Raw genomic sequence first — 57,545 nt, 5'->3', positions numbered from 1 at the left:
GCTTTCCTGCACCGCTTCGCCATCGCCGGCGCGGCGATTCGTTATCGCGAGGTGCACCAAAGCAGCGTGGAAGACATCGTGCCGCTGGACATCGCCCTGCGCCGCAACGACCGTGACTGGGTGGAGGTGCTGCCGGCCGAGATGGAAGAGCAGATCATCCACAAGCTCTACTACGGGCACTTCTTCTGCCACGTATTCCACCAGGACTACATCATCAGGAAGGGGGTCGACCCGCTGGCCATGGAGCACCGCATGTGGGCCCTGCTCGACGAGCGCCGCGCCGAATACCCGGCCGAGCACAACGTCGGCCACCTCTACGTGGCCAAGCCCGCGCTGGCCGGTTTCTACCGCGAGCTGGACCCGAGCAACACGCTCAACCCCGGCATCGGCCACACCTCGAAGAAGAAGCACTGGGCAGACTGCTGCGGCGGGCACTGAATCGATAGTCAGCGCGCTCGTCAGGCTGACCGCCCCCCCTGCGCCGGGCTTTCTATACTCAAACCTCCAGCCCTGCTCAGGAGGTTCCCCATGCGTCGGATATCCCAACTGCTCGCGCTCGGTCTGCTCGGCGCCGGCCTGTTCAGCGGCAATCTCTGGGCCATGCACTGCCCGCAGGATATGGCCCAGATCGATCAATTGCTCAAGAGCGATCCGCCAGCCGACCCCGAGACCCTTGCCGAGGTTCAGCGCTTGCGCGCAGAAGGCGAGGCGCTGCACAAATCTGGCGACCACGCCGAGTCAGTGAAGGTACTCAATGAAGCACTGAATCTGCTGCAAGCCAGCGAGTAAGTACTGAGAACCCCGCTAAGCGTTCTGCCTCAATAGCGACAGCGCCATGGTGCGCAGTTGCTGCAGGTCTACAGGCTTCAACAGACTGGCCGCAGCGCCCATGGCCCGAGCCTCGGCCAGAAGTCCCTCGTCCGCTGCGGCACTGACCACCAGCACCGGCACATCGGCCAGGTGTGGCTTGCTGCGCATCAACTCCAGCACTTCCAGACCACTGCCATCGGGCAGGTCAATATCCAGAAGTACCAGTGCAGGCGTCAGCTCTGCCAGGTGCAGCATGGCTCGGCGCACTGAAGGCACGCCCTCGACTCGCGCAATGTCGCGCAAACCTTCCTGAAGCACACGCATGCAGGCCGGGTGATCCTCCACGCACAGCACCGGAAGCAACGCCTCCGACGATCGTTGCATCTGTTGCGCGGCAGCTTCAGCTACCGCTTCTGGCTCCGCGGCGCTGGGCAACTCGATCCAGAAGCGGCTGCCCAAACCCACATCACTGGCAAAGCCCATCTCCCCGCCCATCAACTCCGCCAGTTCGCGACACAGCACCAAACCGATACCCGTACCAGGAATATTCGAGTTTTCCCGCCCCAGCCGCTGGAAGGGCTGGAACAGACTCTGCTGCTGCTCTGCGGTCAATCCCGAACCACTGTCCTCGACCCACAGCCGCACACCGCCGGGTCGCACCTCGTACCCCATGCGAATCAGCCCTTGCGGACTGTTGTACTTGATGGCGTTGGACAGCAGATTGAGCATCACCTGACGTAAGCGCCGCGGATCCGCCAGCACGAACAGCGGAGCACTGGCTTGATCCTGTACCTGTAATTGCAGGCACCGCTGCTGCACCTCGGGCTGCACCAACTCGGCACACCCCCGAAGCAAGGGGCCGATATCGATGGCCTGCAGTTGCAACTGCTGCTGGCGACTCTCAATGCTGGAAAGGTCGAGAATATCGTCGACCAGCGACGTCAGATGCCGGCTGGCCACGACAATTTCACGGGCGTACTCGGCCTCCTGCTCACGTCCGGCCTGGTCCTGCGCCTCAAGCTCGATCAACTGGGCAAAACCGTGGATAGCGTTGAGCGGCGTGCGTAACTCATGGCTCATGCTCGAGAGGAAACGGCTCTTCGCCTGGCTGGCCGCCTGCGCCTCCAGGCTCGCCCGACGCAGCTCGTCCTGCACCTGCTTGAGCCGGGTAATGTCGACATGAGTGCCGGCCGCGCGCACGGCGCGCCCTTCGCGATCACGCTCGATGACCTTGCCCCGACTGAGCAGCCAGCTGTAATGCCCCTGAGCATCGGCATAGCGATACTCAGCCTCGAAGAAATCCACTTGGTGTTCTTCAGCCATGCTCAGGCGCAGATGACGCACGCGCGGTAGATCATCGGGATGTACGCGCTGGTTGAACTCGGCGAATGGCAGATTACTGTCACGCAAACCAAAACGCCGGACGAAACGCTCGCTAATGCGAATGCTCAAGCTCGCCGCATCGACTTCCCAGAGGCTCTCGGTGGTGCTCTCCAGCACCAGCTCCAGAGTGCGCTGCACCGACTCTCGGCCCTGCTCGCTGAGTTGCAGCTGCTGCCCCGCGTGCTGCACCTCTTCCGCCATCTCCGCCAGCTCACGGATGTTGGTTGGCGGAGGTAGAGGCTGACGTTCACCAGCCCCCAGGCTGCGCATCATTCCGACTATGCCGGTAATTGGCTCAGCCAGCTGATCGCTCAGACGCCGCGAACGCAGCCACATCCAGCTGCCGAACAGCAGGTAAAAGAACACCAGACCGGCGATCAGCAAATAACCAATGGCCTGGTACTGCTCAGCCAGGCCATTGGTTTCACGAAAGATATTCGCCTCATCCACCACCATCAGCAGGCGCCAGTGAGTTTGCGGCACCTCACTCCAGGCCATCAGCTGACTGCGCCCGCCAAGCTGCACCTCCAGCACGCCATGACGCTGCTCGGCCATGGAAGCCAGCAATGACTGCAGCCCCGGCTGACGATCCAGCTTGAAATCAGCCGGTTTCAGCACCTCGCGGCGCACCGCTTCGGCATAGGAGTAATCGGTCAGCTCGCGCAAACCGAAGTCGCGTTCGCCCGCCTCAGGCAACGCCATGATCTCGTTGTCACTGCCCACCAGCAGCGCATAACCCTGCCAGGGGACCTGCAGGTTACCGATCTTGCTGAGCATCTGGCCGACGGTCACATCCAGACCAACCACGCCCTCGAGCTTGTCGTCACGGTAAACCGGAGCAATAGCCGACAACATCCAGCCCAGGCCGGCCGGGTCGAGATAGACCTCGGTCCACACTGTCCCGCGGCTCGGGTTGTGCTTGGCGTCAGCCAGGTAATAGAAGTTGTACTGCGGGATGACCATGTCATGCGGGTACTGCTGCAGCACATCGAAATAGGGATAGATGCGGTTGTAGCTATCCCAACTGTTGAAGTAGACCGCCGCTACTAGCGGATCGGCTTGCTGGAGCGAGCGCATCAGCGGATCGAGGCGCGACAGGCGCAGCGCCTTATCCCGATCCTGCTGCTCGACGGGAGTACTGGCCGCATAAAAGGAGGCTGCTCGGCCATCATCACTGCGGCTGTAGAAAACGCCATCAGGGGTGCTGGCGTGGCGCATGCGTTCGAGTTCGTCCGGCTGGAAGCGACGATCCTGCAAAGCCTCGCCGACCGCATCACGATAAATACCGACTTGAGCTTCGATGGCGCGCAACCGCTCATCGATCACCTGCCCCTCGCGGCGTACCGCTTGATCCAGATCCTGCAGCGCACTGTTTTGCAAATAGCCTATCTGCGTCTCGCGGATGGACTCGTTGGTGTAGAGGTAGACACCGATCAACACCGACTCCACCAGCACCAGGGGAATCAATGCACTCTGCAAAAAGGCTCGCCAGATCCAGCGACGCAAAGGCTTGAGCGATGCAAGCGGCATCCAGCGCTCCTCGAAATCCAATCTGAAGAGAATGGCACATGGCCTGAGATAGGCCAGCCATTGTACGGGCATTGTCGCGGTCGACGCAGGGGAACCTTTGCCGTAAACTCCGCCTCAAACCTCGCAAGAGCGTTCTGGGGCCGATTAGGATTCGACGCCGGTAGCAAAACTTGAGGGGCATGCCGAGTAGGTGACAGTTCTCGTAAATCCGCTGCCACAACTTCATAGTTGCCAACGACGACAACTACGCTCTGGCCGCCTAAGGGCGCCAGCAGACCCTAGGGGATGCCTGTAAACCCGAAGATTTGGTCTGTCAGATAGAACAGGATCGCCGCCAAGCTCGCTGCAGGTGTAACGGCTAAAACTTATGCAGCTCGCTCCAAGCACCCTGCCACTCGGGCGGCGCGGAGTTAACTCAGTAGAGATGGCTAAGCATGTAGAACCGATAGTGGAGAGCTGGCGGACGGGGGTTCAAATCCCCCCGGCTCCACCAAATAAGCCCCTGATTTTCCTAGAGAAATCAGGGGCTTTTCTTTGGATTCCGAAAAATATCGATAGGGTCCGTAGAATCCTTGCCTGATCGCAAAGCGAGTATCCAAAGCGCATGGACGTGTCCCTTAGGAACCCTAAACGGTCATTATTCACTCGGGGGTAGCATGGGGCACATAACACAAGCATTGCTGGTGGTTGGCAATGAAGAGTGCGGTCGACTGGAGGCGCTACGCCGTTATGCCAGCGATCATGCGATTGCCTTGACTGAGGTGGCCGAGAGCCGCTTTGTGCAGTCGCCTGCCGAGTTTATGGGCGAGCAGCAACACTTGCTCGCGGTGCTCACCGATGAGCAGTTGCCCGCTTATCTGGACATCGCCGAGCGCTTAGGGTGTGTACTGGGCGTGGTACCGCGCGAAAAGCAGACCCACCTGCACGAGTGGTTTAACCTGCCGCGCCATGCGGACGAAGCCATCGCGCTGGCTTGCTCGGATCAGCCGCAAAAGGTTGACGTGCTGCGCTGTAACGGCGAAACCACCTTGGGCTTGATGATGGTGGGGGAAACGCCGTTTTTGGATGGCCGTAGTAAGACGTTTCAGAATCGCGGCCACTCGCTGATTGAGCAGTGGCTGTATCGCTTAGCCTTGATTTGGATAAGCGTGCTGAACCTCTTCAAGATCAAACCCTTTCCCGTATACCTGACCACCACCCGAGAAAATGCTCTGCACACCGCTATCACCGGTTTGGTAGTGATTGAAAACGATATTCGCGGCCCCGCGGCGCGGCTCATGGGGACTCGCCTGGAAGTGCAGGATGGACTGATTTCTACCCTGGTGATTGCGCCTAAGTCGGTGGGTGAATACCTGGGCTTTTTGCTGCGGGGAATTTTTCAGGGCGAGCAACCGCTGGCTAAGTTACCGCGCGCGGTGAATTTTATCCGTTGCCCAGAGCTGACCCTGGAAAGCGACGCCCCCTTGGCCTATTTCATTGACGGCAAGCCCCGCGAAGCCAAGCGCATTGAGCTGAAACTGCACGCCAAGGCGCTGCTGATGAATGTCAGCGAGGCGTATTTCGGCCGCGGCGATAGCAAAGAAGTGCACCGTACCGAGCAGCTGCCGCGTAACGAAGAGCGGCTGAAAATGATCGAGACGCAACTGCCGCTGTTTACCCACGCGCTGGAAGAAGAGTTCCGCGACCTGTTTGTCATCCTGCGTGACATGGCGCGGCCGCACAGCACCTTCCTAACCTTGATGGTACTGAGCGCCATCGTGGCCAGCTTGGGGTTATTCCTTTCCAGCCCGGCGGTGATTATCGGCGCCATGGTGCTTGCCCCATTGATGGCGCCGATTATCTCCCTGGCGATGGGCCTCTTGCGTGGTGATCGCGGCATGCTGGAGCAATCGCTAAAAACCATTGGCATCGGTATGTGCCTCGCCATGGGCACCGCCGCCATGGTGGCTCTACTGGTGCCGATTGAACGTATCACCAACGAGATTGCGGGGCGCTTGCAACCCAACTTGCTCGACTTGGGCGTAGCGATTGCCTCGGGCATTGCCGGGGCTTACGCCAACGTGCGTGAAGATGTGGCCAAAAGTGTGTCAGGCGTGGCGATTGCCGTGGCCTTGGTGCCGCCGCTGTGCGTCTCGGGGATTGGTTTAGGCTGGCTCGATTGGCATGTGTTCAGCGGCTCTATGCTGCTGTTTCTGACCAACCTGGTGGGTATTGCGCTGGCCGCGGCACTGACTTTCCTGTTCTTGGGCTATGCACCACTTCAGCGTGCGCGGCGCGGCTTGAGTGTGTCGTTGGTGTTGTTGGTGCTGGTGGCGATTCCACTGACCGTGTCGTTTGTCGAAATCACCAAGCACTGGCAGATCGAAAAACTGGCCGCCGGACAGGTCTTTATTCTCGACGGCAAAGAAATCAGTTTGAGCAATGTGCAAGTCAGCCTGAAGGGCGAGCGCATTGTGCTGTATGCCGATGTGCTGTCGCGTAGCGGCGTTACCTACAGTCAAATGAAACGCCTTAAAGCTCAACTGGAGCACGAGCTGGAGCAGCCGATTGAGCTAGAACTGACGCCGCGTATCAGTCTTTAAGGGTAAGACTCTCCAATCAGCGACTTGCGGCGTTATTACTCGCCGCAAGGTAGTACCCGACACACTCCATCGTTCACTATTCGAACGGATAGATGCGCTGCCACTCCGTGGCCATGTCCACCACCGTCCAGTTGCCCTGCTTGGCCGCATCCAGCGCCTTGTCCAGCTTGCCGACCTTGGATTCGCGGTCGTAGGCCCATTCGCGCTCGGCATCGGTGTGGTGTACCAGGCCCATGAAGCGTTTGCCGTCGCCAGCGGCCGTCCACTGCAGCATCTGCAGGTCGCCGTCGGAGTTGCCGAAGGCGAGAATCGGCCGGCGACCAATGACCTGGTCGATACTCACCGGTTTGCCCGGGCCATCGTCGTTATGCAGCAACTTGGGCTGGCGCAGGATCGACAGCTTGCCGTCCTTGTCCTGCAATTCGGTGACGAAGGTGGTGCCGATGACCTGCTCCGGCGGGATGCCATACACCTCTTCGGCGAAGGTGCGCATGAACGCCACCTCGCCGCCGGAGACGATGTAGGTCTTGAAGCCGTTGGCGCGCAGGTAGTCGAGCAGTTCCAGCATGGGCTGGAAGACCATCTCGGTGTAGGGCTTACCGCTCTTCGGATGCTTGGCCTTGGCCAGCCAGGCCTCGGCCCTGGCTGAGAACTCTTCTGTGCTGATGCCGGTATGAGTGGCGCCGACGATCTTCATCACCCCGTCCATGCCGCTGGCGGCCAGGGTTTCCTTGTCACCTTCGAGCAGAGCCTTGAACGGCTGGGTGGTTTTCCACTCGGGGTGTTCGGGGGCCAGGCGCTTGACTTCGTCGAAGGCGAACAGCACCTGGAAATACATGGGTTGCTCGCTCCACAGCGTGCCATCGTTGTCGAATACGGCGATGCGCTCGGCCGGCACCACGTAGTCCTTGGAGCCTTCCTCGGTCACGGCCGCGACGAACTGGGTGATGGCCTGCTTGGACGGACCGTCCTTCCAGGATGACAGCGGGTCGGCGGCGCTGGCCAGCAGCGGCAATGCGACCAGCAGCGACAGCAGCCAGCGCCAGGTGATGAGGGCGTGCGAGTTTCTGTTCATAGGTCTTCCCTGTCAGTAGAGCCCGCCACTGGATGGCGGGGATTCATGGTCAAGAGGCCGTGCCGGGGCGCGGCTGCAGGCTGCTGACGCAAAGCGTCTTTCTTCAACTCAGGCAACGCCTGCTGCAACGTCGTAACGGCCTGCGCAGGTTTGGCTGACGGTCCGTAGCAGGACTTGAGAAAGGCTAGCAAACGCTGGCCGGAGGACTCGGCAACTTTCCCGGCCAGCGAATTCAGGGTGTTTACCCGCATGCTGCGCCGTCCCCAGAGATAGAGCGCACCCAGTTGCGCGGGCTGAGCACGCAGCTGTTGCGCCACCTGCTGCCAGGCAAAGTCCGCAGACTGCCGATAGGCCTGCTGGCGTTGGCTGTGCCAGGCCCCCCAGGCCAGCAGAGCACGCCGCCACCAAGGCAGGCCCCAATAGGTCACCGGCCCGCCGAGCACGAGCAACGCGGCCAACAGCAGCCAGTGCTGGGTAATGTGGATACGCGCGCTCTGCCCCAGCGCCTGCAGATCCTCGGCAATCGAGAACGGCGCCTGGTAGGCCTGCTCGCCGCTGGCCTCGAAGTCCTGGGCCGGCACAGTCGCCGTGCGCATCTGGTTGGCCGTCAGGTCCCACCACTGCAGCTCGATGGCCGGCAGCTCATAGTCACCGGCCTCGTCGACGACATAGCTGACCTCATCCACCCGCCGACCACCGCTGACGCTGCCACGACCATCGCTCAGCGGTTCTACCTTGGGCGTTTTCACGTAGCGCTGCAGGCCCTCGACCTCGTCGAACTGCGGCGCCGGCATGCGCATGGCCTGCGCCCCTTCGGCCTCGATGACAAGGCGCCGCACCAGGCTGTCACCCACGCGCAAAGGCGTATGCGAGGACTCGATCTGCTGGCTGAACTTGAGGCTCCTGGCCATCAGTACCTGTTGGCCGACGGCCACGCCCTCGGGCTGGCTGGCGACGAAATCCAGCGGCGCGGTCTGCACCGTCACCGTACCGCTGCCCTGCCCCGGTACGGTCTGGATCGACAGCGCGGGAATCTGGAATTGCCGCGCCTCGTTCGGGGTGATCTGGTAGCTAAAGCGCAAGCCAAAGAAGGTGGTGCCCTCGCGCTGCACAGTCAGGTGATTGGCGTCGCTACTCGCCGGCATCACCTGGGCGCCCGGCAAATCCAGCTTGGGCAGTTGCGGCGCGGCGGTGAACCAGGTGTCGGTCAGCACATCTACTTGCAGATTGACGGTAGCGCCAACCAGCGCTTTGCCCTCCGGCACCAGTTGCGCCTCCACCAGCACCTTGGGCTCGGCCACGGCCAGCAGCGGCTGCAGGCCAAGCAGGAGGATCAGCAACAGGCGTTTCATGGCTGCTCTCCTTCACCTTGCATGCGCGCACTCTGGATGCGGAATTTCTGTTGCAGGAACTTGGCCGGCGAGGTGGTCAGGTTCTGCAGCCAGAGGGCGTCCGAGGCGGCTTTCTGCGCGTCCATCTGGCCCTCCTTGCCCTTACCCGGGTCCTTGTCGAACTCGATCTTGTCCGGCTCCATCTGCGGCGCGACTTCCTGCTGTTCCTCGAAGTCTTTCTGCAAGGCGATGGCCAGGGCCAGGTTGGCCTCGGCCTCGGGAAACTCGGGCTGCAGCTTCAACGCCTGCCGGTAGGCAGCGATGGCGGCGGGATACTTGAGCAGGTGGGCATAGCTGTTGCCCAGGTAGAAAAAGCCCGGCGCCGAGTCGACGCGGGCGAAGCTGGCCAGCGCCGCCTGGTAATCCGCGCCGTTATAGGCGGCCAGGCCCTTCCAGTAAGGATCGTGGAAGTGCTCGGCAGCCTGCGGGTAGTGGCCATGCTCGAAGGCCCAGCGGCCCTGTTGATCCGGGGTGAAGAAAGCGTCGGCCAGAGCGCCGGCTTGGGCAGAAGTACCCGGCAGGCCAAGACCACAGGCCAGCAGCAGAGCGGCCAGCCAGTTGACGCTCCAGCCGCGGCGCACGGAGAAGAAGGCGATCAGCGCCAGCGGCCAGCACAGCCAGTAGCCGGCATCCTTCCAGTGGATTTCCTGCTCGTCGCCACTGGCCGCCTGCAGGTGCTGCTGGGCATGCAGCTCGATCCAGTCGAGATCGTCGTCGTCCAGGGTCAGGCTGCCCAGCGGCGCACCGGCGGCGCTGGCCAGCTGCTTGAGGGCGTCGGCATCGAAACTGCCCAGCACTGCCCGGCCATTGGCATCCAGGCGCGGCATGCCTTCGGCATCGCGCAGCGCACCAACATCCTCCTGGCCGACCGCCAGTACCAGCACCTGCAGCTTGCTGCCCTTGAGGCTGTCACTCACCTGCCCCAGCTGCTCGGTGTCGGCGCCGTCGGTCAGCAGCAACAGGGTGCCCGGCGACTCCTCGGCGGCCAGCAGGCGCTTGGCCTGCTCGATCACCCCGACGGCATCCTTGCCGGCAGTGTCGATCATCCCGGCGCTCAGGGCCTGGAGGAAGGTGTCGAGCAGCTGCGGGTCCTGGGTCGCCGGCAATACCAGGTGCGCCGTGCCGGCGTAGGCGATCAAGCCGGTCTTGGCCCCGGCGCGGCGCTGGATCAGGTCGTGCAGCTTGTGCTTGACCGCCTCCAGCCGCGACGGCGGCACGTCGTTGGCGTCCATCGACGACGACAGGTCGACCGCCAGGATCAGCGGCGCGCGGTTCTCCAGGAACTCCGGCCGATCCTGTTGCCAGGTCGGCCCGGCGGCGGCAATACCACCGAGGATCAGCAGCGCCGCCAGCAGATGGATGGGCCGCAGGCTGTGCGGGTCATCAGGAGTCATCAGCAAATGCTTGAGCAGGTGCGGGGCGATCGGCGCAGCACGCAGGGCCGACAGCCGCGCCCGGTTCCAGGCGAACGGCAGGGCGATGCCCAGCAGCACCAGCAGCAGCCAGAGCGGGCGCAGGAAGTGGAAGGCGGCGAGATCGATAACCATCAGGCCTCCTGCACCGGTTCAGGCGCCCGCCCCCGAGCCAGACGGCCACGCAGCGCGGCCAGCACCTGGTACAGCGCCAGCGCCAGCAACGCCGCGCCGAGCGGCCACCAGAACAAGTCGCGCTTGGGCTGGTGACTGAGCTTGTGCACCTTGTGCGGGGTGATGCGATCCAGCGTGGCGTAGACCCCGTCCAGCGCGGCGCGGTCATCGGCACGGAAGAACTGCCCGCCGGTGATGCGGGATATCGACTGCAACATGCTCAGGTCGACCTTGGCCTCGCCGGTGGCGGCCGGGTCGCCGATGCCGATGGTGTGCACGACGATGCCCTTGTCCGCCGCCATCTGCGCCGCGTGCTCGGGGGTAATGGCGCTGCCGGTGTCGTTGCCGTCGGTGAGCAGGATCAGCACCTTGTCCTGCTCCTCGGCCTTGTCCAGCATCTTGATGGTCAGGCCGATGGCGTCGCCGATGGCGGTATTCGGACCGGCCATGCCGCTGGCGATTTCCTCCAGCAGCAGCTGCAGGCTGGCGTGATCGAGGGTCAACGGCGCCTGGGGGTAGGCGCCGGTGCCGAACACGATCAGGCCCAGGCGGTCGTCCTGGCGCTTGTCGATAAAGCCCTGCACCACTTCCTTCACCGCGCTCAGGCGATCCACACGCTGGCCGGCAGCATTGTTGTAGTCGGCAGTGTCCATGGACTGGGAGATGTCGATGGCCAGCATCAGGTCGCGCACCGGCTGTTCGCGCTCGATGGGTTTCTCCACCAGCACCGGCCGTGCGCAGGCCACCACCAGCAGCGCCCACACCAGCAGGTTGAGCGCCAGCTGCCAGGCGTTGCCACCGACGCCGGAGGTGGCGGGCGTCTGCCCCGCGGCGCGGCTCATCGCGGCGAAGAACGGCACCCGCACGGCGCTGCGCGCCTCTCGATAGGGGCTCAGGTAGCGCAGGCCCAGCAGCGCCAGCGGCAACAGCAGCAGGGCCCAGGGATAGTCAAACTGCCACATGGTGCGTCTCGATCCAGCGCCGGGAGTGGGTCAGCAGTGTCTCCAGCTGCTGGACGGGCATGGCCGCCAGCTGTGGCGCCGGGGCATAGGCCAGGGTGGCCAGGTTGCGGCTGAAATCCTCGGGCAACGGCGCCTTGCTGCGCTGTTGCAGAAAGGCCTGCCAGGCGTCGCCGCCCAAGGTCGCGACCGGCGGCCGATCCGGCATCGACAGGGCCACGCGCTTGAGCAACTCGGGCAACTCGCGTAGCGCCGGCACGCGCAGTTGTTCATCGCCGATGGCGCGTTCCAGCTCGGCCAGGCGGGCGATGGCCTCGCGCCGGTAACGGTCACGTCGCCAGCACCACCAGCGCCAAGTCGCCCAGGCAATCAGGGCCAGTAACAAGACGACGGCCAGCACCAGCCAGCCCCAGGTCTGCGGCCAGTAGCTGACCGGCGGTGGCGGCAGCGCCAGCTCCTTGAGCTGATCGAGGTGCGGCGTCTCGTCCGTGCTCATCGCCGCCCTCCGCCTGCGCGGCCCAGTTCGCTGCGCAGTTGCTCGTGAGTAGGCTCACCGGTGCTGATCATCATCAGCGGCACCTGGCTGCGCCGTAGCAAGGTGGCAACCTCCTTGAGCCGGCCCTGGAGAAAGTCGCCCAGCGGTTGGTGCACCTGGCGCCGTTCGACTTGCAGCTCCACCTGCAGCTCGCCCTGGGTGACCATGATCCGCCCACGATCAGGCACATTCAGCGCCAGAGGGTCGTATACCTGCATGGCAAGCACATCGTTGTGCGCAGCCAGCTGACGCATCAGCTGTAGCGTGCGCGGCCCGGCGCCGGCGAAATCGCTGATCAGGCAGATCAGGTGATCATGCCCAGCCATCGCCAGGCAGCTCTGCAGGGCGCGGTCGAGCTGCGGCTCGTTCTCCGCGTCGGGCAGGTCGGCGGCCAGCGCCTGGTTCTGCCGGACGATGGCCGCGCACAGTGCCTCGACCCGGCTGCGGCTGCGAATCGGGCTGACCCGTTCGATGCGGCTGTCGTTGAACACCAGGCCGCCGACCCGGTCTCCGCCGTGGAAGGCCATCCAGGCCGACAGTGCGGCCAGCTCGGCGGCGGTGACCGATTTGAAGCTGCGCCGCGAGCCGAAGAACATGTTCATCCGCTGGTCGACCAGGATCAGCACCGGGCGGTCGCGCTCCTCGGTGTAGCTGCGCACGAAGGGCTTGCCATAGCGCTGGCTGGCGCGCCAGTCGAGGTGGCGCAGGTCATCGCCGGGGTTGTAGTGGCGCAGCTCGTCGAAGTTAAGCCCGCGCCCGCGCAGGCGCGAGGCGTGGTTGCCGGAGAGGATACTGGCGTGCGGCTGGCGACCCTGGAAGCTCAGGCCCAGCACGCGGTGCTCCAGTTGCATCAACTGCGCCAGGGAGGCGTAGACGAAGCCGTCGGCCGTGACTGACTGTTGCATCGACAGCTCCTCAGGCCGGGATCGCCACCTTGTCGAGCAGGCGCTCGAGTACCTGATCGGCCGTCACCCCATCGGCCACCGCGTCATAGGACAGCAGCAGGCGATGGCGCAGCACCGGGTGCACCACGGCGCGCACATCGTCCGGCGAGACGAAGTCGTTGCCTTCCAGCCAGGCGTGGGCGCGGGCCACGCGATCCAGGCTGATGCCGCCCCGCGGGCTGGCGCCGACCTGAATCCAGCGGGCCAGATCCTCGTCGTAATCGGCCGGGTAGCGGGTGGCGTTGATCAGGTCGATCAGGTAGCGGTCGATGGTCGGCGCGACATGCACCCGAGTGATCTCGCTACGGGCGGCGAACACCGCCTCCTGGCTCAGGCGCTGATCGTCTGCATGGCCGTGCGCGCTTTGCTGCTCTTCCTCGCGCAGCAGGCGCAGCACCTGGGTCTCGTCCTCGGCCTTGGGGTAGTCCAGTTGCACCTTCATCAGGAAGCGGTCCATCTGCGCCTCGGGCAGTGGGTAGGTGCCTTCCTGCTCGATGGGGTTCTGCGTGGCCAGCACCATGAACAGCTTGTCCATCTTGTGGCTATTGCCGGCCACGGTGATCTGCCGCTCCTCCATGGCCTCCAGCAGCGCGGCCTGCACCTTGGCCGGGGCGCGGTTGATCTCGTCGGCGAGGATGATGTTGCCGAACAGCGGGCCGGGCTGGAACTTGATCTGGCTACCCTCGGCAGTCTGCTGCAGGATTTCCCCACCGGTGATGTCCGAGGGCAGCAGGTCCGGAGTGAACTGGATGCGGCTCATGCGCGCCTCCAGGTGCTGGGCCAGGGCCTTCACCGTGCGGGTCTTGGCCAGGCCCGGCAGGCTTTCCAGCAGTACGTGGCCGTTGGCGAGCAGGCCCAGCAGCACCTGGCGCACCACCGCGTCCTGGCCGAGCACGGAGCGGCCGATGCTGGATTGCAGGGCAAGAATGTCGTCGCGGGTACTCATGGGATGTCCTTCTCTCACTGATATGGCGCGCGGAATTAGGTACGGCCAGGCACCCGAACAAAAGTGGCTACCCGGACAAGTTCTAGCACAGTGGTACCAATGCGCTAGGCAGGCAGCCAGGCACAGAAGGCTCTAGATAGACTGTTGCCAACCCCAGTGCAGCACCTAGCAACCCCGGAGAAAGGGGTGCGCGGCGGCATAAAACACCTCGTTCTCAGGTCAACAGCTATGGCCAGCGGTCACGCGCCTGTGCTCTTATCCCGCAAGATCATATGGACTAATCGCCACGCCGTGGCGCACCGCTCGACGCTAAGGATGCCCCTTGCCCCTGCACCGTCTGCTTATCAGTCTGCTGCTCATCACCCTGCCCTGGCTCACCGCCCAGGGCGCCGACGGCCAATTGCCGCAACTGGCCAAGGAAGCCAATGGTTATGCGCCCGCCGCCAGCTGCCTGGGCTGCCACACCGAGCAGGCCAAGGCCTGGGAGCACTCCGACCACGACTGGGCCATGCGCGAGGCCAAGGCGGAAAACATACTGGGCAATTTCACCACTGCGCAGTTCGACGAGGCCGGGGTCAAGGCACGCTTCTTCCGCAAGGGCGAGCAATTCTTCGTCAACACCGAAGGCGAGGACGGTAAGCCGGCTGACTTCCAGGTGCTCTACACCTTCGGCTATGACCCGCTGCAGCAGTATCTCGTGGCACTGCCGGGCGGCCGCCTGCAGGCGCTGACCATCGCCTGGGACAGCCGCCCCAAGGCCGCCGGCGGTCAGCGCTGGTTCTCGCTCTATCCGGGCCAGCGCTTCGCCCCCAACGACCCACTGCACTGGACCGGGCGCTACCAGAACTGGAACGCCATGTGCGCCGACTGCCACTCGACCAACCTGCAGAAGCACTACAACGACCAAAACGATACCTTCGCCACCACCTGGCATGAGCAGAACGTTGGCTGCCAGGCCTGCCACGGCCCGAGCCAGGCCCACGTCGACTGGGCGCAGAAGAAAAACGACGAGCCCTACGCCTCGGCCAAGGACATCGGCCTGGCCGTGGACTTCAAGGCCCTCGGCGGCCAGGGCCTGATCGAGCAGTGCGCCTTCTGCCACAGTCGCCGGCAAACCACGGGAGTTGGTCAACAACAGGGGCATCCGCTGCTCGACAGCGTGCTGCCGTCCACCCTGCGCCCCGACCTGTATCACCCGGACGGGCAGATCGACGGCGAGGTATACGTCTACGGCTCCTTCACCCAGAGCAAGATGTACCAGGCCGGCGTGACCTGCACCGACTGCCACGACCCGCACAGCACCAAAATCAAGATCGAAGGCAACGGCCTGTGCCTGCAGTGTCACCAGGAGCAACCGCCCAAGGAACGCTTCCCCAGCCTGCAAGCGAAGAACTACGACAGTCCTGAACACCACCACCACGAACCCGGCACACCCGGCGCCCAGTGCGTGAGCTGCCACATGCCGGAGAAGACCTACATGGTGGTCGACCCGCGCCGCGATCACAGCATGCGCATCCCGCGCCCCGATCTGGCGGTGAAAGATGGCAGCCCGGACGCCTGCACCAGCTGCCACACCGACCAGCAGCCGGCGTGGGCGGCCAAAGCCATCGAGGGCTGGTTCGGCACACCCGCGCGCCCACCGCACTACGGCGAATCCTTCCATGCCGTGCGCCAGGGCAGCGCCGATTCGCTGCAACTGCTGGGCGACCTGATCAAGGATCTCGGCAAGCCGGCCATCGTCCGCGCCACGGCTGCCGAACAACTGACCAGCCTCGGCGAGCCGGCCCTGCCCAGCCTGCGCCAGGCCCTGCAGGATGAAAGCCCGCTGGTGCGCGCCTATGCCGCCAGCGGCTTCGTCGATCTGCCGCCAGTGGCACGGGTCAAGGAGCTGCTGCCGCTGCTCGACGACGCCAACCGTGCCGTGCGCGACGAAGCCTTGCGCGCCCTGGCCGGCATCCCGCGCATCGCCCTGCCGGAGGAGCGCCGCGCCGGGTTCGACGCACAGATGGCCGACTATGAAAAGCGTCTGCGCGGCAATGCCGACCTGCCCGGCAATCGCCTCAACCTGGCCGTACTGCTGGAGCGCCAGGGCAAGCAGCTGGAGGCGATGGCGCAGTATCGCCAGGCCCTCAAGCTCGACCCCTACTTCATCCCGGCGCGGATGAACCTGGTGACCCTGGCCAACAACATCCTGCGCCCGAAAGACGCCGAGCAGGCCCTGCGCGAGGGCGTGGCACTGGACAACATGCCGGAAGCCGACCGCGGCAACCTGGCCTACATGCTGGCCCTGCTGCTGGTCGAGCACGGCCAGGCCGAAGAAGGGGCGAAGTGGCTGGGCGAGGCCGCCGAAGCGCTGCCGCACAACCCGCGCATCCGCTACAACCAGGGCCTGCTGCTGTTCCAGCTGCGCCAGCCGGAACAGGCCCGCGCCGCCCTGGAGGCAGGGCTGGAGCAGGCGCCTGACGATGCCGACCTGCTCTACGCGATGATCTATCTGCACGGCAGCCAGGGCCAGCGCAATCAGGCGCTGCCCTATGTGGTGCGCATGCAGCAGGTGGCCCCCGACGATCCCCGCCTGCCACAGGCCAAGCAACAGCTGGGGCTGGGCACCATCAAAATCCCATAGGGTCTGTTGACGTTTCGCCGCGACCGCGACGGGGCCCGTTGTAGTGGGACTTGCCAAGGGAGTGACCATTGCCTGCGTCCCACGCCTAGCGGATCGCCGCCCGGCCATGGCGAGATTTTTCGCTGCAGCGCGGCTTGCGCCGAAACGTCAACAGACCCTAATGCCGGACCAACGGCCGCAGCTTGGCGTGAATTGGCAAACCAATGGCGCGTTAGGGTAAACGCACGGCACGCGCTTGACGCCATTCTGGACAGACCAAGAACAACAACAGTCTGTCCCTCGCCCCCGGTGAGGAAGGAGCCAAGCGATGCTTCGCTATCTCACCCTGCCTGCCGTGTTTCTCGGCATGTGCCTGCTCGGCGGCCTGATCGTCAGCCAGGAGCACGCCCCACACAGCCCACCGCACATGGCGGTCACCCTCAACGACATTTTCCGCTGAGCACCTGGCCCAACTGCGCCACGGCCAGGTGCAGAATCAGCGGCGTCGCCAGCCCCATCAGTAATCGATACCCGCCTGGGCTTTTATCCCGGCCTTGAAGGCATGTTTGATGTCGCGGATTTCGCTCACCGTATCGGCCAGTTCGACCAGCTCGGGTTTGGCCGCGCGGCCGGTAACGATCACCGTCTGCATGGGCGGGCGATTGCGCAGCGCCTCCAGCACGGCCTGCAGGTCGAGGTAGTTGTACTTGAGCATGTAGGTCAGCTCGTCCAGCACCACCAGGTTCAGCGCCGGGTCGGCGAGCATGCGCACGGCGTGGGCCCAGGCCTCGTCGGCGGCAGCCTTGTCCTTGTCCCAGTCCTGGGTGTTCCAGGTGAAGCCGGTGGCCATGGCGTGGTACTGCACCTGCGGTGCGTGCTGGTGCAGGAATATGATCTCGCCGGAGGCCTGGGTGCCCTTGATGAACTGCACCACACCGGCACGGTGGCCGTAGCCGAGGGCACGGTACAGGGTGCCGAAGGCCGAGGTGCTCTTGCCCTTGCCGTTGCCGGTAATCAGCAGGACGATGCCACGCTCCTGCTGGGCGCGTTCAATGCCGGCGTCCACCACGGCTTTCTTGCGCTGCATGCGCTCGTTGTGACTGCGCTTCTTGTCTTCGTCGATCACGGCACGACTCTCCTGCCCGGGTAGCTGGATGGCGCGCACGGCAGGGGAGTGGCAGGCGCAGCACTTGGCCGGCCCGAATGGCGACGACTGTTCAACGACTGTCTAATGGACAGGCAACCGCATCGGCATGACCCACACCCCGGGGTACGCACCTACATCTCGCTCAGGCCGGTCTTCTGGCTCGCCGTCATCCACCCGGGGCCTATTCATAGGCTCCTTATCGCGCCTTCCCGGTTTCCCAGTGGCATGTGGCGATGGCGTCAGGCTTTACAGCAGCGGGGGCTGCGCCGGAATGTGCAGGGCCTTGGGCCAGGCGGTCACCGGACTTCCCGTTTCACCCCTCGCGCGGAACGCGCCCGGGGCACCTGTTCGATGCCGCGCAGGGTAGCGGTTAAGGGCGGCGGCGGCAATTCGCCCGGCCAGCCGGCGGCCTGCATCACGGCGAACTGTGGTAATTGCGGGTCGCTTGGCTGACCGTCAAACAGCACGCCTCGGGTGTAAGCTCTTGACCATTCAGTCACAGGAGTTCGGCATGGCCCTCAGCGTTTTCGACCTGTTCAAGATCGGCATCGGTCCGTCCAGCTCGCATACGGTCGGACCGATGCGCGCCGCCGCGCGTTTCGTCGAGGGCCTGCGCCGCGAAGGACTGCTCGACACCACCGCCAGCCTCAAGGTCGAGCTGTATGGTTCGCTGGGCGCCACCGGCAAGGGCCACGGCAGCGACAAGGCGGTGCTGCTGGGCCTGGAAGGCGAGCAACCGGATACGATCGACACCTCGACCATCGACGCCCGCCTGGCCGCCATGCGCGCCGCCGGCGAACTGAAACTGGGCGGCGACAAGCCGATCCGCTTCGTCGAAAAAGAACACCTGGCAATGATCCGCAAGCCGCTGGACTACCACCCCAACGGCATGGTCTTTCGCGCCTTCGATGCCGCCGGCCTGCAGATCCGCTCGCGCGAGTACTACTCGGTGGGCGGCGGCTTCGTGGTCGACGAGGAGGCGGCCGGGGCCGACCGCATCGTCGAGGACCAAACGCCGCTGACCTACCCGTTCAAAACCGCCAAGCAGCTGCTCAGCCAATGCGCCGAACACGGGCTGTCGATCAGCCAATTGATGCTGGCCAACGAAGCCGCCTGGCGCCCGGAAGCCGAAACCCGCGCCGGCCTGCTGAACATCTGGCAGGTGATGCAGGACTGCGTCAGCGCCGGCTGCCGCAACGAAGGCATCATGCCCGGCGGACTGAAGGTCAAGCGCCGCGCCGCCGCCCTGCGCCAACAGCTGAGCCAGAACCCCGAGGCCAGCCTGCGCGACCCGCTGACGGTGATGGACTGGGTCAACCTCTATGCCCTGGCGGTCAACGAGGAAAACGCCAGCGGCGGCCGCGTGGTCACCGCACCGACCAACGGCGCGGCCGGCATCGTGCCGGCGGTGCTGCACTACTACCGGCGCTTCGTCCCCGGCGCCACGGATGAGGGCGTGGTCAACTTCCTGCTCACCGCCGCCGCCATCGGCATCCTTTATAAGGAGAACGCCTCGATCTCCGGCGCCGAAGTCGGCTGCCAGGGCGAGGTTGGCGTGGCCTGTTCCATGGCGGCCGGCGCCTTGTGTGAAGTGCTCGGCGGCAGCATCCAGCAGGTGGAGAACGCCGCCGAGATCGGTATGGAGCACAACCTCGGCCTGACCTGCGACCCGGTCGGCGGCCTGGTGCAGGTGCCGTGCATCGAGCGCAACGCGATGGGTTCGGTGAAGGCGATCAACGCCGCGCGCATGGCCCTGCGTGGCGACGGCCAGCACTTCATTTCGCTGGACCGGGTGATCCGCACCATGCGCGAGACCGGTGCAGACATGAAGAGCAAGTACAAGGAAACCGCCAGGGGTGGTCTGGCGGTGAACATCATCGAGTGCTGATGCCTGCTCGATAAACTGCTCATGGCTTGCAGGCAAGGTTGGGCAGCGCTCCGTTGGGCGGCATCCCGCTGGTTAGCGAGGCGCAGCTCCAATCGCGGCTAAAGCCGCTCCCACAGGGGCATTTGTGGGAGCGGCTTCAGCCGCGATTGGCACCACTCAGAAGCGCATCAGCCCCCGACTCAGTTCGGGCCGAAATCCACCAGCAGGCGCAGGTAGGAAATCAGGCTCTTGCCGCCGACGGTGCCCTGGTAGCCATGGCTGTCGAACTGGGTGCTCTTGACCATGTCGACGCGGTAGCGCGGGTTGCGCTCGTAGGTGCGACCGAGGGTGCTGGTGGAGCGGCTGTCGAACAGGTCGGTACTCACGGTCACGAACTCGCGCGGTTTGCGCCGGCCATTGGCACCGCTGTTGTTGGGGCTGCTGAAGATGTCGCCGGTGGCGGTCATGGCGCTGCTGTAGTACTCGCGGCCACGCAGGCTGGTCTTGCCGGCGCCGATGACGAACTGACCGGTCTGCGGGCGATACTTATCGCCAGTGGTCAGGTAGCTGGCCAGCACGTCATACAGCGCCCAGCTGCTGCCGCTGCCCAGTTCGGTGTTGCGCAGGTCGAAGACGAACACGCCACCGGTGCCGAGCACTTCCATTTCCACCTGGCCAAGACTGGGATTGTTCTGCACCAGCAGGCCAGTGTTCTCGTCCACGCCGAAGGCGAACGCGGTGTTGGTGTAGTCGGCCAGGTGCACGATGCGGCCCTGACGGCCACGCTCGCTGAAGTGCGTATCGAGCAGGCCATAGTTGAAGAAACCGAAGCCGCCCTGCGGGTCGTAGGACAGGTCATCGCCGGAAGGCGAGGTGTACGGCCCGTAGCGCAGCGCCTCGTAGCTCTCACCACCGGTGACCATCGGCCCGTCGACCATGATCGCGGTGCCCGCGCTGGTACCGGCCAGCACGGCGCCGGCGTTGTACTTGCTGCGAATCGCCGCCAGCGCCGGGCTGTCGCCACGACTGGCGGTCTGCAGGGTTTGCACCAGGCGCGACTGGTCACCACCACCGAAGAAGAAACCGGTCATGCCGTTGATCTGGTTGATCACGGTCGAGTTACTGTTGTTGGCGATGTTGTCGAGGTCGATGGGAATCCACTCGGCCTTCACCGCGCCGTAGGTCTTCAGCAGATTGGCGTAGTACAGGCCGTTGGCCTTGGAGTTGACCGCATCCGCGGTGCCGGCATCCGGGTCCTGGCTTTCGGGAATGGAGGCGGCGGTGATCACACCGATCTTGGCCTGGCCGCTACCGCCGGCCAGCTGAATGAAGCGTTGGTAAATCGCGGCATTGTCGTCCTTGAGCCCGCCACCGACCAGCAACAGCGCTCCGGCCGCATGCCCCAAACCGGGGATCAGTGCCATGACCAGAACGGCATGGCGACACAGCTTGCTCAGTTTCATCTTCAGTTCTCCGTGGCTGCCAGTGGCAGCGTCGTTGTGGATGTTTACTACGGGTACTGCGAAACCTGGGTCAGTAGACGCTGAAGCGGCGGAAGTACTGGCGCTCGATACGGCGATACACGCCGTTGTCGAGAATGGCCACCAGTGCCTGGTCAAGCCGCGCACGCAGCGCCTCATCACCCTTGCGCACGGCGATGCCCTGACCTTTGCCAAAGAATTTGGGCGCGACGACGGCATTGCCGACGCGCTCGAAGCCGGTGCCGCGCTCCGTCTGCAGGAAGCCGAAATAGCCGGATACGGCATCGTCCAGCACCAGATCGACCTCGCCCTCGAGCAGCGCCTGGTAGGTGTCGGCGGCGCTGTCGAAGCGCAGCACCGGCAGGTAGCGCTCGTAGCGCGCGGTCAGAAAACGGTCGTAGGTGGTGCCGCGTTGCACGCCAACGCGTTTCCCCTGCAAACGCAGCGGGGTGATGATGACCTCGTTGACACTGCCCTTGCGGGCGAAGAAGAACGCCGGGGTCTGGGCGTATTTCTGGGTGAAGTCCACCTGTTGCAGGCGCTCTTCGGTGATCGACATGGACGCCAGGATCAGGTCGGTCCGTTGTTGCTGCAGTGCCGGCAGCAGGTCGTCCCAGGCAAAGCGCTGCAACTCGCAGTCGGCCTTCATCTGGGCGCAGAGCGCCGCGGCGATATCGACGTTGAAACCGCGAAGCTGGCCGTTCTGGTCGACCTCTTCGAACGGGGGAAATTGTCCTTCCATGGCGATGCGTAACGTCTGCGCCTGGACGGAAGCGGCCATCAGCATGGCCAACAGCAGGACACTCGCTTTCATATCCCACTCCCGGGAAGAAAAAAGGCGCCGGGCCGGCGCCTCAAGGCCAAAGGAGCAATCAAAAAAGCCTTGAAAAAAGAAGGTCGGCCCCCGCGCATGAGGACGGGGGCCGCCACCCATTTAGAGGATGCTCAGCGGGTAATCGACGATCACCCGGAACTCGTGCAGGTCGCCCTCGCCCTGGTCATCGTTGGCGTAGTGGAACGCTTGGCGCAGACGGATCGACAGATCCTTGGCCGGGCCTTCCTGAACCACGTACTTGATGTCGATGTCGGTTTCGCTGTGCTCGCCGTCGGCGCCGTAGTAGTCGACGTAGCCGCCATTGACGTCGGCATCGGTACCGTCGATGTCGGTGCCCTTGACGTAGGTGACCTTGGTGGTCAGGCCCGGCACGCCCATTTCCGACCAGTCGTAGGCGTAACCGATGCGCCAGGACTTCTCGTTGGGAGCGTTGAAGTCGGAGTACTGCATCGAGTTGGACAGGAAGATGGAGTCGCCGCCGACATAGTCGAACGGGGTATCGCCATCGACCGCCTGGTAGGCCACCAGGAAGCTGTGCGAGCCCAGACCATAGGTCGCCGCCAGGCTCCAGGTGGTGTTGTCGATCTCGCCCTGCAGTGCATCACCGGTGTCGTTGGTGCGGTACAGATTGAAGTCGAAGTTCAGGCTCTGGCCTTCAGTAATGGCCAGGTTGTAGTTGAGGTTGCCGTAGTACTGGTTCCAGGTCTCGTCGAACTGGGAGGCATACAGGCCCAGGCTCAGGTCATCATTGACGCTGTACCAGCCACCGGCGAAGTCGATGGTCTTGCCGGCTTCACCACTGCCGTAGTTGACCAGCAGTTCGTCGTCGCTATTGGTCGAGTTTCGGTTGTTGTAGGCGGTGAAATGACCCGCCTCCAGGGACAGACCATCAAGCTCGCCACTGGTGATGTGGAAACCGGTCGCGGTTTCCGGCAGCAGGCGGCTGTGAGAAGTCGCAAACACCGGCGCTTCGGTACGCATCTCACCGTATTTCAGCACGGACTCGGAAACGCGCAGCTTCACCGCAACACCGGCCTCGCCGTACTCATCCTGCGGACGCCCTTCGTCGCTGATCGGCAGCAGGCCGGTACCGGTGCGACCGCGACCACTGTCCAGCTTGATCCCCATATAGCCGTAGGCATCGGCACCGATACCGACCGGGCCAGTGGTGAAGCCCGAGTTGTACTCCGCCATCACGCCGTGCGCCCACTCCTCGCGGTAGCTCTGGCTGCCCGGCTTGTTCTTGAAGTCACGGTTAAAGTAGTAGTTGCGGTTGAGCAGATTGAGCTCGCTGTCCTCGATAAAGCCCTTGGCATCGGCCTGCCCGGCCATGGCCAGTTGGCTGCTGGCGGCCGCCACCGCCAGTGCAAGACAACTCAGTTTTACAACGTTCATGCTTCACTCCGTTTTTAGTGTTGTTGGGAGGCCCGTGACCGGACCTCTGGTTTTGCCGACCCCGTCAGACAAAGAGTTCCGGTGCGAACACCGCCGGGCGTGAGCCCTTGTTGATCACCGCCTCCAGGCACAAGCGTGAATTGCCCTCCGGCCAGCAGACGAAATAGCCAGCGCTTTTCTGGCGCTTGAGCTTGAACTTCCACTCCCGCTCGGCCAGGCCGCCAACGTCACGCAGGTCACGCTGCAGATCGATCACGGCGAAGAAACCGGCGGGCGTCTCCACCCGTTCGAGTACTCGGGCACCCTCGCCGATCAGCCCAGGCGCCGCGGGCGGCAGCTCCTGCAGCAGCTTGTCCAGGGCAAAGCGTTCGAGGTTGTTCAGTTGCATGGGCAGACTCACGTTTCACCTTTCGCGGGCATGACTTCCCCGTTTCGCCTCGCGCTGCGCGGCGAACTCGGGACAGGAACTCGGGTAATCAGGTGGTTTTCGGGATACCGATCAGGCGCGCCAGGACGTGCGCCACTTCCTCGCGGCTGACCGGGCGCTGACCGTCGAGGCTTGCCTTGTCCAACCAGCCCTCACCGACCAGCAAGGCGGCGGCCTGGGCCTGCTCGGCATTCAGCCCCGCCAGGTCGCCGAGCTGGGCGCTCTGCTGCAGGGACGTACGGGTAAAACGCTCCACCAGGGCCTTGCAGGCCAGCAGCCATTCACCCTGGCTGACATCACGCTGACCCTCGAAACGCTCGCCGCTGTTCATCCAGCCGTTGGACAGCACCACGTCGATCTGCTCGCGCAGCGGATGCTGCTCCGCCACATCCGCCAGTTTCGGCAGCTTGTCCAGTGCCGGCTCCGCGGCCAGGGCCATCTGCAGGGTGTTGGCCAGTTCGAAGCGGGTCAGGGCACGCTTGGGCTCGAAGCGGTTGTCGGCGTCGCTGGTCATCAGGCCACGGAAGGCCACGGCACGCACCGCGTCCGGCCAGCGGCTGCTGGCGGCATCCTGCGGGCCGCTCTGCGCCGGATCACGCAGCTGTGCGTCCACCGGCTCGATATCCAGGCGCACGCCACTGACGCTGTAGTTGGTCAGCGAATCATGGAACTGGCTGTGAGCGGCGAAACCGTCGGCCTTGGCGAAGGTGAAACGGTAGCCATAGTGGTAGCCGTTGCCCGGGTTGTAGCGGGTCATCAGGCCCTGCTGACGCACGGCGGTGTTGTCGGCCAGGCCATACAGCACCGCGCGGGAGATGGCCGAGACGCCGGACAGGTCGGTGATCAGCCGATTGCCCACCAGGTACTCGTTGCCCGCCGCGATGGCCTGCTTGCCCTCGGCCGGCTGCGCCTTGCCGCTGGCTAGATCGTAGCTGTCGCCGTGGCCGAGCATGCTCAGGCGGACGTTGTGCAGCTCGGTGCCGTAGATGCCGAAGCTCTTGCGCGCCTGGCTGGCGTCCATCACCGTCAGATAGCCCTCGCCGAGTACCTGCAGGCGACCACCCGGCTGCACCCACATGGCGGTGTTGGTATCCAGACCGAAGCCCTTGGCCGGCTGCTGGCCGACCAGGTAGCTGGCCATGCGCGCCGCGCGGCCGCTGCTGGTTTCCTCGATCTGGTCCAGATGCTGGTCGATGATGCCGGCCTTGAACAGCCCGGCGCCCTTGAGCAGGGCGGTCCCGCGCTGATCGGTGCGCTCTGCCACGCCGAAATCCAGGGTGTCCATCACCACGCCGTAGGCGGTGGGCATGGTGGCACCGAGAATGCTGGCACCGGCGCTGGTACCGGCCACCACACCCCCCTTGTCGTACAGCCCGCGTACGGTCTTGAGGGTTTCCGACTCGCTGCCATCGGCGTTGTACAGCGCCCGGGCGATGCGTGCCTGATCACCACCGACGAACCACACTGCCGTGGCTTCGGCCAGCGGCTTGAGCACGGCGGCGTCGTTCATGGTGCTCAGGTAGTTCTGCTTGTCGATGCCGATGATGCTGATCTGCTCGGCCGGCACGCCCATGGCCTGCAGCTCGCTCATGAAGCGCTTGCTCGATCCCAGACTGCCACTGGCGGTGGGCATGATGGCGATGCGGGCCTGCTGCGGGCCGCCCGCCAGCTCGACGAACTTTTCGTACACCTCGCTGTTGCTGGCGCGCAGCATGCCGCCAACGGCCAGCAAATGGCCCTCGGCCAGGGCCGAAAGGCTGTAACCGGAAAGCATCAGGGCGGCGAGAACCACGCCAGGCTTGGACTGGATTGCCATTTGTTATTGCTCTTGTGCTGATGAAGACAGGTCGCGCTGCCAGGAAGCAGCCCATCACGTTTGATTATTTTTTTTCACAATTTCATCAATGTGAAATCTTGTATATCAAACGAAATCCGCCAGCAACCCCTAGGCAACAGACAAAATCAGTCCGAATGATCAGCTTTCAAGCGCAAAAATCGCTCTATGCAGGCACTTACAGCGCAAATTCCGCCGCGATAAAAAATTTTCAAATTTTAATTTTGTTGACACAAATTTTAGCCACGCATAGCTTGTTTGACACAAAACGCGTCAACCCTCTACCCAATCCGGCCTGGGCCGCCCACCTCGGCGCCCACCAGGGGCCTGAACCCACAAGGTTCTCGCTGCAATAACCCACCTGCCCGCCTCGCGGCGGGCGTACTCGCCCACGATAGGAGTCACAAGATGAACAAGATCGCACTTCTCGGCGCCCTGGCGCTCTCGGCCGTCAGCAGCCTGGCGCAGGCTCAGGATTCGCTTCGCATCGGCATCGAAGCCGCCTACCCACCCTTCGCCTTCAAAACCCCGGAAGGCAAAATCAGCGGCTTCGACTACGACATCGGCAACGCGCTGTGCGCCGAGATGCAGATCAAGTGCGAATGGGTCGAGCAGGAGTTCGACGGCCTGATCCCCTCGCTGAAGGTGCGCAAGGTCGACGCCGTGCTGTCGTCCATGTCGATCACCACCGATCGCCTGAAGTCGGTGGACTTCACCCAGAAGTACTACCACACCCCCGGCAAGCTGGTGATGAAGGCCGGCAACGAGATCAAGGACCCGCTGGTCGACCTCAAGGGCAAGAAACTGGGCGTGCAGCGCGCTTCCACCTACGATCGTTACGCCAGCGACAAATTCGCCGCTGCCGGCATCGAAGTGGTGCGCTATGGCTCGCAGAACGAGGCCTTCCTCGACCTGACCTCCGGCCGCATCGACGCCACCCTGGCTGACGTCGTCAACATCAGCGAAGGCTTCCTCAAGACCGACGCCGGCAAGGGCTTCTCGCTGGTAGGCCCGGACTTCAACGATCCGAAGTACTTCGGCAATGGCGCCGGTATCGCCGTGCGCAAGGGCGACGCCGCCACCGCCGCCAAGTTCAACGATGCCATCGCCACCCTGCGTAGCAACGGCACTTACCAGCAGGTGCAGAGCAAGTACTTCGCCTACGACATCTACGGCCAGTAAGAGCTGCCAGCCCGAAAGGTATCCGGCGCGTACGGATACCTTTTTTTTGCGCCAGTGGCGCACCTCTGCCAGGGAAGCACCATGCAACGATTCGATTACCCCCTGCCCTGGAACAGCCCGGGCACGACCCGCCAGCTGACCGTGCTGAGCTTCGGCAGCGGCACGCGCAAGGCCTATATCCAGGCCGCTCTGCACGCCGACGAGCTGCCTGGCATGCGCGTGGCCGTCGAGCTGCGCCAGCGCCTGGCCGAGCTGGAAAGTCAGGGCCGCCTGCTGGGGCGTATCGAATTGGTGCCAGTGGCCAACCCCATCGGCCTGGGCCAGATGTTTCAGGCCACGCACCAGGGCCGCTTCGATTTCAACAGCGGCAAGAATTTCAACCGCGACTTCCCCGCGCTGGCCCAAGGCGTGCGTCAGCGCCTGCTGGGTCAACTCGGTGCAGACGCGGCTGCCAACGTCGCGCTGATCCGCAGCGCCATGCGCGAGGTGTTCGACCAGCTGCCGGCTGCCGGCAGTGCCGTGGAAGGCCTGCAACGCCTGCTGCTGCGTCAGGCCTGCGATGCCGACCTGGTACTCGACCTGCATTGCGACTTCGAGTCCGTCCTGCTGCTCTATGCCCTGCCCCAGGCCTGGCCGCAGCTGCGCAGCCTGGCTGCACACCTGGGCGCCGAAGCCGTGCTGCTGGCCGAAGACTCTGGCGGCCAATCCTTCGACGAAGCCTGCGCCGCGCCCTGGCTGCAGCTGGCGGCAGCCTTCCCGGACGCGGCGATTCCGCTCGCCTGCCTGACAGCCACCGTGGAGCTGCGCGGCATGGCCGACACCGAGGCGCACCAGGCCGCAGCCGATGCCGAGGCGATTCTCGCCTTCCTCGCCGAGCGTGGCTTCATCGCCGGCGCCTGGCCGGCCGCCCCCGCACCGCGCTGTGACGCCACGCCCTTCGCCGGCGCCCAGTACGCCTATGCCCCGCATGCCGGGGTGGTCAGCTACCTGCAGCCGTTGGGCGCTCAGGTGCGCTGCGGCGACCCGCTGTTCGAGGTCATCGACCCGCTCGGCGAGCAGCGCTCGGTCGTACGCGCGACCACCGACGGCGTGTTGTACGCCCGCGAGCGCCTGCGCTTCGCCCAGCCCGGCCTGTGGCTGGCCAAGGTGGCGGGGGCCGCGCCGATCCGCAGCGGCCGCCTGCTCAGCGACTGAGGCCTGCGCAGTCCGCGCGCGGGTCTTTCGGATACACTGCAGCCTCCAGTCGCCAGCCAGCCCAGCCCATGCAATCAGCCCAGAGCAATATCACGGTCTACGCCTCCCCGGTGATGCGCAAGCTCGCCGTCATCGCCCCCGACCTGCAACCCTCGCTGCGCAAGGTGGCCGACTTCATCCTGCGCCACCCGCTGAAGGCTGCGACCCTGACCATCGAGGAACTGGCCCAGGCCACCGCCACTTCCCCGGCGGCGGTCAACCGCCTGGCGCGGGCCATGGAACTCAGCGGTTTCAGCGCGCTGAAAAGCGCCTTGGTGATGACCCTGCAGGAACTGGTATCGCCGGTGGACAAGCTGCGCAACGAGATGGCCCAGCGCACCGACGGCAGCTTCGGCCTGCACGAGCATCTGCAGATCGCCACCAGCAACCTGGCCAGCACCGCCAGCAGCAACAGCCGCGAGGCCTTCGACGCCTTCGTCGGTGCGCTGATGACGGCCCGGCGTATCTACATCCTCGGTTTCGGCAACAGCGCCTACATGGCCGGCATCGCCGCCGCCAACCTGGTGCCCTACTGCGCGGACGCGGTGGCGGTGAGCATGGAAGGCGGCAACGAGAACGCCGCGTACCGCCTGGCCACCATCACCGAGCAGGATGTGCTGCTGGCCATTTCCCTGCCGCGCTACTCGCTGGACACCCTGCAGCTGGCCCGCTTCGCCGTAGAGCGCGGCGCCAAGGTGCTGGCCATCACCGACACCCCGGCCTCGCCGCTGACGCCGATTGCCGACCACAGCCTGTTCGCCCCGGCCGAACACCCTGTGCTGATCAGCTCCAACAGCGCCGTGCTGGCACTGATCGAGAGCCTGGTGGCCGCCGTGATGACCCGCAACAAGGAAGCGGTGGAACTGGCGGCCGAGCTGACCGAAAGCGTGCTGTCCTACCTGCACGTCCCCAGCCCACCGCCGCCCCGGCGCAAGCGACCGATCAAGCGCGGCGGTTGACGACCGCGCTTCAGCCAACCCTCACTCGGTACGGAAGCGCCCCACCAGCTGCTTGAGCGCACTGCTCAGCTCGCTCTGCTCGTGGGAGTACTGCTCCACCTCCATGGCCTGGCCGGACACCTGACTCACCGCGTCGTTGATGGCGACGATGTTCTGGTTGATGTCCTCGGTGACCAGGTGCTGCTCCTCGGTTGCCGTGGCGATCTGCATGGTCATGTCGCGGATCATCTGCACCGCGGTCTCGATGCTCTCGAAGGCGTTGGTCACCTCCCCGGCCAGCTCGATCGCCTTGCCGGATTCGCTCAGGCTCTGCTGCATGGCCGTGGTGACCTCGCTGATGCGGCTGACCAGCAGGTTGAGGATGTTGTTGATTTCGCCGGTGGAGTCCTGGGTGCGCTTGGCCAGGTTGCGCACCTCGTCCGCCACCACGGCGAAGCCGCGGCCCTGCTCTCCGGCACGGGCGGCCTCGATGGCGGCGTTGAGGGCCAGCAGGTTGGTCTGTTCGGCGATCTGCTGGATGGTCGAGAGGATGTTGTTGATGCTGACCGTTTCCCGCTCCAGCTCCTGAATCACCTCGCTGGATTCGCGGATGCTGGCACCCAGCTTGTTGACGCCGGCGGTACTGCGGGCGATGACCTGCTTGCCGTTGTGGGTCGCCTCCAGCCCCTGCTTCGAGGCATCGGCCGTGCGCACGCAGGTCTGCGCCACCTCGTTGGCGGCGGACGACATCTCGGTCACCGCGGTAACGATCTGCTCCACCGCGCTCAGCTGGCGCTGCAGGCCGGCAGCCATGGCCGTGGTGCGCTCGGTGGTCTGGCTGGACACGCCATGCATGCTGATGGCGTTGTCCTTGATCACCTTGATCATTGCCTGGGTCGACTCGATGAACTGGTTGAACCAGGTGGCCAGCTCGCCGGTTTCGTCCCGGCTCTGCAAATCCAGGCGCCGGGTCAGGTCGCCCTCGCCCTGGGCGATGGTGCGCAGCCCTTCCTTGACCAGGTTGATGGGGGTGACGATGCGGTTGGCGATGATCACGCCGGCGATGCCGAACAACAGCACCAGCACCACCGACACGCCCAACGTCAGCCAGGTCAGCTTATGGGCGCTGGCGAAGATTTCGTCGGCCTGCATGAAGCCGACGAACTTCCAGCCCAGCGCCGGCGAGGTGTAGACGTTGGCCATGTAGTCGACGCCGTCGATGTTCACTTCGATCAGGCCGTTGGCGGTGTTGGCGATGGTGGCGAAGTAGTCGCCCGGCAGCTCGCCGAGCTTCTTGAAGTTGTTGCCGGGCTGATGACCGTCGACCAGCAGGGTGCCGCTGTTCTCGATCAGCATGAAGAAGCCGGTTTCGCCGAAACGGATCTTCTGCGCCATGTCGGTGAGCGACTTGAGCGACACGTCGGCCGCCACCACACCGGCGAAGTTGCCGGACAGGTCCTTGAACCCCTTGAGCATCGACACGTAGACCGCGTCGTCCGGCTCCCAGTAGTAACCGTCGCGGCGCGCCAGGGTGAAATTGGCGTCCTTGCCCATGCCGTACCAGGGACGCTTGCGCGGGTCCCAGTCGCCGTAATCGCCGGTGCCCGGCCACTCCACGTAGCCGCCAGCCGCATCGCTCATGTACACGTAGCCGAAGCTGGGATTGTTGTTACCGATGCCGGAGAAGTAGTCGAAGATCTGCTTCTCGCGCCCGCCCTTGGCGGTGGCCACCTCGGACGGTTTCTGCTTCTCGCCGAAGTAGGTGCTCAACTCGCCGCTGGCGGTGTCACGCACGGCCGGATAGTCGGCCATGGCGGACACGGTATGGCCGACGGCGTCGAAAAAGGTGACGAAGGTGTTTTCCACCAGGCGCACGTCCAGGCTGCTGGACTCGCGGAAATGGCTCTCGGCCTGTTGCGTCACGTTGCGGATGGTCATCAGTGCCACGATCAGCACGGGGACCAGGGTGGCGATCAGAAAACTGGCCAGCAGCTTGCTCTTGATGCTCATGTAGATGGTGCCTCGGGCGCTTGATCGAAGGGCTGATGCGGCGTTACCCGCCGCGGCCGCAGCGGGTGAATTTCATACTAGGTAACGGTCTGGGCTTTGGGTAGCGAGGTGCTTGCCTCACGAGCACTTCGTGATCGACTGGTCAGGAATTTGCAGGACAAACGCACCATCCCGCCACGGCTGCCCCCTCATGACCCTGCATATCCCCTCGCACAGCCCTCACCCGGACAAAGCCCCCGGACGCATCCGTCAGCACAACGAGGAGCTGATTCTCGCCGCCGCCGGCGAGGAGTTCGCCCGCCACGGCTTCAAGGGCACCAGCATGCAGGCCATCGCCGACAAGGCCGCGCTGCCCAAAGCCAATCTGCACTACTACTTCAACAACAAGCTGGGCCTGTACCTGGCGGTACTGGCCAACATCATCGAGCTGTGGGACAGCACCTTCAATCAGCTCACGGTCGACGACGACCCCGCCGAGGCCATCGCCCGCTACATCCGCGCCAAGATCGAATACTCACGCTGCAACCCGCACGCCTCGCGCATCTTCGCCATGGAGGTGATCAGCGGCGGCCCCTGCCTGAGCGAGTACTTCAACCAGGACTACCGCACCTGGTTCGTAGGCCGCGCGGCGGTGTTCCAGGCCTGGATCGACGCCGGCAAGATGGACCCGGTCGACCCGCTGCACCTGATCTTCCTGCTGTGGAGCAGCACCCAGCACTACGCCGACTTTGGCTCGCAGATCTGCCGGGTGATGGGCAAGACGCGCCTGACCCGCCAGGACTTCAGCGAGGCCGGCGATGCCCTGGTGCACATCATTCTGCGCGGCTGCGGATTATCCACAAAGCCTGTGGATAACTTCGTGGATAAAGCCTGAGCAAACCGCGCAATGGCCCTCGCCATGGGGGCTGCGTACAGGTTGCCGATAATTTGGCCAGCCCTTACCGGGCAATTTATCTCTTTGTTTTTATTGACTTTTATTAATGCACCCAGGCGTTCACCGAGATGGCGCACGCCGGCGCAGCTCGCACCACAGCCGTGCAGAAGAAAAGTGGAAAACTCCGCTGCGTGCCGCCAGCCCAGGCGCCATGGGCGCGCTGCCATGCGCCTTGGCGATGTTCCTGACTAATTGGCCAACAACTTGCTTATGCAACGCACCCTCACCTGACTCAGGGCTTTTCATGTCCAGCAGTAACACTCCTCCGCGCCTGGAGCTACGCGCCATCACCAAGCGCTACCCCGGCACCCTGGCCAACGACCGCATCGACCTGCGCATCGACGCCGGCGAGATCCACGCCCTGCTCGGCGAAAACGGTGCCGGCAAGAGCACGCTGATGAAGATCATCTACGGTGTGACTGCACCGGATTCGGGCAGCGTGCTGTGGCAAGGCCAGGCCGTGCAGGTGCGAGACCCCGCGCAGGCACGCGCCCTGGGCATCGGCATGGTGTTCCAGCACTTCTCGCTGTTCGAAACCCTGACCGTGGCGGAAAACATCGCCCTGGCCCTGGGCGCCGAGGCCGGCACGCCGAAGCAGCTGGAGCCGAAGATTCGCGAGGTGTCGCAACGCTACGGCATGGGCCTCGACCCGCAGCGCCTGGTGCACAGCCTGTCGATCGGCGAACGCCAGCGCGTGGAGATCGTCCGCTGCCTGATGCAGGACATCAAGCTGCTGATCCTCGACGAACCCACCTCGGTACTGACCCCGCAGGAAGTCGACGAGCTGTTCGTCACCCTGCGCGCGCTGGCCGCCGAGGGCTGCAGCATCCTGTTCATCAGCCACAAGCTCGGCGAAGTGCGCGCCCTGTGCCACAACGCCACCGTATTGCGCGGCGGCCGGGTGTCCGGCCAGTGCGTGCCGGCCGAATGCAGCGACCTGCAACTGGCGCGCCTGATGGTCGGCGATGCCGAAGGCCTGGAGGCCAGCTACCCGAAAGTAACCGGCGGCCTGCCGCGCCTGCGCGTGGACGACCTCAGCTGGCGTAACGCCGACCCGTTCGGCACCTCGCTCAGTCAGTTGCGCCTGGAAGTGCGCAGCGGCGAGATCGTCGGCATCGCCGGGGTCGCCGGCAACGGTCAGGACGAGCTGCTCGCCCTGCTCTCCGGCGAGACCCGCCTGCCACGTGGCGAGCGCGAGCGCATCAGCCTCGACCAGCAACCGATTGCCAACCTGCACCCGGACGCGCGCCGGCGCCTGGGCCTGGCCTTCGTACCCGCCGAACGCCTCGGCCACGGTGCGGTGCCGGACATGAGCCTGGCGGACAACGCCCTGCTGTCGTCCTTCCACCAGGGTCTGATCGGCGCCGGCCTGGTCAAGCGCGGCAAGGTGTTGGCGTTGGCCGAGGAGATCGTGCGGCGTTTCGCGGTGAAGACCCCGGACGTACACACCCCGGCACGCAGCCTGTCCGGCGGCAACCTGCAGAAATTCATCCTCGGTCGCGAAGTGATGCAGCAACCCAAGCTGCTGGTCGCCGCGCACCCGACCTGGGGCGTCGACGTCGGCGCCGCCGCCACCATCCACCGCGAACTGATCGCCCTGCGCGACGCCGGTGCGGCGATCCTGGTGATTTCCGAGGACCTCGACGAGCTGTTCCAGATCAGCGACCGCATCGGCGCCTTGTGCAGCGGTCGCCTGTCGCCGCTCAAGGCCACCGCCGACACCAACATCACCGAGGTCGGCCGCTGGATGGCCGGCCAGTTCGACAACCCTGCTGCAGCCTGAAGAGATTTCCATGTTGCTGACCCTAGAACCCCGCCTGCAGCAGTCGCGTCGCCACCTGCTGCTGTCGCCCCTGCTCGCCGGCCTGCTGACCCTGCTGAGCGGCGGCATCCTGTTCGCCGCCCTCGGCCACGACCCGCTGGCGACCTTCCATGTGCTGCTGATCGAGCCGATCCAGGATCTCTACGGCGTCTCCGAACTGCTGATCAAGGCCATCCCCATCCTGCTCTGCGCCCTGGGCCTGGCAGTGGCCTACCAGGCGCGCATCTGGAACATCGGCGCCGAAGGCCAGCTGCTGATCGGCGCCCTGGCCGGCAGTGCGCTGGCGGTCAACATCATCGACTGGAACTCGGCGCTGGCCCTGCCCGCCGTGGTGCTCACCGGCATCCTCGCCGGCGCCCTGTGGGCAGCGCTGGCGGCCTGGCTGCGCACGCACTTCAACGCCAACGAAATCCTCACCACCATCATGCTCAACTACATCGCGCTGAACCTGCTGCTGTTCTTCGTGCATGGGCCGCTGAAGGATCCCAACGGTTTCAGCTTCCCCGAGTCGGCCATGTTCGGTGACGCCAGCCGCCTGCCGGTGCTGTTCGAAGACCTGCGCCTGCACGCCGGCTTCTACCTGGTGCTGCTGGCCGCCGTGGTGGTGTGGGTGCTGCTGTCGAAGAGCTTCCTCGGCTTCCAGATCCGCGTGCTCGGCATGGACAGCCGCGCCGCCGGCCTGGTGGGCTTTCGCGAGAAGCGCCTGGTGTGGCTGGCACTGCTGATCAGCGGCGGCCTGGCCGGGCTGGCCGGGGTCTGCGAGGTCACCGGGCCGATAGGCCAGCTGGTGCCGCAGGTGTCGCCGGGCTATGGCTACGCGGCGATCACCGTGGCCTTCCTCGGTCGCCTCAACCCCATCGGCATCCTCATCGCCGGCCTGCTCATGGCCCTGCTCTACCTGGGCGGCGAGAACGCGCAGATGAGCCTCAACCTGCCGCAATCGCTGACCGAACTGTTCCAGGGAATGATGCTGTTCTTCCTGCTGGCCTGCGACCTGCTGATCCACTACCGCGTGCGCCTGAACCTGAAGAAGCGCCAACCCGCAGCCCTGCCCGAAGCGGCCAGCGCGTGATGAACACCCAGCTTTCCGTGGGAGCGGCTTCAGCCGCGATTGCCCTTTTGAACACCGGTGCTGCCCCAATCGCGGCTAAAGCCGCTCCCACACCAAGCCCCAAAATCGCCACCCTTTCGTCCCCCTGCCGCCCCGCGCGCGCAGCCTGAGGTTTCAACCATGGATTTCGATCTCGTCAGCAACATCCTCTACGCCATGGTGCGCTGCGGCACGCCGCTGCTGCTGGTGGCCCTCGGCGAACTGGTCTGCGAGAAGACCGGCGTACTCAACCTCGGCCAGGAAGGCATGATGCTGTTTGGCGCGGTGATCGGCTTTATCGTCGCCTTCGCCAGCGGCAGCCTGTGGCTCGGCGTTCTGCTGGCCTGCCTGGCCGGCATGCTGCTGTCGTCGCTGTTCGCCCTGGTCGCCCTCGGCTGCCAGGCCAACCAGGTGGCCACCGGCCTGGCGCTGACCATCTTCGGCATCGGCCTGTCGGCCTTCGTCGGCGCCGCCTGGGTCGGCAAGCCGCTGGCCGGCTTCGAGCCAGTGGCCATTCCGCTGCTCAGCGACATCCCGCTGCTCGGCCACATGCTGTTCAACCAGGATGTGCTGGTGTACCTGTCCTTCGCCCTGTTCGCCCTGATCGCCTGGGTGCTGCTGAAAAGCCGCCTGGGCCTGATCATCCAGGCCGTCGGCGAGAACCCCGACGCCGCCAGCGCCATGGGCCTGCCGGTGATGCGTGTACGCACTCTCGCGGTACTGTTCGGCGGCGCCATGGCCGGCATGGCCGGCGCTTACCTGTCGCTGGCCTATACGCCGATGTGGGCGGAAAACATGAGCGCCGGCCGCGGCTGGATCGCCCTGGCCCTGGTGGTGTTCGCCAGCTGGCGGGTGATGCGCGTGCTGCTCGGCGCCTACCTGTTCGGCCTGGCCAGCATCCTCCACCTGGTCGCCCAAGGCGTCGGCCTGAGCGTGCCGTCCAACCTGCTGGCGATGCTGCCCTACGTGGCCACCATCCTGGTGCTGGTGATCCTCTCGCGCGACGCGATCAAGACCCGCCTGTATGCCCCGGTATCGCTGGGTCAGCCGTGGCGGGCGGGGCATTGAGGTCCTTCGCCGACTGACAGAAAGAAAAGCATCGCGGCTGAAGCCGCTCCCACATATGCACAAGCAGGTTTTGTGGGAGCGACTTCAGTCGCGATGAGGCCCGCTCAAAGCCACACCGCATCCCAGAACGGATAATCACCAATCCGCTGCACCAACCCCGCCCGCAACGGATTGACCACTATGTACCTGGCCACAGCCTGCACAGCGTCCTCCCGGCGCAGGGCGCGATCATGAAAGCCGCTCTGCCAAATCGTCCCGGATTGCTCCAGCTGCAGGTTCAACTGCCGCGCACTACGCCCTTTCACCCGCTGCATGAGCTGCGCGAGCGAGCCACTGCGCAAGCTCACCAGCCAATGAACGTGATCCGGCATGACGACCCAGGCTAGCGACTCCACCAGACCATCGCACTGAGCCTGACGCAGCTCAGTGACCAGTAGGCGGGCACAAGTGAAGTCAGTAAAGATGGGGCGGCGATCATGGGTTGTAGCTGTTAGCAGGTACAGTTGATGAGGCGCTGAATAACGGCCGACGCGCAACCGACCTGAATGTGGTTTGGATAACCGGGGCATACCATTGCTCCTGATAAGTCTGCGCAGTATAGGTCGGCCTCATCGCGGCTAAAGCGGAGTGCCGCCCAGCCGAGCCCACAAAAGCACATGCCCCTGTGGGAGCGACTTCAGTCGCGATAGCAATCCACCGACCACAATCGCCCTGCACCAGTTTCAAGCCAGCCACCTTTTCCGTGCGCCTTCTTTGACCATTTCGACAACTTTATTCAGCCCCGCATGCGGCGAAATTCGCGGCGCGGAGGATTTCCGCGGGCAGTTGTCTTGTTGGTCAATTTTTTGCAGTGACAAGGCAGCCCAACACGGCCACCACATAAGACCATTAGGAGCACACCCCCAGATGCACCAGAAGAAGAGCAAGAACCTGCTGCGCGGCCTGGCCGCCGCCATTGGCTTCAGCACCGTGCTGAGCGCTTCCGCCGCCGACCCGCTGAAAGTCGGCTTTGTCTATGTCGGCCCGATCGGCGACCACGGCTGGACCTACCAGCACGAGCAGGGCCGCCAGGCGCTGATCAAGCAGTTCGGCGACAAGGTGGACACCAGCTTCGTCGAAAACGTCGCCGAAGGCGCCGACGCCGAGCGCGTCATCCGCAACATGGCCAAGGGTGGCTACGACCTGGTGTTCACCACCTCGTTCGGCTACATGAACCCCACCGCCAAGGTCGCCAAGCAGTTCCCGAAAGTGACGTTCGAACACGCCACCGGTTACAAGCAGGACAAGAACCTCGGCACCTACCTGTCGACCTCCTATGAGGGTCGTTACGTCGGTGGCTACCTCGCGGCGAAGATGACCAAGACCAAGAAGATCGGCTACATCGCCTCCTTCCCGATTCCGGAAGTGATCCGCGACATCAACTCCATCCAGCTGGCCCTGGACAAGTACAACCCCGGCACCGAAATCAAGGTGGTGTGGGTCAACTCCTGGTTCGATCCGGGCAAGGAAGCCGACGCCGCCAACGCCCTGATCGACCAGGGTGTCGACGTGGTGTTCCAGCACACCGACAGCCCGGCACCGATCCAGACCGCCGAGCGCCGTGGCGTCTACGCCGTGGGCTACGCCTCGGACATGGCTCACTTCGGCCCGAAAGCCGTACTGACCTCCATCGTCAACAACTGGGGTCCGCACTACATCAAGAGCGCCCAGGCGGTCATGAACGGTACCTGGAAATCCGAGGACTACTGGGGTGGCCTGGCGGAAGGCACCATCCAACTGCCGATCAGCGACCTGGTCCCGGCTGACGTGAAAACCGAAGCCGAGCAGATCATCGCCAGCATCAAGGACGGCTCCTTCCACCCGTTCACCGGCCCGATCATGGACCAGAGCGGTGCAGTGAAGATCGCCGAAGGCGCAGCGGCCAGCAACGCCGAACTGGCGGGCATGAACTACTACGTCAAAGGCATCACGGCCGAGTTGCCGAAGTAAGCAGCACCCGTAGGAGGGGCTGGGCGGCAAACCGCCTTGGCCGCGACGCTTTTGTGCAGGCCCGGTCGCGGCCAAGGCCCCTCCTACAAAACCTGTGGGAGCGGCTTTAGCCGCGATTAACCAGGCCACTCCGAGCTGGCCCTTATCGCGACTGAAGTCGCTCCCACACAAGCCCCACAATGCACCACCAAGCACCACCGCGCCGTCCCTTTCCCCAGAGAAAGAACCGCGCACCAGGGCGCCTCGGCGCCCTTTCCGCTGCCCTGGGTACGAGAAGACTCGCAGCACCTAGACCTGCCAGGAGCAACCATGAACTCACTGCCCATCATCGACATCGCCCCGCTGTACCAGAACGACCGCGCCGCCCGCCAGGCCGTGGCCCGGCAGATCGACACCGCCTGCCGCGAATGGGGCTTCTACTACATCAAGGGCCACCCGATTTCCCCCTCGCGCATCGCCGAACTGAAGGCCGCCGCCGAGGACTTCTTCGCCCGCCCGGCCGAGGAAAAGCTGCGCATCGACATCACCCAGAGCGCCCACCACCGTGGCTACGGCGCCATTGCCACCGAGCAGCTCGACCCGACCCAACCGAGTGACTTCAAGGAAACCTTCGACATGGGTTTCCACATGGCCGCCGAGCACCCCGACGTGCTGGCCGGCAAGCAACTGCGCGGCCCCAACCGCCACCCGGACATTGCCGGCTGGCAGGCGCTGATGCAGGGCCACTACGAGGACATGCACGCGCTGTCGCTGACCCTGCTGCGCGCCATGGCCGAGGCCTTAGGGATCGAGGAAGACTTCTTCGACCAGCGCTTCGCCGAGCCGATCAGCGTGCTGCGCATGATCCACTACCCGCCGCGCCAGCAGGCCAGCAGCAGCGACCAGCCCGGCGCCGGCGCGCACACCGACTACGGCTGCGTCACCCTGCTGTACCAGGACAACGCCGGCGGCCTGCAGGTACAGAGCGTCAACGGCGAGTGGATCGACGCGCCGCCCATTGAAGGCACCTACGTGGTCAACATCGGCGACATGATGGCGCGCTGGAGCAACGACCGGTACAAGTCCACCCCGCACCGGGTCGTCAGCCCGCTGGGCGTCGACCGCTACTCCATGCCCTTCTTCGCCGAACCGCACCCGGACACCGAGATCAGCTGCCTGCCCAACTGCTCCAGCGCGGAAAACCCGGCCAAGTACCCGCCGGTGTCGTGCAGCGCCTACATGCTCTCGCGCTTCGCCGAGACCTATGCTTACCGCAGGGAAGAGGCCAAGGGCTGAGTGTTTGTGGGAGTGCTGGGTGGCAACGACCCACCACCGAGCTGCCCCAATCGGGGCTAAAGCCCCTCCCACAAGGTAGGTCTGTTTTTTGTGGGAGGGCTGGGCGGCACTCCGCTTTAGCCGCGATGAAGCTCCAAGCAGCACCAAACTTGTAGGAGGGGCCTTGGCCGCGACTAACATCGTGCAGGTCGCCGTCGCGGCCAAGGCCCCTCCTACAGAAGCGCAAAGCCAAGCGTGGCGGCCAAGGCGGAGTGCCGCCCAGCCCCTCCTACAAAGAGCAGAACCGACCGTGAGGGCGTTTGCACCACGCCCCCCTCCTACAACCCACCGGGCGACACCCGGCCCTGTTACAACCTAGCCGCGCAGGTAGAATGCGCGCCCCATCAACGCCTGATGACGAGAATTGCCCATGCACCAATGGATCAATGAGCTACCCAAGGCCGAACTGCACCTGCATCTGGAAGGCTCGCTGGAGCCCGAGCTGCTGTTCGCCCTGGCCGAGCGCAACAAGATCGCCCTGCCCTGGGCCGACGTCGACAGCCTGCGCGGCGCCTACGCCTTCAACAACCTGCAGGAATTCCTCGACCTCTACTACCAGGGCGCCAACGTCCTGCGTACCGAGCAGGACTTCTACGACCTGACCTGGGCCTACCTGCTCAAGTGCAAGGAGCAGGGCGTAGTGCACACCGAGCCCTTCTTCGACCCGCAGACCCACACCGACCGCGGCATCCCCTTCGAAGTGGTGCTGCGTGGCATCCAGCAGGCGCTGGTCGACGGCCAGAAGCAACTCGGCATCAGCCATGGCCTGATCCTCAGCTTCCTACGTCACCTCTCCGAAGAGGAGGCCTTCAAGACCCTGGAACAGGCCATGCCGTTCCGCGACGCCTTCGTCGCCGTCGGCCTGGACAGCTCCGAGATGGGCTTCCCGCCGCGCCTGTTCGAGCGCGTGTTCGCCAAGGCCCGCAGCGAAGGCCTGCTGACCGTGGCCCACGCCGGCGAGGAAGGCCCGCCCGAATACATCTGGGAAGCCCTCGACCTGCTCAAGATCGAGCGCATCGACCACGGCGTGCGTGCCATCGAGGACGAGCGCCTGATGCAACGCATCATCGACGAGCAGATCCCGCTGACCGTGTGCCCGCTGTCCAACATCAAGCTCTGCGTGTTCGACGACATGCGCCAGCACAACATCCTGCACATGCTCGAACGCGGGGTGAAAGTGACGGTGAATTCCGACGACCCGGCCTACTTCGGTGGCTATGTCGCCGAGAACTTCATCGCCCTGCACGACAGCCTGGGCATGACCCGCGAACAGGCCCAGCGCCTGGCGCAGAACAGCATGGACGCCCGCCTGGTGCGCTAGAACCCGTTGAAAGTCTGCTGCGCGTCGGCCATTCGTCGTTAAAAACAGGTTCGGAATGCTCATTTACCATTCGTAAACTGCGCCTCCTCACCTGTTTTTGCCTAGCCTGGCGCTAGCTCGCGAGACTTTGAACGGGTTCTAAGCACCGCCCCGCTGCATGAAGGCGCCAACCTGCGCCATTGTGTTGCACCCGCAGCGCCTGCAACGGCGCTGCACAGCCCCCGCCCCGGAAGGAAAAACCGGCCCGCCCATCAGGCGGAGCCGGCCGTGGCGCGGCTCTCCCGGCAAGCATGGGGAAAAGTCATGACTTTCGACTATTTCTGTCCATTTCGACAGGAATTGGCGCCGTTCTTGCTCAGGGGAAAAGGCTGACCAATAAGACAGGTTCAGAGAAACCGACCCCGATCCTTTAGGAGCATGTGAATGAAGCGCACCACCACCTCGCTGCTGCTGCTCGGCAGCCTGTTCGCCGCCCAGCAAAGCCACGCCGGCGACCTCCTACAATGGCAGGACAACAGCCTCACCTACCTCAACGGCATCGACTTCACCATCGACCCGCCCAAGCAGCAGACCGTGACCTTCGAGCACGCCAGCGGCTGGAGCTTCGGTGACCTGTTCTTCTTCGTCGACGGTATCAAGTACAACACCGACGCCACCAACGGCGCCGGCGACGGCCACACTTTCTACGGCGAATTCAGCCCGCGCTTCTCCCTGGGCAAGATGACTGGCAGCGACCTGTCCTTCGGCATCGTCAAGGACGTACTGATCTCCACCACCTACGAGTTCGGCGAAGACGACGTCGAGTCCTACCTGATCGGCCCGGCCATCGACCTGGCCATCCCCGGCTTCGACTACTTCCAGCTCAACACCTACCTGCGCACCACCGACGGCAAGCGCGACGGCGACAACGTCTGGCAGATCACCCCGGTGTGGAGCTACACCATCCCGGTCGGCAACTCCGACCTGGTCATCGACGGCTTCATGGACTGGGTCGTCGACAACGACGACAGCTACCACGCCAACCTGCACTTCAACCCGCAGATCAAGTACGACGTAGCCAAGGCCTTCGGCTTCGGCCAGAAAGTCTACGTGGGCGTGGAATACGACTACTGGAGCGACAAGTACGGCATCGACGACGACAGCTTCCTCGGCGACGAAATCCTCGGCGGCACCGACCAGAGCGCCATCAGCCTGTTGGTCAAAGCGCACTTCTAAGCGCCTCAAACTGCGAACCGTCCGGCCGCAACCGCCGGGCGGCTAGCCCTCCAACACCAGGCAGGTGCCTCGGCTCAACCGCGCGGGTTGAACGCCAGCACGTCCGCCTCGATCACCGACTGCTCCAGGATCAGCGGCTCCACCAGGGGCCGGCTGGCCAGGAAGTGCGGGGTCTGCATATGCGCATCCAGCGCCGCTTCGTCGGTGTACACCTCGTACAGCCAGACCAGATCCGCCTCGCGGCGGTCGCGCAGCACATCGAAGGCCAGGCAGCCCGGCTCGTCGCGCACCGAGGCGGCGGCATTGATGCGCATGGCGTCCATGAAAGCGTCGAGACTCCCCGGACGCAGACGGGTCTTGAGCAGGATGCTGTACATGATCTCTCCTTTTGTACGAATATTAACTAAATTTTGTATACAAACTGGAGATCCATGATGCCCAACCGCCCCGGAAGACTCAACGGCCTGCGCCATGTGGCGATCCTGGTGCCCAACCTGGAGGCGTGCGAGCGTTTCTACGTGGACGTACTGGGCATGCAGGTGCTCAACCGCGCCAACGAGGACCTGGTGTACCTGACCTGCGGCAACGACAACCTGTCCCTGGGTCGCGCCTATGCTCCGAGCAGCGGCGTGCAGGTGGTCGATCACTATGGTTTCGTGGTCGACAGCCTCGACGAGCTGCACGCCTGGTATGCCTATTTCAAGGAATGCGGAGTGACCCTGCTCGATCGCCCCTTCGCCCATGGCGACGGCGCCCACAGCTTCCACCTGCTGGACCCGGCCGGGAACAAGATCCAGCCGATCTACCACCCGGCGATTTCCGGGCAGCGCTTTAGCGCATGACGCCACCTTGCGTGGCGCAGTGGAGCTGGCCGCTACAGGCCAGCTCCATGATTGCAACTACTGACGCAGGCGATAGCCGGTCTTGAAGATCCAGCTCACCACCGCCACGCAGGCCAGCAGGAAACCGAAGATCATCCCCAGGCTCAGGCCCAGGCTGACGTCGGCGACGCCGAAGAAGGCCCAGCGGAACGCGCTGATCAGGTACACCACCGGGTTGAACAGGGTCAGCTTCTGCCAAAGCTCCGGCAGCATGCTGATCGAGTAGAAGCTGCCGCCGAGGAAGGCCAGCGGGGTGACGATCAGCGCCGGGACGATCTGCAGCTTCTCCCAGCCATCGGCCCACACGCCGATGATGAAGCCGAACAGGCAGAAGGTGATGGCCGTCAGCACCAGCAGCGCCAGCGCCCAGAACGGGTGCGCCACCTCGAAATCGACGAACAGCCGCGAGGTGAGGAAGATGATCAGGCCGAGGATCACCGACTTGGTCGCCGCCGCGCCGACATAGCCGAGCAGGATCTCGAAGAACGACACCGGCGCCGACAGCAGCTCGTAGATGGTCCCCGAGTACTTGGGCATGTAGATGCCGAACGAGGCATTGCCGATACTCTCGGTGAGCAGCGCCAGCATGATCAGGCCCGGGACGATGAAGGCGCCGTAGCTGACGCCGTGCACCTCGGTCATGCTCGAACCGATGGCCGAGCCGAACACCACGAAGTACAGCGAGGTGGAAATCACCGGGGTGGCGATGCTCTGCAACAGGGTGCGCCAGGTGCGGTGCAGCTCGAACAGGTAGATGGATTTGATGGCGTAGAGGTTCATGCGCGTTCCTTGTCGTGCACCAGGCTGACGAAGATGTCTTCCAGCGAGCTCTCGCTGGACTGCAGGTCCTTGAAGTCGATGCCGTGCTGGGCCAGGTCCTTGAGCAGTTCGGCGATGCCGGTGTGCTCGCGCTGAGCGTCGAAGGTGAACACCAGGGCGTGGCCCTCGTCGGTCAGCTCCAGACCATAGCTGGCCAGCTCGGCCGGCACGCAGGCCAGCGGCTGCTTGAGCTGCAGCAGCAGCTGCTTCTTGCCCAGGCGATGCATCAGGGTCTGCTTGTCTTCCACCAGCAGGATCTCGCCCTTGCGGATCACGCCGATGCGATCGGCCATCTCCTCGGCTTCTTCGATGTAGTGGGTGGTGAGGATGATGGTCACGCCGCGCTCGCGCAGCTGGCGCACCATGTTCCACATGTCGCGGCGCAGCTCGACGTCGACGCCCGCAGTGGGTTCGTCGAGGAACAGGATCTGCGGCTCATGGGACAGCGCCTTGGCGATCATCACCCGACGCTTCATACCGCCGGACAACTCGAAGATCTTGGCGTCACGCTTGTCCCACAGCGACAACTCCTTGAGCAGCTGCTGCAGGTAGGCGTCGTCCGGCTTCTTGCCGAACAGGCCGCGGCTGAATCTGACCGTGGCCCAGACGGTTTCGAACACGTCGTTGACCAGCTCCTGCGGCACCAGGCCGATGGCCGAGCGCGCCGCGCGGTAGGCAGCCTTGATGTCATGCCCGGCCACCCGCACGCTGCCCTCGCCCGGATTGACGATGCCGCAGATGATGCTGATCAGGGTGGTCTTGCCGGCGCCGTTGGGGCCGAGCAGGGCGAAGATTTCGCCCTTGCGGATGTCCAGGTTGATGTTCTTCAGGGCCGGATGGCCGGATTTGTACGTCTTATTCAGGTTCTCGACCGCGATGACCGACTCCACGGCAGCTCCTTGGTCTGGCGAAAAATCCCGATTGTAGAGCAGGAGGCGCCGGCTGCGCTCGCAGAGCCTGACGCCCTGGTCAGGCACGTGCTGTTTTTGTAGGAGGGGCCTTGGCCGCGACCTTGGACGGTTCGGGGCAAGCAGGTTTCATCACAGAAATGAACAGGGGCTCAACGTGCCAGACGAGTGAGCCCCTGGATAGCAGGCCGGATTGCCCGACCTGTCAGTAGAGTGACATGCGACTCAGTGACCCGCACCGGCCTTGAGCTTGGCCTCGATGGAGCTCAGGTTGAACGAACCTGGCGTCTGGCTAGGCGGATAATCCTTCATGGTTTGCAGGAATCGCGCAGCCATGGCCTGAATCGGCACGATCACAAAAGCCCGCTCCAGCACCCAGTCGTTATAGGTGTTGGAGTTGTGCTGTGCCTTCTCGAACGGGTCGCGGCGCAGGTTGAAAATCAACGGCACGCGCAGCTCGGTGAAGGGTTCGCGCCACACCTCGAACGCCTGGCCGCGGTTCTCCAGGAACACAACCTTCCAGTCGTCATAGCGTGCCGCCACGATCTGGCCATCGTCATTGACGTACCAGAATTCCTTGCGTGGGGCTTCGCCCTTGCCCATCAGGTAATCGGTCTGGTCATAGCCGTCGATATAGTTGCGATACTTGCGCCCGTTCAGCTCGACACCCTTGAGCAGCTTGTCCTTGATGTCCGGTGCGCCGGCGATACGGGCGAAGGTCGGCAGCCAGTCCTCATGGCTGACGATGCCATTGAGGGTCTTGTCTGCCGGGAACTTGCCTGGCCAGCGCACGAAGGTCGGCACACGGTAGGCCCCCTCCCAGTTGGAGTTTTTCTCGCTGCGGAACGGCGTATTGGCGGCGTCCGGCCAGGTATTGAAGTGCGGGCCGTTGTCGGTTGAATACATCACGATGGTGTTTTCGGCGATGCCCAGGTCATCCAGAGTCTTGAGCAGTTCACCCACCATCCGATCGTGTTCGACCATGCCATCGTGGTACTCGTCGCCGCTCGGGCCGGAAATACCCTTGTTGGCTTCCTTCACATGGGTGCGGAAGTGCATGCGGGTGGCGTTCCACCAGACGAAGAATGGCTTGTCCGCCTCCTTCTGCTTCTTGATGAAGTTGATGGCGGCCGCGACGGTTTCCTCGTCGATGGTCTCCATGCGCTTCTTGGTCAGCGGGCCGGTGTCCTCGATCTTGCCGTCGGCGGTGGCATGCAGCACGCCGCGCGGGCCGAATTGCTCGCGGAAGGTTTTGCCGTTGGCCAGCTTCATGTCGCCCGGATAGTCACGATTCTCCGGCTCTTCCTCGGCATTGAGGTGATAGAGGTTACCGAGGAATTCGTCGAAACCATGCTGGGTCGGCAGGTGCTCATCACGGTCGCCCTGGTGATTCTTGCCGAACTGACCGGTGGCATAACCCTGGCTCTTGAGCACGGTGGCCATGGTCACGTCGGTCTTCTGCCAGCCCTGTTCGGCACCTGGCAGCCCGACCTTGGTCATGCCGGTACGCACCGGCACATTGCCGCCGATAAAGGCCGCCCGGCCGGCAGTGCAGCTCTGCTGGCCGTAATAATCGGTGAAGGACAGTCCTTCCTTGGCGATGCGGTCGATATTGGGTGTCTGGTAACCCATCATGCCGCGGTTGTTGTGGCTGATGTTCCAGGTGCCGATGTCGTCGCCCCAGATCACCAGAATGTTGGGTTTTTCCGCCGCTACTGCGGTTGTCGCCACGAACGCGGCAGCAACCAACGTGAGTTGTTTAAACAGTCGCATCACGCTATCTCCCTATGGTGTGCCTCTCGCAATGCCAAGAGACTTTTTGAGACTAGCCGTGATTTGGGAGCTGTCTAATATGGCAGTTTGATGCCAAAAGCCCCTCTCAGAAACTGACAGCCAGCCCCACAGAAGTACCGTGCACGTTGTTGCCCCACATGTAGCGCATCACTAAACGGGTGCGGGTGATGATCACGTCGTAGGCGCTGGAATCCAGCTCGACACCGGCACCTACGGTGAACAGACGGTCGAAGCCGAGCGCCCCGCGCTGGTCGCCCAGGTATTCGGAATAGGAGTGTTCCAGCACATAGCGCAGCGGTCGTTGCAGGGTGACGATGCCGGTCGGCGCCCGCCAGCGCGCCCACAGGTTGGTGGCCTCGGCACTGGCCGAGCCGTCGATGCCGTTGTCGCCGCCGATGTTGTGCAGTTCGATGTTGCTGTAGCGCAGCTCCAGATCCACTTCGTAGTCGGGGCGCACTCGCTCCCAGTCGAGCATCAGCGAACCGCCGAGGCCGCCGACCTTCATGTGGCCGTCATCGAGGAACTCGATGTCGCGGTCGAAGCGCTGGTTGACGAAGACCCGGGCCAGGTTGATATCGCTGCTCATGTAGCCCAGTGAGAAGTTGGCGATGGGCCGCAGCACCCACTCGTCGTTCAGGGCAAAGTCCCAGCCGATGCCGCCGGTAGCCGACACCGTGGTCCATTTCAGCGGCACGCGGCGGCTGTCCTGGCCGTTGGTGAGGATGAAGCGCGGGTCGTAGCGGCTGTAGGCGGCCGAGCCCTCCAGGTAGAGCGGGAAGTCTTCGCCCATGGTCGCGCCACCGCCAAACTGGACCATGGTCAGGTCCGGGTTATCGCTTTGCGCATCATTGAAGCTGAGCGAACTGGAAGCCAGATCCGGCACCACCGAAAAAGACATCAGCGCCAGCACACCGTTGACCTTTTCCTCCATATCCACTTCCGTCAAACGCAAGGGTTCAGCCTGTACCCCCAGGGCCAAAAAGCCCAACCAACCCCCAACCCCCATTAGAAATGCACGCATGACGCCCCCTTGTGCTGATCTACACCCGACATCCGGTTCCGCCGGATTACTCGCAGAATAGCCGGCAGTGGCGCAGTTGCCCGGTAGAAAACGGGCGACAGTGAACAATCAGCGGCGCTTGCTGCTGGAGCGCAGCTTGTAGCGCTCGCCGGGGTGGATCAGCCGTGCGTAGCTGATCAGATGCTCGTCCGACCAGGTGCGGCGGATCATCGACAGGCACGGCATGCTCGGCTGCATGTCCAGCCAGGCGGCGGTCTGCGCGTCGACCAGTACAGCCTCGACCACATGTTCCACGTCACTGATCGGGCAGCTGGCGACCAGCACTTCGTTGGGCGTCTGCTGGCTGAAGTCGGCATCCAGGTAATGCGGCACCCAGCGCGGGTTGACGAAGCGATCCTCCAGCTGGATCGGTACGCCGTTTTCACGGTGCACCAGAATGCTGTGGAACACCTGGGCGCCCAGGCGCAGGCCCAGGCGCAGGGCCACCTCGTCGTCGGCAGCCACGGCCTCGCAACGAATCACGTCGTTGCTGTAGTCGTGGCCGCGCGCGCGCACCTCGCTGGCGATATTGAGCACGTCGTGCAGCGAGGATTCGGCCTTGCGGTCGGTGACGAAGGTGCCCAGGCCGGCCTGACGCAGCAGGTAGCCCTGCTGCACCAGATGCTGGATGGCCTTGTTGGCGGTCATGCGACTGACGCCGAAGTCGCGCGCCAGCTGTTCTTCGGGGGGAATCTGGTGATTGACCGGGTAGGTGCCGTCGTGAATGCGCTGCAGGAGGAAATCCTCGATGGCCTTGTAGCGCGGGGTGGTGCTGGTCACGGCGGCTCCTTGGAAATACCCGGTTGCGGCGGATGATAACGGAGCGGGTCTGCTCTCTCCCAGCTGCAAGTAGCCCGGGTGCTATCCGGGGAATCGGCAGATCCGGCCCCGGATTGCATCCGGGCTACGGCGGATCTCCCCTCTCCCACTTGTGGGAGAGGGGGCTATCCGCATCCACCCTGCCCGCCGCTCCGCCTTATTACACCGACGGCTACAACATCCTACGCAGGTTGGAAACCCGCGTAGCGATTTCCACCGGCGACTGGAAGTAGGTTGGGTTGAGGAGCGACGCGACGAAGCCCAACAGGGGCGCGCCAGCTTTCCCGGCGACCAAGGCCACGATCGTTGGGCTTCGCTGCGCTCAACCTACGCGGCCCGACCCAACCTACCCACTACACCGAGGGCAGCAAACCGGCCGGCAGCAGGTGGCTAAGCACGCGCTCGCCGAGCAGGTCGTTGGCCGCGGCGATGTCCGGGGCGAAGAAGCGGTCCTCGACGTAGTACGGCACCTTGGCGCGCAGTACCTGGCGGGCCTGTTCCAGCGCCGGGGTGCTCTTCAGGCCTTCGCGGAAGTCCAGGCCCTGACAGGCGCCCAGCCACTCGACGGCGAGGATGCCGCGGGTGTTGGCGGCCATTTCCCACAGGCGCTTGCCGGCGCCAGGCGCCATCGACACGTGGTCTTCCTGGTTGGCCGAGGTCGGCAGGCTGTCGACGCTGTGCGGGTGAGCCAGGGCCTTGTTGTCGCTGGCCAGCGCCGCGGCGGTGACCTGGGCGATCATGAAGCCGGAGTTGACGCCACCGTTGGCCACCAGGAACGGCGGCAGCTGCGACATGTGCTTGTCCATCATCAGCGAGATACGGCGCTCGGACAGCGAGCCGATTTCGGCGATGGCCAGGGCGATGTTGTCGGCGGCCATGGCCACCGGCTCGGCGTGGAAGTTGCCACCGGAGATCACCTCGCCTTCGGCAGCGAACACCAGCGGGTTGTCCGACACTGCGTTGGCCTCAACCGCCAGCACTTCGGCGGCCTGGCGCAATTGGGTCAGGCAGGCGCCCATGACCTGCGGCTGGCAGCGCAGCGAGTAGGGGTCCTGCACCTTGTCGCAGGCGGCGTGGGAACGGCCGATCTCGCTGCTGGCACCGAGCAGGTGGCGGAAGGCGCTGGCGGCGTCGATCTGCCCGCGCTGGCCACGGGCGGCATGGATGCGCGCATCGAAGGGCGAGCGCGAACCGAGCATGGCCTCCACGCTGAGGGCGCCGCAGACGCTGGCCGCGGCGTACAGGTCTTCGCCCTCGAACAGGCCGCGCAGAGCGTAGGCGGTGGACACCTGGGTGCCGTTGAGCAGGGCCAGGCCCTCCTTGGCGGCCAGGGTCATCGGCTCCAGGCCGGCGACGGCCAGCGCCTCGGTGGCCGGCAGCCATTCGCCTTTGTAGCGCGCCTGGCTCTCGCCGAGCAGGACCAGGGACATATGCGCCAGCGGCGCCAGGTCGCCGGAAGCACCGACCGAGCCTTTCAGCGGAATGTGCGGATAGACCTCGGCGTTGACCAGAGCAATCAGCGCGTCGATCACCTTGCGCCGGATGCCGGAGAAACCGCGCGCCAGGCTGTTGATCTTCAGCACCATGATCAGCCGCACCATGGCGTCGTCCAACGGCTCGCCGATGCCGGCGGCGTGCGACAGCACCAGCGAGCGCTGCAGTTTCTCCAGGTCGGCGTTGGCGATGCGGGTCGAGGCCAGCAGGCCGAAACCGGTGTTGATGCCGTAGGCGGTGCGGCCCTCGGCGATGATGTTCTCGACGCAGGCGACGCTGGCCTCGATCGCCTCGTGGGCGCTCGCGTCCAGGGTCAGGCGCACCGGGGCTTGGTAGACGGCGCGCAGGTCGGCCAGGGTCAGCTGGCCGGGTTTCAGATTCAGGGTATTCATAATTCTTTATCCCACAGAACTTGTTCAAAGCCTCGCGAGCTAGAGCCAAAGGGTGGCGCAAATGGCTGAGGGCGCGGAGTTTAATAGTGGTAAATGAGCAGCCCGAAGCCGTTTGCAGCGCCGTTTGGCCGACGCGCAGCAGGCTTAGGGCAAGTTCTCAGCCGATCATCGGCAGCTTCAGGCCCTGCTCCTTGGCGCAATCGATGGCTATCTGGTAACCGGCATCGGCGTGACGCATGACGCCAGTGCCCGGGTCGTTGGTCAGCACGCGGGCGATACGGGCGGCGGCCTCGTCGCTGCCGTCACAGACGATCACCACGCCGGAGTGCTGGGAGAAGCCCATGCCCACGCCGCCGCCATGGTGCAGCGAAACCCAGGTGGCGCCGCTGGCGGTGTTGAGCAGGGCGTTGAGCAGCGGCCAGTCGGACACGGCGTCGGAGCCGTCCTGCATCGCCTCGGTCTCGCGGTTGGGGCTGGCTACCGAGCCGCTGTCCAGATGGTCGCGGCCGATCACCACCGGCGCGGACAGCTCGCCGCTGCGGACCATTTCGTTGAAGGCCAGGCCGAGCTTGGCACGCAGGCCCAGGCCGACCCAGCAGATACGCGCCGGCAGGCCCTGGAAGGAAATACGTTCCCTGGCCATATCCAGCCAGCGGTGCAGGTGCTCGTCGTCCGGGATCAGTTCCTTGACCTTGGCGTCGGTCTTGTAGATGTCCTGCGGATCGCCGGACAGCGCCGCCCAGCGGAACGGGCCGACGCCGCGGCAGAACAGCGGACGGATATAGGCCGGGACGAAGCCGGGGAAGTCGAAGGCGTTGGCCACGCCCTCTTCCTTGGCCATCTGGCGGATGTTGTTGCCGTAATCGAAGGTCGGCACGCCCATCTTCTGGAAGTCGAGCATGGCCTGCACGTGCACGGCCATCGACTGCTTGGCGGCCTTGACCACGGCTTGCGGGTCGGTGGCGGCGCGGTCCTTGTACTCGGCCCAGGTCCAGCCGATCGGCAGGTAGCCGTTGAGCGGGTCGTGGGCGCTGGTCTGGTCGGTGACCATATCCGGGCGCACGCCACGGCGTACCAGTTCCGGCAGGATCTCGGCGGCGTTGCCCAGCAAGGCGACGGAGATGGCCTTGCCTTCGGCGCAGTACTTGGCGATGCGCGCCAGGGCGTCGTCCAGATCGGTGGCCTGCTCATCGACGTAGCGGCTGCGCAGGCGGAAGTCGATGCTGGTCTGCTGGCATTCGATGTTCAGCGAGCAGGCGCCGGCCAGGGTCGCGGCCAGCGGCTGGGCGCCGCCCATGCCGCCGAGACCGGCGGTGAGCACCCAGCGACCCTTGAGGTTGCCGTCATAGTGCTGGCGACCGGCCTCGACGAAGGTCTCGTAGGTGCCCTGAACGATGCCCTGGCTGCCGATGTAGATCCAGCTGCCGGCGGTCATCTGGCCGTACATGGCCAAGCCCTTGGCATCCAGTTCGTTGAAGTGTTCCCAGTTGGCCCAGTGCGGCACCAGGTTGGAGTTGGCGATCAGCACGCGCGGGGCGTCCTTGTGGGTGCGAAACACGCCGACCGGCTTGCCGGACTGCACCAGCAGGGTCTCGTCGTCGTTCAGCTCCTTCAGGCTCTCGACGATCGCATCAAAGCACTCCCAGTTACGCGCGGCGCGGCCGATGCCACCGTACACCACCAGTTCCTTGGGGTTCTCGGCCACTTCCGGGTCGAGGTTGTTCATAAGCATGCGCAGCGGCGCTTCGGTCAGCCAGCTCTTGGCATTCAATTCGGTGCCGCGCGGGGCGCGGATTTCAACGTCGCGGTATTTGGTGGTCACAGCGGTTTCCTCTTGTTGTTCGGCGCTCAGAGGCTGAGCAGATGAATCAGGCGCGCCGCCGCTTTGGCGGTGCGATTGTCGATGTCGTAAGTCGGGTTGAGCTCGGCGAAGTCCACCAGGCGCAGCTTGCCGCTATCACGCAGGCGTTCCAGCAGTGGTTCGAGCAGCGCCAGCGGCACACCCCGCGCGGCCGGGGCGCTGACGCCCGGGGCCTCGCAGGCCGGCAGCACGTCGATGTCGATGGTCAGGTACAGCGCGTCGCAGTCGGCGAGGAAGGCGTCCAGCTCGTCGGCGATAGCGGCCAGGCCGGCCTCGCGCATCTCGCGGTCCTCGCGCACCAACACGCCCAGTTCGGCGGCGCGACTGAACAGCGCGCGGGTGTTGCTGGCGCGGCTGACACCCAGGCAGGCGTAGCGGAACGGCCAGCCACGGGCCTGGCACTGTTCGGCGATCTGGGCGAAGGGGGTACCGGAGGACTGCACATGGGCCGGGTCGCGCAGGTCGAAATGGGCGTCGAAATTGACGATGCCGATCTTCGGGGCGGTGTTGCCGGAGAAATGCTCGGCCAGTCCGGACCAGCTGCCGAAGGCCACTTCGTGGCCGCCACCGAGCACCAGCGGCAGATGGCCGGCATCCAGCAACGCGCAGACGACCTGGGCCAGGCGCGCCTGGGCGGCGGCCAGGTCGCCGTCCTCGCAGGTCACGTCGCCGGCGTCGTAGGCCGGTGCCTCGCGGTGCCAGGCCAGGTTGGCCAGGGCCTTGCGCAGGGCCAGCGGGCCGGCGGCGGCGCCGACGCGGCCGTGGTTACGCCGTACACCTTCGTCGCAGGCAAAGCCGAGCAGGGCCAGGCCCGGCTCGCTGCCTTCGGCCAGCGCCTGGATGCGCTGGTGCCAGCGCGGGCTGTCCGGCTCGGGGTCGGTGCGTCCGGTCCAGGCGTCGAGGGAGAAGCGATCAGCGAGCATGGGTCACGGCTCCATTGAAGATGCGCTGGCGCAGGCGACCGGCCTGCACCGCGTAGGCCAGTTCGGCCGGGTGATGGATGTCCCACAGACACAGGTCGGCGGGTGAACCCACCTCGATCCGCCCCAGGTCGGGGCGGCCGAGGGCGCGGGCGGCGTGCGCGGTCATGCCGCTCAGGGCTTCGCGCGGGGTCAGGCGGAACAGGGTGCAGGCCAGGTTGGCCATCAGGCTGGGCATGCAGATCGGCGAGGTGCCGGGGTTGGCGTCGCTGGCCACGGCCATCGGCACTTTGTGCCGGCGCAGCAGCTCGATCGGCGGCAGCTGGGTCTCGCGCAGCACATGGAAGGCGCCGGGCAGCAGCACGGCGACAGTGCCGGCCTCGGCCATGGCGCGCACGCCGGCCTCGTCGAGGTATTCGATATGGTCGGCGGACAGCGCGCCGTAGCTAGCGGCCAGGGCGCTGCCGCCGAGATTGGACAGCTGCTCGGCATGCGCCTTGATCGCCAGGCCGTGGGCCTGGGCCGCTTGGTAGATGCGCTCGCACTGCGCCGGGGAGAAGCCGATGCCTTCGCAGAACACATCCACCGCGTCGGCCAACTTGGCCTCGGCGGCGGCCGGGATCATCTCGTCGCAGACCAGGCTCACGTAGTCGTCGGCACGGCTGGCGTACTCCGGCGGCAGCGCGTGTGCGCCGAGCAGGGTGGTGGTGACGCGCACCGGGCGCAGCTCGCCGAGGCGGCGGGCGACACGCAGCATCTTCAGTTCGTCGACCAGGGTCAGGCCGTAGCCGGACTTGATCTCCACCGTGGTCACGCCATCTGCCAGCAGCGCGTCGAGGCGCGGCAGGCTGGCGGCGATCAGTTCGTCCTCGCTGGCCGCGCGAGTGGCGCGCACGGTGCTGAGAATGCCGCCGCCGGCCTTGGCGATCTGCTCGTAGCTCACCCCTTCCAGGCGCTGCTCGAATTCGCCGGCGCGGTCGCCGGCGTACACCAGGTGGGTATGGCAGTCGACCAGGCCGGGGGTCATCACCCCGCCACGGCCGGCCTTCTCGGCGCCCGCGGCCAGCGCCGGGTCGAACTCGCGCTCGGACCACAGGCCGGCGACGCGTCCGTCTTCGACCAGCACGGCCATGGGCTCGGCCAGCACCTGCAGGCCATCGAAGAGTTGCACGTCGCGCCAGAGCAGGCGCTGGTGGGAAGACTGGGACATTGCAAAGCTATCCTCGGCATTAATGTATATACATTTAAACCGTGACCGATAAGTCGTCAAGCCCCCACGTCGCAGCCACCCTCCAGCGGAACCATGAATGAACACACAAGCTGGCAATCATGGCACCTGGACGGCAAGCTGCCTTCCGCGAAACTATGTATATACATTAAGCAGGAACAGCCACGACCACCCACCTCATCGACCTTGAGCAACTACCCCCTGGAAGAACGGCGGCGGCAGCACCCGCCAGCTGGCCATCAGCCCACCCGGCGCCGGACCGGACGATTTCGCCTGGCACATCAGCTGTGCCCAGGTAGCCAGCGCCGGCCACTGCTCGGTCTTTGCCGGCATCCAGCGCAGCCTGGCCCTGCTGGAGGGCGATCTGCTGCTGCGCCGACTCAGCTGAAACTTGGTAGCCCGGATGCAATCCGGGGAGGCAGGCGGTTCCGCTCCCGGATTGCATCCGGGCTACTCCGGCCAGGCGGAATCATCGAGTTATCCCTGCCCTCTCCCTCTCGTGGGAGAGGAGCGCTATCCACCCCGGATTGCCAGCCGAAACGAAAAGACCCCGCCGAGGCGGGGTCTTTTCTGTCAGCACACGAGACTTACTGCGGCTGAGCGGCCAGCAGGTCGTTGTCGTTGCGCTTGAACTGCGGCAGCAGGGAACCGATGACCATGCCCGCCAGGCTGAACAGCAGGCCAGCCAGCTGCGGCGGCCAGAAGGCCTCATCGGTCCAGGTGAACTCCAGGTAGATCCAGGAAACCAGGCCGAAGGCGATGGACACCAGAGCCCCCTGGGTGGTGGCACGTTTCCAGAACAGGCCGGCGAACAGCGGCACCACGGCGGCGACCAGCGTCACGCAGTAAGCGCTGCCGACCATCTCGTAGATGCTGGCATTGGAATTCAGGGCAAAGATCAGGGTGCCTACAGCGCAAGCCAGGATGGTGCAGCGCATCAGCAACAGGAACTGCTTGTCGTTGAGTTCCGGCAGGAAGCGCTTGAACACGTTCTCGGCCAGGGTCACCGACGGTGCCAGCAGCGTGCCGGAAGCGGTCGACATGATCGCCGAGAGCAGTGCACCGAAGAAGAAGATCTGCGCGATCAGCGGAGTCTTCTCCAGGATCATCAGCGGCAGGATCATCTGCGAATCCTCGGCCAGCCACTTCTGCACCAGCGCCGGGTCGATCATCGAGGCGGCATACACCAGGAAGATCGGCAACATGCAGAAGCCCAGGTAGAACACGGCGCCGGCCATCGAGGCACGCGCGGCGACATTCTCGTTCTTCGCCGACATCACGCGCTGGTACACGTCCTGCTGCGGGATGGAGCCGAGCATCATGGTCACCGCCGCGCCGATGAAGGCGACGATGTCCTTCGGCTCGAAGCTGTGCATGAAGGTGAACTTGCCTTCGCTGGCCGCCTGGCTGATCACCAGATCGGCGCCGCCGGCCATGTCACTGAACAGCCAGACCAGGTAAATCAGGCCAACCACAATGATGATCATCTGGAAGAAGTCGGTCAGGGCGATCGACCACATGCCGCCGAACAGGGTGTACAGCAGCACGATGAAGGTGCCGAGCAGCATGCCCTGGGTGGTGCTGATGGCGCCGTCGGAGATCACGTTGAACACCACGCCGAGGGCGATCAGCTGGGCAGCGATCCAGCCCAGGTAGGACAACACGATGACCAGACTGACGATCAGCTCGACCTGCGAGCCATAGCGCTTCTTGAAGTAGTCGCCGATGGTCAGCAGGTTCAGGCGGTACAGCGGGCGCGCGATGATCGCGCCCACCAGGAACAGGCACCAGAAGGAGCCGAAGGGGTCTTCGACGATGCCAGCGAAGCCTTCTTCGAGGAAGGTGGCGGGAATACCCAACACCGCCTCGGAGCCGAACCAGGTGGCGAACACCATGGCGGCGACGATGGGGAAGCCCATGCTGCGACCGCCGGAGGCGAAGTCACGGGTGTTCTTCACCCGCGTGGAGGCATAAAAACCGATGGCCACGGTGGCCAGTAGATACAGCGCGACGAACCAGATCAGCATGTTGTCCTGTTCCAGAACTCGATCCACCGCATGCTTCCCCGCTAGGCGTAGAAGGGTGTTGAAAAAACGTTGGCGAGGCAGCCAGCGCAAGGCAAAAACAGGCGAAAAAGCGCAGTTTACGAGCGGTAAATGAGCATTTTGAGCCTGTTTTTAACGCAGCGATGGCAACGCAGGTAGTTTTTCCAACAGCCTGACAGGGGCTGGACGGTAGATCACAGGGTTATTGTTGTGGCCATCCTGGCCCTGCATAGAGTCGGGGCACCGATGATCCCGGCGACTCGGGCCGCGCAGTCTGGCAAAAACGTCAAATATGTCAAACAAAAATGACGAACAGCCTGAGCATTTTCATCAACCCTGCAGGCAGCGATTTATAAGGCGATGAAATCTGTGAAGTTTTGTTATCAGCACGCAAAAGACAGTTTTATATATTTGACACTCACTGACAGGCGGCCGGCAGGCCGTTATGGTCGACACCAGCCTCGCCACGGACGCCTCCCATGGACATTAAGCAGCTCAGATTCCTTGTCGCACTGGAGGAGACCGGCCATTTTGGCCAGGCCGCCGCACGCTGCCATGTGACCCAGCCGACGCTGTCCATGCGCCTGCGCAATCTGGAGGAAGAGCTGGGCCTGGCACTGGTGCGACGTGGCCAGCGTTTCGAAGGTTTTACCGAGGAAGGTCGGCGCATCCTGGCCTGGGCTCGCGGCCTGCTCGCCGCCCAGGACGGGCTGTATGCCGAGGCGGCGGCCTGTCGTGGGCAACTGGTCGGCACCCTGCGCCTGGGCGTGGTACCGCTGGCCGGCTTCGACCCGATGCGCCTGCTCCGCCTGTTTGCCAGCGAGCACCCGGAGCTGCGCTTTCGCCTGTTCGCCCTGAGCAGCGAGCAGATTCTCGAGCGTCTGGCCAGCAACCAGCTCGACCTCGGCCTGTCCTACCTGGAACGCCTCGACCGCGAACACTTCGACAGCCTGGCCCTGGCTGACACACGCATGGGGCTGCTGTACGACCGTCGCCACTTCAGCATCGACCCAGCCAACCTGAGCTGGGAAGCCGTGGCCGCGCAGCCACTCGGCCTGCTGTCGAGCGGCATGCACTTTCGCCAGTCCATCGACCACGCCCTGCGCAGCCGCGGCCTGAACCCGCAGCCGCGCCTGGAAACCGATGCCGTTCATCAGCTGCTGCAGGCCGTGAGCGCCGGCCTGTGCTGCGCGGTGCTACCGCTGCACAGCGGTCTGGACAGCCTGGCCGAAGGCCTGAACCTGAGCCCCATTGACGCGGCACAAACCCTGGCACCGCTGGGCCTGATCCTGCGCCGGGCGGCACCACGTTCGGCGCTGGCCGAAGCCTGTTTCAACGCGGCCCGTACCCTGCTGGCCGACAGGTCGATAGAGCCTATCGATCAGCGCATCGACCACAGCGATTAGACGCGGCCCGACACCGGCCCTAGGCTGAGACGACTCCCTCGACAGAAGGGCCGCCCTCATGCCTGCCGTGTCTCTCTCCACCCCCGGCTACGCCTATGCCGAACTGGGTCCGCAACACCACTGCGCCAGTGCCGAGCTGGCCAGCGAATGCGCCCTGGCGCTGAGCTACAACGAGCTCAACCATACCGTGATGATGGTGTCCCCGGACGACCTCGACGACTTCGCCATCGGCTTCAGTCTGAGCACGGGTTTGATCGACTCCATCGACGACATCTATGACATCCAGCTGAGCGGCACCGACAGCGCCCACCAGGCACAGCTGCGCATCAGCAGCCGCGCGTTCTGGCGGCTCAAGCAGCAGCGTCGTCATCTGGCCGGCAACAGCGGCTGCGGCCTGTGTGGCGTGGAAGCGCTGGAGCAGGCCCTGCCCCAGCTCAAGGCCCTGGCGCCGAGCAACCTGCCGCCGGCCA

At 64.5% G+C, this 57,545-nt stretch carries 47 protein-coding genes, 1 other RNA gene, 2 pseudogenes and 1 riboswitch (2 of these 51 only partly in view); of the genes and pseudogenes, 22 read left to right on the top strand and 28 right to left on the bottom strand.

Translation table 11 applies throughout. From position 1 onward, the window contains the following. Nucleotides 1–438, top strand: the final stretch of a protein-coding gene (gene dld / locus ACF8C6_RS10885; RefSeq protein ID WP_392499285.1) for a D-lactate dehydrogenase. It extends 1,275 nt beyond the left edge of the window; the window shows 438 of its 1,713 coding nt (coding positions 1,276–1,713); its start codon lies beyond the left edge, outside the window; it ends in the stop codon at nt 436–438. 90 nt (nt 439–528) lie between these two features. Further along, nucleotides 529–789, top strand: a complete 261-nt coding sequence (locus ACF8C6_RS10880; protein WP_392499284.1) for a hypothetical protein — start codon at nt 529–531, stop codon at nt 787–789. Between the two features lie 15 nt (nt 790–804). On the opposite strand, the gene ACF8C6_RS10875 is transcribed toward ACF8C6_RS10880, so the two are convergent. Continuing rightward, a complete protein-coding gene (locus ACF8C6_RS10875) occupies nt 805–3,723 on the bottom strand; it encodes an ATP-binding protein (RefSeq protein ID WP_392499283.1) in 2,919 nt (972 codons plus the stop codon). Nucleotides 3,724–3,859: 136 nt separating this feature from the next. On the opposite strand from ACF8C6_RS10875, the gene ssrA reads away from it, so the two are divergent. Both ssrA and ACF8C6_RS10865 read left to right on the top strand, forming a co-directional pair. Then, nucleotides 3,860–4,216, top strand: a transfer-messenger RNA (tmRNA) gene (ssrA, locus tag ACF8C6_RS10870). 163 nt (nt 4,217–4,379) lie between these two features. Then, nucleotides 4,380–6,305, top strand: a complete 1,926-nt coding sequence (locus ACF8C6_RS10865) for a DUF389 domain-containing protein (protein ID WP_392499282.1) — start codon at nt 4,380–4,382, stop codon at nt 6,303–6,305. A 76-nt stretch (nt 6,306–6,381) separates the two neighbouring features. On the opposite strand, the gene ACF8C6_RS10860 is transcribed toward ACF8C6_RS10865, so the two are convergent. The 7 genes from ACF8C6_RS10860 to ACF8C6_RS10830 are packed head-to-tail and all read right to left on the bottom strand — an operon-like array spanning nt 6,382 to nt 13,741. Continuing rightward, entirely contained in the window at nt 6,382–7,380 is a 999-nt protein-coding gene (locus ACF8C6_RS10860; protein WP_392499281.1) for an HAD family hydrolase, read from the bottom strand. Then, on the bottom strand, nt 7,377–8,732 hold the full coding sequence (locus ACF8C6_RS10855; protein ID WP_392499279.1) for a hypothetical protein: 1,356 nt from the start codon (nt 8,730–8,732) through the stop codon (nt 7,377–7,379). The genes ACF8C6_RS10860 and ACF8C6_RS10855 overlap by 4 nt, the downstream gene beginning before the upstream one ends. Further along, complete coding sequence (locus ACF8C6_RS10850; RefSeq protein WP_392499278.1) at nt 8,729–10,318, bottom strand: VWA domain-containing protein; 1,590 nt, start codon at nt 10,316–10,318, stop codon at nt 8,729–8,731. The genes ACF8C6_RS10855 and ACF8C6_RS10850 overlap by 4 nt, the downstream gene beginning before the upstream one ends. Next, a complete protein-coding gene (locus tag ACF8C6_RS10845; protein ID WP_392499276.1) occupies nt 10,318–11,319 on the bottom strand; it encodes a vWA domain-containing protein in 1,002 nt (333 codons plus the stop codon). Before ACF8C6_RS10845 ends, ACF8C6_RS10850 begins: the two co-directional genes overlap by 1 nt. Continuing rightward, the gene (locus tag ACF8C6_RS10840) at nt 11,306–11,812 is read right to left on the bottom strand and encodes a DUF4381 domain-containing protein (protein ID WP_392499275.1); all 507 of its coding nucleotides are present in this window, start codon (nt 11,810–11,812) and stop codon (nt 11,306–11,308) included. Before ACF8C6_RS10840 ends, ACF8C6_RS10845 begins: the two co-directional genes overlap by 14 nt. Continuing rightward, nucleotides 11,809–12,756, bottom strand: a complete 948-nt coding sequence (locus tag ACF8C6_RS10835; protein ID WP_392499274.1) for a DUF58 domain-containing protein — start codon at nt 12,754–12,756, stop codon at nt 11,809–11,811. The genes ACF8C6_RS10840 and ACF8C6_RS10835 overlap by 4 nt, the downstream gene beginning before the upstream one ends. Nucleotides 12,757–12,766: 10 nt before the next feature. Next, on the bottom strand, nt 12,767–13,741 hold the full coding sequence (locus tag ACF8C6_RS10830; protein ID WP_392499273.1) for an AAA family ATPase: 975 nt from the start codon (nt 13,739–13,741) through the stop codon (nt 12,767–12,769). A gap of 328 nt (nt 13,742–14,069) precedes the next feature. Here ACF8C6_RS10830 and ACF8C6_RS10825 point away from each other — a divergent pair, with 328 nt between their 5' ends. Both ACF8C6_RS10825 and ACF8C6_RS10820 read left to right on the top strand, forming a co-directional pair. Next, nucleotides 14,070–16,367 (top strand): cytochrome c3 family protein, encoded by a 2,298-nt coding sequence (locus ACF8C6_RS10825; protein ID WP_392499421.1) that lies wholly within the window; start codon nt 14,070–14,072, stop codon nt 16,365–16,367. 307 nt (nt 16,368–16,674) lie between these two features. Then, nucleotides 16,675–16,806, top strand: a complete 132-nt coding sequence (locus tag ACF8C6_RS10820) for a hypothetical protein (RefSeq protein ID WP_392499272.1) — start codon at nt 16,675–16,677, stop codon at nt 16,804–16,806. Nucleotides 16,807–16,863: 57 nt separating this feature from the next. Here the strand turns inward: ACF8C6_RS10820 and cobO are convergent, their stop codons facing one another. Further along, nucleotides 16,864–17,469: a cob(I)yrinic acid a,c-diamide adenosyltransferase gene (cobO, locus tag ACF8C6_RS10815; protein ID WP_392499420.1), complete on the bottom strand. Its 606-nt coding sequence runs from the start codon at nt 17,467–17,469 to the stop codon at nt 16,864–16,866. 151 nt (nt 17,470–17,620) lie between these two features. Beyond that, nucleotides 17,621–17,856: riboswitch (cobalamin riboswitch) on the bottom strand. Nucleotides 17,857–18,004: 148 nt separating this feature from the next. On the opposite strand from cobO, the gene ACF8C6_RS10810 reads away from it, so the two are divergent. Then, nucleotides 18,005–19,381 (top strand): L-serine ammonia-lyase, encoded by a 1,377-nt coding sequence (locus ACF8C6_RS10810; RefSeq protein ID WP_392499271.1) that lies wholly within the window; start codon nt 18,005–18,007, stop codon nt 19,379–19,381. Nucleotides 19,382–19,560: 179 nt separating this feature from the next. Here ACF8C6_RS10810 and ACF8C6_RS10805 read toward each other — a convergent pair whose 3' ends face one another. The 5 genes from ACF8C6_RS10805 to ACF8C6_RS10785 form a co-directional block, all read right to left on the bottom strand. Further along, the gene (locus tag ACF8C6_RS10805) at nt 19,561–20,823 is read right to left on the bottom strand and encodes a cyanophycinase (RefSeq protein WP_392499270.1); all 1,263 of its coding nucleotides are present in this window, start codon (nt 20,821–20,823) and stop codon (nt 19,561–19,563) included. A 70-nt stretch (nt 20,824–20,893) separates the two neighbouring features. After that, nucleotides 20,894–21,655: a transporter substrate-binding domain-containing protein gene (locus ACF8C6_RS10800; protein WP_277690019.1), complete on the bottom strand. Its 762-nt coding sequence runs from the start codon at nt 21,653–21,655 to the stop codon at nt 20,894–20,896. 120 nt (nt 21,656–21,775) lie between these two features. Next, a complete protein-coding gene (locus tag ACF8C6_RS10795; protein WP_392499269.1) occupies nt 21,776–23,071 on the bottom strand; it encodes an OprD family porin in 1,296 nt (431 codons plus the stop codon). A gap of 64 nt (nt 23,072–23,135) precedes the next feature. Further along, on the bottom strand, nt 23,136–23,459 hold the full coding sequence (locus tag ACF8C6_RS10790; protein WP_277690021.1) for a hypothetical protein: 324 nt from the start codon (nt 23,457–23,459) through the stop codon (nt 23,136–23,138). Nucleotides 23,460–23,547: 88 nt separating this feature from the next. Further along, entirely contained in the window at nt 23,548–25,314 is a 1,767-nt protein-coding gene (locus tag ACF8C6_RS10785; RefSeq protein WP_392499268.1) for a cyanophycinase, read from the bottom strand. Between the two features lie 426 nt (nt 25,315–25,740). Here ACF8C6_RS10785 and ACF8C6_RS10780 point away from each other — a divergent pair, with 426 nt between their 5' ends. From ACF8C6_RS10780 to ACF8C6_RS10770, 3 genes are all read left to right on the top strand, one after another. Then, the gene (locus ACF8C6_RS10780; RefSeq protein WP_392499266.1) at nt 25,741–26,514 is read left to right on the top strand and encodes an ABC transporter substrate-binding protein; all 774 of its coding nucleotides are present in this window, start codon (nt 25,741–25,743) and stop codon (nt 26,512–26,514) included. A gap of 81 nt (nt 26,515–26,595) precedes the next feature. Beyond that, the gene (locus ACF8C6_RS10775; RefSeq protein WP_392499264.1) at nt 26,596–27,708 is read left to right on the top strand and encodes a succinylglutamate desuccinylase/aspartoacylase family protein; all 1,113 of its coding nucleotides are present in this window, start codon (nt 26,596–26,598) and stop codon (nt 27,706–27,708) included. Between the two features lie 68 nt (nt 27,709–27,776). Then, nucleotides 27,777–28,706, top strand: coding sequence for a MurR/RpiR family transcriptional regulator (locus ACF8C6_RS10770; protein WP_392499263.1), 930 nt, complete (start codon nt 27,777–27,779; stop codon nt 28,704–28,706). A 21-nt stretch (nt 28,707–28,727) separates the two neighbouring features. Here the strand turns inward: ACF8C6_RS10770 and ACF8C6_RS10765 are convergent. Next, nucleotides 28,728–29,249: pseudogene (locus ACF8C6_RS10765) on the bottom strand (methyl-accepting chemotaxis protein); the annotation flags it as partial. A gap of 339 nt (nt 29,250–29,588) precedes the next feature. Then, nucleotides 29,589–30,623 (bottom strand): annotated as a pseudogene (locus ACF8C6_RS10760) (cache and HAMP domain-containing protein); the annotation flags it as partial. Between the two features lie 262 nt (nt 30,624–30,885). Between ACF8C6_RS10760 and ACF8C6_RS10755 the strand changes: the two are divergent. The 4 genes from ACF8C6_RS10755 to ACF8C6_RS10740 all read left to right on the top strand — a co-directional run bounded on the left by ACF8C6_RS10755 (nt 30,886) and on the right by ACF8C6_RS10740 (nt 35,609). After that, nucleotides 30,886–31,569, top strand: coding sequence for a TetR/AcrR family transcriptional regulator (locus ACF8C6_RS10755; RefSeq protein ID WP_392499262.1), 684 nt, complete (start codon nt 30,886–30,888; stop codon nt 31,567–31,569). Between the two features lie 304 nt (nt 31,570–31,873). Beyond that, entirely contained in the window at nt 31,874–33,412 is a 1,539-nt protein-coding gene (locus tag ACF8C6_RS10750) for an ABC transporter ATP-binding protein (protein WP_392499261.1), read from the top strand. Between the two features lie 10 nt (nt 33,413–33,422). After that, complete coding sequence (locus ACF8C6_RS10745) at nt 33,423–34,523, top strand: ABC transporter permease (RefSeq protein ID WP_392499260.1); 1,101 nt, start codon at nt 33,423–33,425, stop codon at nt 34,521–34,523. Between the two features lie 159 nt (nt 34,524–34,682). Next, nucleotides 34,683–35,609, top strand: coding sequence for an ABC transporter permease (locus tag ACF8C6_RS10740; RefSeq protein ID WP_392499259.1), 927 nt, complete (start codon nt 34,683–34,685; stop codon nt 35,607–35,609). A 104-nt stretch (nt 35,610–35,713) separates the two neighbouring features. On the opposite strand, the gene ACF8C6_RS10735 is transcribed toward ACF8C6_RS10740, so the two are convergent. Continuing rightward, entirely contained in the window at nt 35,714–36,178 is a 465-nt protein-coding gene (locus ACF8C6_RS10735) for a transposase (RefSeq protein ID WP_392499258.1), read from the bottom strand. A gap of 337 nt (nt 36,179–36,515) precedes the next feature. On the opposite strand from ACF8C6_RS10735, the gene ACF8C6_RS10730 reads away from it, so the two are divergent. The 4 genes from ACF8C6_RS10730 to ACF8C6_RS10715 all read left to right on the top strand — a co-directional run bounded on the left by ACF8C6_RS10730 (nt 36,516) and on the right by ACF8C6_RS10715 (nt 41,448). Next, nucleotides 36,516–37,598, top strand: coding sequence for a BMP family ABC transporter substrate-binding protein (locus tag ACF8C6_RS10730; protein ID WP_392499257.1), 1,083 nt, complete (start codon nt 36,516–36,518; stop codon nt 37,596–37,598). A gap of 309 nt (nt 37,599–37,907) precedes the next feature. Further along, nucleotides 37,908–38,873: a 2-oxoglutarate and iron-dependent oxygenase domain-containing protein gene (locus tag ACF8C6_RS10725; protein WP_392499256.1), complete on the top strand. Its 966-nt coding sequence runs from the start codon at nt 37,908–37,910 to the stop codon at nt 38,871–38,873. A 409-nt stretch (nt 38,874–39,282) separates the two neighbouring features. Then, the gene (locus tag ACF8C6_RS10720; RefSeq protein ID WP_392499255.1) at nt 39,283–40,233 is read left to right on the top strand and encodes an adenosine deaminase; all 951 of its coding nucleotides are present in this window, start codon (nt 39,283–39,285) and stop codon (nt 40,231–40,233) included. A 423-nt stretch (nt 40,234–40,656) separates the two neighbouring features. Next, nucleotides 40,657–41,448: an outer membrane protein OmpK gene (locus ACF8C6_RS10715; protein WP_392499254.1), complete on the top strand. Its 792-nt coding sequence runs from the start codon at nt 40,657–40,659 to the stop codon at nt 41,446–41,448. A 74-nt stretch (nt 41,449–41,522) separates the two neighbouring features. On the opposite strand, the gene ACF8C6_RS10710 is transcribed toward ACF8C6_RS10715, so the two are convergent. Further along, a complete protein-coding gene (locus ACF8C6_RS10710) occupies nt 41,523–41,825 on the bottom strand; it encodes a putative quinol monooxygenase (RefSeq protein ID WP_392499253.1) in 303 nt (100 codons plus the stop codon). 57 nt (nt 41,826–41,882) lie between these two features. Here ACF8C6_RS10710 and ACF8C6_RS10705 point away from each other — a divergent pair, with 57 nt between their 5' ends. Next, the gene (locus ACF8C6_RS10705; protein ID WP_277690044.1) at nt 41,883–42,290 is read left to right on the top strand and encodes a VOC family protein; all 408 of its coding nucleotides are present in this window, start codon (nt 41,883–41,885) and stop codon (nt 42,288–42,290) included. A gap of 57 nt (nt 42,291–42,347) precedes the next feature. Here the strand turns inward: ACF8C6_RS10705 and ACF8C6_RS10700 are convergent, their stop codons facing one another. From ACF8C6_RS10700 to hutI, 9 genes are all read right to left on the bottom strand, one after another. Then, nucleotides 42,348–43,109 (bottom strand): ABC transporter permease, encoded by a 762-nt coding sequence (locus ACF8C6_RS10700; protein ID WP_392499252.1) that lies wholly within the window; start codon nt 43,107–43,109, stop codon nt 42,348–42,350. Continuing rightward, nucleotides 43,106–44,038, bottom strand: coding sequence for an ABC transporter ATP-binding protein (locus ACF8C6_RS10695; protein WP_392499251.1), 933 nt, complete (start codon nt 44,036–44,038; stop codon nt 43,106–43,108). The genes ACF8C6_RS10700 and ACF8C6_RS10695 overlap by 4 nt, the downstream gene beginning before the upstream one ends. Before the next feature lie 243 nt (nt 44,039–44,281). Then, nucleotides 44,282–45,829, bottom strand: coding sequence for an arylsulfatase (locus ACF8C6_RS10690; protein WP_392499250.1), 1,548 nt, complete (start codon nt 45,827–45,829; stop codon nt 44,282–44,284). Between the two features lie 106 nt (nt 45,830–45,935). Then, complete coding sequence (locus ACF8C6_RS10685) at nt 45,936–46,871, bottom strand: autotransporter domain-containing protein (RefSeq protein ID WP_392499249.1); 936 nt, start codon at nt 46,869–46,871, stop codon at nt 45,936–45,938. A 108-nt stretch (nt 46,872–46,979) separates the two neighbouring features. Then, nucleotides 46,980–47,690, bottom strand: a complete 711-nt coding sequence (gene hutC, locus ACF8C6_RS10680; protein WP_392499248.1) for a histidine utilization repressor — start codon at nt 47,688–47,690, stop codon at nt 46,980–46,982. A gap of 392 nt (nt 47,691–48,082) precedes the next feature. After that, complete coding sequence (gene hutH, locus ACF8C6_RS10675; protein ID WP_392499247.1) at nt 48,083–49,615, bottom strand: histidine ammonia-lyase; 1,533 nt, start codon at nt 49,613–49,615, stop codon at nt 48,083–48,085. Nucleotides 49,616–49,772: 157 nt separating this feature from the next. Further along, entirely contained in the window at nt 49,773–51,437 is a 1,665-nt protein-coding gene (gene hutU / locus ACF8C6_RS10670; RefSeq protein ID WP_392499245.1) for a urocanate hydratase, read from the bottom strand. Between the two features lie 26 nt (nt 51,438–51,463). Next, on the bottom strand, nt 51,464–52,399 hold the full coding sequence (hutG, locus tag ACF8C6_RS10665) for a formimidoylglutamase (RefSeq protein ID WP_392499244.1): 936 nt from the start codon (nt 52,397–52,399) through the stop codon (nt 51,464–51,466). Continuing rightward, nucleotides 52,389–53,606 carry an imidazolonepropionase gene (gene hutI, locus ACF8C6_RS10660; protein ID WP_392499243.1) on the bottom strand — a complete coding sequence of 406 codons (1,218 nt, stop codon included), beginning with the start codon at nt 53,604–53,606 and terminating at the stop codon, nt 52,389–52,391. The genes hutG and hutI overlap by 11 nt, the downstream gene beginning before the upstream one ends. 250 nt (nt 53,607–53,856) lie before the next feature. Here hutI and ACF8C6_RS10655 point away from each other — a divergent pair, with 250 nt between their 5' ends. Then, nucleotides 53,857–54,012, top strand: a complete 156-nt coding sequence (locus ACF8C6_RS10655; protein ID WP_392499419.1) for a HutD family protein — start codon at nt 53,857–53,859, stop codon at nt 54,010–54,012. Between the two features lie 199 nt (nt 54,013–54,211). Here the strand turns inward: ACF8C6_RS10655 and ACF8C6_RS10650 are convergent, their stop codons facing one another. Beyond that, on the bottom strand, nt 54,212–55,651 hold the full coding sequence (locus ACF8C6_RS10650) for a sodium:solute symporter family protein (RefSeq protein WP_392499418.1): 1,440 nt from the start codon (nt 55,649–55,651) through the stop codon (nt 54,212–54,214). A 497-nt stretch (nt 55,652–56,148) separates the two neighbouring features. Between ACF8C6_RS10650 and ACF8C6_RS10645 the strand changes: the two genes are divergently transcribed. Together ACF8C6_RS10645 and fdhD are read left to right on the top strand one after the other, a co-directional pair. Continuing rightward, a complete protein-coding gene (locus ACF8C6_RS10645) occupies nt 56,149–57,075 on the top strand; it encodes a LysR family transcriptional regulator (protein ID WP_392499242.1) in 927 nt (308 codons plus the stop codon). A gap of 58 nt (nt 57,076–57,133) precedes the next feature. Then, a protein-coding gene (fdhD, locus tag ACF8C6_RS10640) for a formate dehydrogenase accessory sulfurtransferase FdhD (RefSeq protein ID WP_392499241.1) crosses the window boundary here: on the top strand, nt 57,134–57,545 show its 5' portion. The gene runs 395 nt beyond the window's last position; 412 of the gene's 807 nt are visible here — the first part of the coding sequence; the start codon lies at nt 57,134–57,136; its stop codon lies off the right edge, out of view.

The sequence above is a fragment of the Pseudomonas sp. zbq_18 genome, from assembly GCF_043102245.1.
Taxonomy (GTDB): domain Bacteria; phylum Pseudomonadota; class Gammaproteobacteria; order Pseudomonadales; family Pseudomonadaceae; genus Aquipseudomonas.
The sequence above is the reverse complement of the archived record's forward strand: the minus strand, read 5'-3'. Positions and strand labels throughout refer to the sequence as shown.

Coding starts and splice junctions, on each gene's coding strand:
- ACF8C6_RS10790 (WP_277690021.1), bottom strand. CDS start 23,459: ATGCAACTGAACAACCTCGAACGCTTTGCCCTGGACAAGCTGCTGCAG.
- ACF8C6_RS10810 (WP_392499271.1), top strand. CDS start 18,005: ATGGCCCTCAGCGTTTTCGACCTGTTCAAGATCGGCATCGGTCCGTCC.
- ACF8C6_RS10710 (WP_392499253.1), bottom strand. CDS start 41,825: ATGTACAGCATCCTGCTCAAGACCCGTCTGCGTCCGGGGAGTCTCGAC.
- ACF8C6_RS10845 (WP_392499276.1), bottom strand. CDS start 11,319: ATGTGGCAGTTTGACTATCCCTGGGCCCTGCTGCTGTTGCCGCTGGCG.
- ACF8C6_RS10875 (WP_392499283.1), bottom strand. CDS start 3,723: ATGCCGCTTGCATCGCTCAAGCCTTTGCGTCGCTGGATCTGGCGAGCC.
- ACF8C6_RS10735 (WP_392499258.1), bottom strand. CDS start 36,178: ATGCCCCGGTTATCCAAACCACATTCAGGTCGGTTGCGCGTCGGCCGT.
- ACF8C6_RS10745 (WP_392499260.1), top strand. CDS start 33,423: ATGTTGCTGACCCTAGAACCCCGCCTGCAGCAGTCGCGTCGCCACCTG.
- ACF8C6_RS10715 (WP_392499254.1), top strand. CDS start 40,657: ATGAAGCGCACCACCACCTCGCTGCTGCTGCTCGGCAGCCTGTTCGCC.
- ACF8C6_RS10650 (WP_392499418.1), bottom strand. CDS start 55,651: ATGCTGATCTGGTTCGTCGCGCTGTATCTACTGGCCACCGTGGCCATC.
- ACF8C6_RS10690 (WP_392499250.1), bottom strand. CDS start 45,829: ATGCGACTGTTTAAACAACTCACGTTGGTTGCTGCCGCGTTCGTGGCG.
- ACF8C6_RS10880 (WP_392499284.1), top strand. CDS start 529: ATGCGTCGGATATCCCAACTGCTCGCGCTCGGTCTGCTCGGCGCCGGC.
- ACF8C6_RS10865 (WP_392499282.1), top strand. CDS start 4,380: ATGGGGCACATAACACAAGCATTGCTGGTGGTTGGCAATGAAGAGTGC.
- ACF8C6_RS10855 (WP_392499279.1), bottom strand. CDS start 8,732: ATGAAACGCCTGTTGCTGATCCTCCTGCTTGGCCTGCAGCCGCTGCTG.
- ACF8C6_RS10830 (WP_392499273.1), bottom strand. CDS start 13,741: ATGAGTACCCGCGACGACATTCTTGCCCTGCAATCCAGCATCGGCCGC.
- ACF8C6_RS10705 (WP_277690044.1), top strand. CDS start 41,883: ATGCCCAACCGCCCCGGAAGACTCAACGGCCTGCGCCATGTGGCGATC.
- ACF8C6_RS10795 (WP_392499269.1), bottom strand. CDS start 23,071: ATGAACGTTGTAAAACTGAGTTGTCTTGCACTGGCGGTGGCGGCCGCC.
- ACF8C6_RS10770 (WP_392499263.1), top strand. CDS start 27,777: ATGCAATCAGCCCAGAGCAATATCACGGTCTACGCCTCCCCGGTGATG.
- ACF8C6_RS10730 (WP_392499257.1), top strand. CDS start 36,516: ATGCACCAGAAGAAGAGCAAGAACCTGCTGCGCGGCCTGGCCGCCGCC.
- ACF8C6_RS10800 (WP_277690019.1), bottom strand. CDS start 21,655: ATGAAAGCGAGTGTCCTGCTGTTGGCCATGCTGATGGCCGCTTCCGTC.
- ACF8C6_RS10805 (WP_392499270.1), bottom strand. CDS start 20,823: ATGAAACTGAGCAAGCTGTGTCGCCATGCCGTTCTGGTCATGGCACTG.
- ACF8C6_RS10645 (WP_392499242.1), top strand. CDS start 56,149: ATGGACATTAAGCAGCTCAGATTCCTTGTCGCACTGGAGGAGACCGGC.
- ACF8C6_RS10740 (WP_392499259.1), top strand. CDS start 34,683: ATGGATTTCGATCTCGTCAGCAACATCCTCTACGCCATGGTGCGCTGC.
- ACF8C6_RS10835 (WP_392499274.1), bottom strand. CDS start 12,756: ATGCAACAGTCAGTCACGGCCGACGGCTTCGTCTACGCCTCCCTGGCG.
- ACF8C6_RS10755 (WP_392499262.1), top strand. CDS start 30,886: ATGACCCTGCATATCCCCTCGCACAGCCCTCACCCGGACAAAGCCCCC.
- ACF8C6_RS10820 (WP_392499272.1), top strand. CDS start 16,675: ATGCTTCGCTATCTCACCCTGCCTGCCGTGTTTCTCGGCATGTGCCTG.
- ACF8C6_RS10780 (WP_392499266.1), top strand. CDS start 25,741: ATGAACAAGATCGCACTTCTCGGCGCCCTGGCGCTCTCGGCCGTCAGC.
- ACF8C6_RS10860 (WP_392499281.1), bottom strand. CDS start 7,380: ATGAACAGAAACTCGCACGCCCTCATCACCTGGCGCTGGCTGCTGTCG.
- ACF8C6_RS10750 (WP_392499261.1), top strand. CDS start 31,874: ATGTCCAGCAGTAACACTCCTCCGCGCCTGGAGCTACGCGCCATCACC.
- ACF8C6_RS10685 (WP_392499249.1), bottom strand. CDS start 46,871: ATGCGTGCATTTCTAATGGGGGTTGGGGGTTGGTTGGGCTTTTTGGCC.
- hutG (WP_392499244.1), bottom strand. CDS start 52,399: ATGCTCGCTGATCGCTTCTCCCTCGACGCCTGGACCGGACGCACCGAC.
- hutI (WP_392499243.1), bottom strand. CDS start 53,606: ATGTCCCAGTCTTCCCACCAGCGCCTGCTCTGGCGCGACGTGCAACTC.
- ACF8C6_RS10840 (WP_392499275.1), bottom strand. CDS start 11,812: ATGAGCACGGACGAGACGCCGCACCTCGATCAGCTCAAGGAGCTGGCG.
- ACF8C6_RS10785 (WP_392499268.1), bottom strand. CDS start 25,314: ATGGCAATCCAGTCCAAGCCTGGCGTGGTTCTCGCCGCCCTGATGCTT.
- ACF8C6_RS10850 (WP_392499278.1), bottom strand. CDS start 10,318: ATGGTTATCGATCTCGCCGCCTTCCACTTCCTGCGCCCGCTCTGGCTG.
- ACF8C6_RS10725 (WP_392499256.1), top strand. CDS start 37,908: ATGAACTCACTGCCCATCATCGACATCGCCCCGCTGTACCAGAACGAC.
- hutH (WP_392499247.1), bottom strand. CDS start 49,615: ATGAATACCCTGAATCTGAAACCCGGCCAGCTGACCCTGGCCGACCTG.
- ACF8C6_RS10720 (WP_392499255.1), top strand. CDS start 39,283: ATGCACCAATGGATCAATGAGCTACCCAAGGCCGAACTGCACCTGCAT.
- ACF8C6_RS10775 (WP_392499264.1), top strand. CDS start 26,596: ATGCAACGATTCGATTACCCCCTGCCCTGGAACAGCCCGGGCACGACC.
- ACF8C6_RS10700 (WP_392499252.1), bottom strand. CDS start 43,109: ATGAACCTCTACGCCATCAAATCCATCTACCTGTTCGAGCTGCACCGC.